Source organism: Acinetobacter sp. BWR-L5 (assembly GCF_039655985.1).
GTDB classification, from domain to species: domain Bacteria; phylum Pseudomonadota; class Gammaproteobacteria; order Pseudomonadales; family Moraxellaceae; genus Acinetobacter; species Acinetobacter johnsonii.
The window spans coordinates 635829-693499 of the sequence record NZ_JAGFEV010000001.1 but is presented as its reverse complement, the minus strand read 5'-3'; the positions used below and the strand labels follow the sequence as shown (position 1 = coordinate 693499).

56 protein-coding genes and 1 pseudogene (1 of these 57 only partly in view) are annotated in these 57671 nt (G+C 41.7%); 46 read left to right on the top strand and 11 right to left on the bottom strand.

Features of this window, described 5'->3' with window-relative positions:
* The first annotated feature begins 58 nt into the window (after window positions 1-58).
* The 40 genes and pseudogenes from JZ787_RS03400 (at window position 59) to JZ787_RS03205 (ending at window position 40113) form a co-directional block, all read left to right on the top strand.
* Window positions 59-568 (top strand): Sbal_3080 family lipoprotein, encoded by a 510-nt coding sequence (locus JZ787_RS03400; RefSeq protein WP_346311663.1) that lies wholly within the window; start codon window positions 59-61, stop codon window positions 566-568.
* A 74-nt stretch (window positions 569-642) separates the two neighbouring features.
* On the top strand, window positions 643-1008 hold the full coding sequence (locus tag JZ787_RS03395) for a Mor transcription activator family protein (RefSeq protein ID WP_130113602.1): 366 nt from the start codon (window positions 643-645) through the stop codon (window positions 1006-1008).
* A gap of 80 nt (window positions 1009-1088) precedes the next feature.
* On the top strand, window positions 1089-1595 hold the full coding sequence (locus tag JZ787_RS03390; protein ID WP_346311662.1) for a glycosyl hydrolase 108 family protein: 507 nt from the start codon (window positions 1089-1091) through the stop codon (window positions 1593-1595).
* Window positions 1592-2098: a hypothetical protein gene (locus JZ787_RS03385; RefSeq protein WP_346311661.1), complete on the top strand. Its 507-nt coding sequence runs from the start codon at window positions 1592-1594 to the stop codon at window positions 2096-2098. Before JZ787_RS03390 ends, JZ787_RS03385 begins: the two co-directional genes overlap by 4 nt.
* Window positions 2091-2393, top strand: coding sequence for a DUF2730 family protein (locus JZ787_RS03380; protein ID WP_130113605.1), 303 nt, complete (start codon window positions 2091-2093; stop codon window positions 2391-2393). Before JZ787_RS03385 ends, JZ787_RS03380 begins: the two co-directional genes overlap by 8 nt.
* A 6-nt stretch (window positions 2394-2399) precedes the next feature.
* Window positions 2400-2693 carry an ArsR family transcriptional regulator gene (locus tag JZ787_RS03375; RefSeq protein ID WP_346311660.1) on the top strand — a complete coding sequence of 98 codons (294 nt, stop codon included), beginning with the start codon at window positions 2400-2402 and terminating at the stop codon, window positions 2691-2693.
* A gap of 12 nt (window positions 2694-2705) precedes the next feature.
* Window positions 2706-3266: a phage protein Gp27 family protein gene (locus tag JZ787_RS03370; protein WP_346311659.1), complete on the top strand. Its 561-nt coding sequence runs from the start codon at window positions 2706-2708 to the stop codon at window positions 3264-3266.
* Window positions 3263-4912 (top strand): hypothetical protein, encoded by a 1650-nt coding sequence (locus JZ787_RS03365; RefSeq protein ID WP_346311658.1) that lies wholly within the window; start codon window positions 3263-3265, stop codon window positions 4910-4912. Before JZ787_RS03370 ends, JZ787_RS03365 begins: the two co-directional genes overlap by 4 nt.
* Entirely contained in the window at window positions 4912-6381 is a 1470-nt protein-coding gene (locus JZ787_RS03360; RefSeq protein ID WP_346311657.1) for a DUF935 family protein, read from the top strand. Before JZ787_RS03365 ends, JZ787_RS03360 begins: the two co-directional genes overlap by 1 nt.
* Complete coding sequence (locus JZ787_RS03355) at window positions 6374-6538, top strand: hypothetical protein (RefSeq protein ID WP_346311656.1); 165 nt, start codon at window positions 6374-6376, stop codon at window positions 6536-6538. Before JZ787_RS03360 ends, JZ787_RS03355 begins: the two co-directional genes overlap by 8 nt.
* Window positions 6531-7667 (top strand): phage minor head protein, encoded by a 1137-nt coding sequence (locus JZ787_RS03350; protein ID WP_346311655.1) that lies wholly within the window; start codon window positions 6531-6533, stop codon window positions 7665-7667. Before JZ787_RS03355 ends, JZ787_RS03350 begins: the two co-directional genes overlap by 8 nt.
* A 2-nt stretch (window positions 7668-7669) precedes the next feature.
* Complete coding sequence (locus tag JZ787_RS03345) at window positions 7670-8209, top strand: phage virion morphogenesis protein (RefSeq protein WP_346311654.1); 540 nt, start codon at window positions 7670-7672, stop codon at window positions 8207-8209.
* Between the two features lie 132 nt (window positions 8210-8341).
* The gene (locus JZ787_RS03340; protein WP_346311653.1) at window positions 8342-8785 is read left to right on the top strand and encodes a hypothetical protein; all 444 of its coding nucleotides are present in this window, start codon (window positions 8342-8344) and stop codon (window positions 8783-8785) included.
* A 78-nt stretch (window positions 8786-8863) separates the two neighbouring features.
* Window positions 8864-9907 (top strand): hypothetical protein, encoded by a 1044-nt coding sequence (locus JZ787_RS03335; protein WP_346311652.1) that lies wholly within the window; start codon window positions 8864-8866, stop codon window positions 9905-9907.
* A gap of 25 nt (window positions 9908-9932) precedes the next feature.
* A complete protein-coding gene (locus JZ787_RS03330; RefSeq protein ID WP_346311651.1) occupies window positions 9933-10307 on the top strand; it encodes a head decoration protein in 375 nt (124 codons plus the stop codon).
* 43 nt (window positions 10308-10350) lie between these two features.
* Window positions 10351-11349: a major capsid protein gene (locus tag JZ787_RS03325; RefSeq protein WP_130113615.1), complete on the top strand. Its 999-nt coding sequence runs from the start codon at window positions 10351-10353 to the stop codon at window positions 11347-11349.
* 15 nt (window positions 11350-11364) lie between these two features.
* On the top strand, window positions 11365-11790 hold the full coding sequence (locus tag JZ787_RS03320) for a DUF1320 domain-containing protein (protein ID WP_130113616.1): 426 nt from the start codon (window positions 11365-11367) through the stop codon (window positions 11788-11790).
* Window positions 11790-12230, top strand: a complete 441-nt coding sequence (locus tag JZ787_RS03315) for a Gp37 family protein (RefSeq protein ID WP_346311650.1) — start codon at window positions 11790-11792, stop codon at window positions 12228-12230. The genes JZ787_RS03320 and JZ787_RS03315 overlap by 1 nt, the downstream gene beginning before the upstream one ends.
* Window position 12231: 1 nt before the next feature.
* Window positions 12232-12426 (top strand): hypothetical protein, encoded by a 195-nt coding sequence (locus JZ787_RS03310; protein ID WP_346311649.1) that lies wholly within the window; start codon window positions 12232-12234, stop codon window positions 12424-12426.
* The gene (locus JZ787_RS03305) at window positions 12423-13196 is read left to right on the top strand and encodes a hypothetical protein (protein WP_346311648.1); all 774 of its coding nucleotides are present in this window, start codon (window positions 12423-12425) and stop codon (window positions 13194-13196) included. Before JZ787_RS03310 ends, JZ787_RS03305 begins: the two co-directional genes overlap by 4 nt.
* On the top strand, window positions 13196-13651 hold the full coding sequence (locus JZ787_RS03300) for a DUF6631 family protein (RefSeq protein ID WP_130113620.1): 456 nt from the start codon (window positions 13196-13198) through the stop codon (window positions 13649-13651). Before JZ787_RS03305 ends, JZ787_RS03300 begins: the two co-directional genes overlap by 1 nt.
* A gap of 184 nt (window positions 13652-13835) precedes the next feature.
* Entirely contained in the window at window positions 13836-17675 is a 3840-nt protein-coding gene (locus JZ787_RS03295) for a transglycosylase SLT domain-containing protein (protein WP_346311647.1), read from the top strand.
* A gap of 94 nt (window positions 17676-17769) precedes the next feature.
* Entirely contained in the window at window positions 17770-18603 is an 834-nt protein-coding gene (locus tag JZ787_RS03290; protein ID WP_346311646.1) for a hypothetical protein, read from the top strand.
* Between the two features lie 11 nt (window positions 18604-18614).
* Window positions 18615-19490 carry a hypothetical protein gene (locus JZ787_RS03285; protein ID WP_346311645.1) on the top strand — a complete coding sequence of 292 codons (876 nt, stop codon included), beginning with the start codon at window positions 18615-18617 and terminating at the stop codon, window positions 19488-19490.
* A gap of 11 nt (window positions 19491-19501) precedes the next feature.
* Window positions 19502-21199, top strand: a complete 1698-nt coding sequence (locus tag JZ787_RS03280; RefSeq protein ID WP_346311644.1) for a hypothetical protein — start codon at window positions 19502-19504, stop codon at window positions 21197-21199.
* Window positions 21196-22014: a phage BR0599 family protein gene (locus JZ787_RS03275; protein WP_346311643.1), complete on the top strand. Its 819-nt coding sequence runs from the start codon at window positions 21196-21198 to the stop codon at window positions 22012-22014. The genes JZ787_RS03280 and JZ787_RS03275 overlap by 4 nt, the downstream gene beginning before the upstream one ends.
* A 9-nt stretch (window positions 22015-22023) precedes the next feature.
* Window positions 22024-24540 (top strand): hypothetical protein, encoded by a 2517-nt coding sequence (locus JZ787_RS03270; RefSeq protein ID WP_346311642.1) that lies wholly within the window; start codon window positions 22024-22026, stop codon window positions 24538-24540.
* Window positions 24541-24637: 97 nt separating this feature from the next.
* Window positions 24638-24916 (top strand): hypothetical protein, encoded by a 279-nt coding sequence (locus JZ787_RS03265; protein ID WP_346311641.1) that lies wholly within the window; start codon window positions 24638-24640, stop codon window positions 24914-24916.
* Window positions 24917-25065: 149 nt separating this feature from the next.
* Entirely contained in the window at window positions 25066-25836 is a 771-nt protein-coding gene (locus JZ787_RS03260; RefSeq protein WP_313042006.1) for a DNA adenine methylase, read from the top strand.
* Window positions 25837-25920: 84 nt separating this feature from the next.
* A pseudogene (locus JZ787_RS03255) lies at window positions 25921-27102 on the top strand (adenylosuccinate lyase family protein); the annotation flags it as partial.
* An 8-nt stretch (window positions 27103-27110) separates the two neighbouring features.
* Window positions 27111-27887 (top strand): 3-oxoadipate enol-lactonase, encoded by a 777-nt coding sequence (pcaD, locus tag JZ787_RS03250; protein ID WP_346311688.1) that lies wholly within the window; start codon window positions 27111-27113, stop codon window positions 27885-27887.
* A 42-nt stretch (window positions 27888-27929) separates the two neighbouring features.
* On the top strand, window positions 27930-29285 hold the full coding sequence (locus tag JZ787_RS03245; protein WP_346311640.1) for an MFS transporter: 1356 nt from the start codon (window positions 27930-27932) through the stop codon (window positions 29283-29285).
* Between the two features lie 14 nt (window positions 29286-29299).
* Complete coding sequence (gene pcaC, locus JZ787_RS03240; RefSeq protein ID WP_004981395.1) at window positions 29300-29734, top strand: 4-carboxymuconolactone decarboxylase; 435 nt, start codon at window positions 29300-29302, stop codon at window positions 29732-29734.
* Window positions 29735-29760: 26 nt separating this feature from the next.
* The gene (gene pcaH, locus JZ787_RS03235) at window positions 29761-30486 is read left to right on the top strand and encodes a protocatechuate 3,4-dioxygenase subunit beta (RefSeq protein WP_171533287.1); all 726 of its coding nucleotides are present in this window, start codon (window positions 29761-29763) and stop codon (window positions 30484-30486) included.
* 15 nt (window positions 30487-30501) lie between these two features.
* Window positions 30502-31131: a protocatechuate 3,4-dioxygenase subunit alpha gene (gene pcaG / locus JZ787_RS03230; protein WP_346311639.1), complete on the top strand. Its 630-nt coding sequence runs from the start codon at window positions 30502-30504 to the stop codon at window positions 31129-31131.
* 149 nt (window positions 31132-31280) lie between these two features.
* Window positions 31281-32135: a type I 3-dehydroquinate dehydratase gene (gene aroD, locus JZ787_RS03225; RefSeq protein WP_346311638.1), complete on the top strand. Its 855-nt coding sequence runs from the start codon at window positions 31281-31283 to the stop codon at window positions 32133-32135.
* Window positions 32136-32179: 44 nt separating this feature from the next.
* Entirely contained in the window at window positions 32180-33640 is a 1461-nt protein-coding gene (locus JZ787_RS03220; RefSeq protein ID WP_346311637.1) for a NosD domain-containing protein, read from the top strand.
* Window positions 33641-33700: 60 nt separating this feature from the next.
* Entirely contained in the window at window positions 33701-35023 is a 1323-nt protein-coding gene (locus tag JZ787_RS03215) for a carbohydrate porin (protein WP_346311636.1), read from the top strand.
* Between the two features lie 445 nt (window positions 35024-35468).
* A complete protein-coding gene (locus JZ787_RS03210; protein WP_346311635.1) occupies window positions 35469-37892 on the top strand; it encodes a glucose/quinate/shikimate family membrane-bound PQQ-dependent dehydrogenase in 2424 nt (807 codons plus the stop codon).
* Window positions 37893-37986: 94 nt separating this feature from the next.
* The gene (locus tag JZ787_RS03205; RefSeq protein ID WP_346311687.1) at window positions 37987-40113 is read left to right on the top strand and encodes a TonB-dependent receptor; all 2127 of its coding nucleotides are present in this window, start codon (window positions 37987-37989) and stop codon (window positions 40111-40113) included.
* Window positions 40114-40212: 99 nt separating this feature from the next.
* Here JZ787_RS03205 and JZ787_RS03200 read toward each other — a convergent pair whose 3' ends face one another.
* From JZ787_RS03200 to JZ787_RS03185, 4 genes are all read right to left on the bottom strand, one after another.
* A complete protein-coding gene (locus tag JZ787_RS03200; RefSeq protein ID WP_004981378.1) occupies window positions 40213-40599 on the bottom strand; it encodes a carboxymuconolactone decarboxylase family protein in 387 nt (128 codons plus the stop codon).
* A gap of 254 nt (window positions 40600-40853) precedes the next feature.
* Entirely contained in the window at window positions 40854-41501 is a 648-nt protein-coding gene (locus JZ787_RS03195) for a CoA transferase subunit B (RefSeq protein WP_346311634.1), read from the bottom strand.
* A gap of 2 nt (window positions 41502-41503) precedes the next feature.
* Window positions 41504-42208 (bottom strand): CoA transferase subunit A, encoded by a 705-nt coding sequence (locus tag JZ787_RS03190; RefSeq protein WP_346311633.1) that lies wholly within the window; start codon window positions 42206-42208, stop codon window positions 41504-41506.
* A 237-nt stretch (window positions 42209-42445) separates the two neighbouring features.
* A complete protein-coding gene (locus tag JZ787_RS03185) occupies window positions 42446-43327 on the bottom strand; it encodes a LysR family transcriptional regulator (RefSeq protein WP_218288130.1) in 882 nt (293 codons plus the stop codon).
* Between the two features lie 575 nt (window positions 43328-43902).
* On the opposite strand from JZ787_RS03185, the gene JZ787_RS03180 reads away from it, so the two are divergent.
* The gene (locus JZ787_RS03180) at window positions 43903-45327 is read left to right on the top strand and encodes a GntP family permease (RefSeq protein WP_078426036.1); all 1425 of its coding nucleotides are present in this window, start codon (window positions 43903-43905) and stop codon (window positions 45325-45327) included.
* A 37-nt stretch (window positions 45328-45364) separates the two neighbouring features.
* Entirely contained in the window at window positions 45365-46150 is a 786-nt protein-coding gene (locus tag JZ787_RS03175) for a 3-hydroxybutyrate dehydrogenase (protein ID WP_234962924.1), read from the top strand.
* A gap of 454 nt (window positions 46151-46604) precedes the next feature.
* Here the strand turns inward: JZ787_RS03175 and JZ787_RS03170 are convergent, their stop codons facing one another.
* Complete coding sequence (locus JZ787_RS03170; RefSeq protein WP_004694700.1) at window positions 46605-46799, bottom strand: hypothetical protein; 195 nt, start codon at window positions 46797-46799, stop codon at window positions 46605-46607.
* A gap of 449 nt (window positions 46800-47248) precedes the next feature.
* Between JZ787_RS03170 and sbmA the strand changes: the two genes are divergently transcribed.
* The 4 genes from sbmA (at window position 47249) to JZ787_RS03150 (ending at window position 51195) form a co-directional block, all read left to right on the top strand.
* Window positions 47249-48445, top strand: coding sequence for a peptide antibiotic transporter SbmA (sbmA, locus tag JZ787_RS03165; RefSeq protein ID WP_346311632.1), 1197 nt, complete (start codon window positions 47249-47251; stop codon window positions 48443-48445).
* A 247-nt stretch (window positions 48446-48692) separates the two neighbouring features.
* Window positions 48693-49643 (top strand): hypothetical protein, encoded by a 951-nt coding sequence (locus JZ787_RS03160; RefSeq protein ID WP_346311631.1) that lies wholly within the window; start codon window positions 48693-48695, stop codon window positions 49641-49643.
* 59 nt (window positions 49644-49702) lie between these two features.
* On the top strand, window positions 49703-50566 hold the full coding sequence (locus JZ787_RS03155; protein ID WP_346311630.1) for a hypothetical protein: 864 nt from the start codon (window positions 49703-49705) through the stop codon (window positions 50564-50566).
* 110 nt (window positions 50567-50676) lie between these two features.
* Window positions 50677-51195 (top strand): hypothetical protein, encoded by a 519-nt coding sequence (locus JZ787_RS03150; RefSeq protein ID WP_346311629.1) that lies wholly within the window; start codon window positions 50677-50679, stop codon window positions 51193-51195.
* 122 nt (window positions 51196-51317) lie between these two features.
* Here the strand turns inward: JZ787_RS03150 and JZ787_RS03145 are convergent, their stop codons facing one another.
* The 6 genes from JZ787_RS03145 to gatA form a co-directional block, all read right to left on the bottom strand.
* Window positions 51318-51950, bottom strand: a complete 633-nt coding sequence (locus tag JZ787_RS03145) for a hypothetical protein (protein WP_238894111.1) — start codon at window positions 51948-51950, stop codon at window positions 51318-51320.
* Between the two features lie 124 nt (window positions 51951-52074).
* Window positions 52075-52653, bottom strand: a complete 579-nt coding sequence (locus JZ787_RS03140; RefSeq protein WP_346311628.1) for a DJ-1/PfpI family protein — start codon at window positions 52651-52653, stop codon at window positions 52075-52077.
* Window positions 52654-52877: 224 nt separating this feature from the next.
* On the bottom strand, window positions 52878-53351 hold the full coding sequence (locus JZ787_RS03135) for a hypothetical protein (protein WP_346311627.1): 474 nt from the start codon (window positions 53349-53351) through the stop codon (window positions 52878-52880).
* 308 nt (window positions 53352-53659) lie between these two features.
* The gene (locus JZ787_RS03130; RefSeq protein ID WP_346311626.1) at window positions 53660-54709 is read right to left on the bottom strand and encodes a hypothetical protein; all 1050 of its coding nucleotides are present in this window, start codon (window positions 54707-54709) and stop codon (window positions 53660-53662) included.
* Window positions 54710-54781: 72 nt separating this feature from the next.
* Window positions 54782-56257 (bottom strand): Asp-tRNA(Asn)/Glu-tRNA(Gln) amidotransferase subunit GatB, encoded by a 1476-nt coding sequence (gatB, locus tag JZ787_RS03125; RefSeq protein WP_346311625.1) that lies wholly within the window; start codon window positions 56255-56257, stop codon window positions 54782-54784.
* Window positions 56257-57671: the 3' portion of an Asp-tRNA(Asn)/Glu-tRNA(Gln) amidotransferase subunit GatA gene (gene gatA / locus JZ787_RS03120; protein ID WP_346311624.1), read on the bottom strand. Its footprint extends 64 nt past the window's final position; only the last 1415 of its 1479 coding nucleotides appear in the window; its start codon lies beyond the right edge, outside the window; it ends in the stop codon at window positions 56257-56259. Before gatA ends, gatB begins: the two co-directional genes overlap by 1 nt.

The window sequence follows — 57671 nt, the reverse complement described above, 5'->3', positions numbered from 1 at the left end:
AGCATACTTAACATGATTATTAAAAAATTATTTTAGTACAAAAATTGGGGATAAAATTATGAAAAAAATTATATTAACTTCAGTGGTTTTTCTTGGTTTACAAGCATGTACCAGTGTTCAAGTGAAACCCATTGCTGCAAGTGATGTGAATGCCATAAATGAAATTTGTATTGCTCTAAATCCAGCAGTAACTATTGATGACTTTGTCCCTGTAGTTGAGAAACGAATTAAGCATCATGGTGTAAAAACAAGAGTTCTAAGTTCGGATGAAGCACGAAAATGTACACACCAATTGCAATATTCTGCTCGTCGTTCATGGGATGGAGTTACATATTTGTCATGGGCTGAACTAAAAATTTATAAGAATGGACAACCTATAGGCGATGCTGAATATAAGCTTAAAGGTAAAGGTGGGCTGTCGCTTATGAAATGGCAATCTGTGGAAACAAAAATGAATCCTGTCGTTGATGAACTGTTCGCTGGAAAAAATGTGGGTGTATCTAGTCCCCTAATTGCACCGCATCAAGAGCAGATTTTAGTGCCTAAGAAAATCGAGAGTCTTAATTAATAAAACATATCAGCGCTTTACATCGCCTACAAAAACAGCATAATGCCCGTAAAAGGTAACGTTTTGGTGATGTTATGTCTAAAAAGGAACTGGGGAAACAAAGTAGACAAGGAAAAGCATTGTTACTCGATTTGCGTGACCATGCTTGTCGACTCTTAAAAAACATTCAAGCCGTTGATGCAAGTACTGCGGATCAAATATCAAATGAACTTATGTACCAGATCAGTCAAGACTGGGGCGGTCAGTCTATTTACATCATTAAAGATGATACCTTCCACGCTGAAGAGCGCGATATTCAAATCTATAAAGAGTTTAATGGCTATAACCATTCAGAACTTGCTAAAAAATATAAGCTGACTGAAGTTTATATTTATCGGATTGTTAAGCGAATGGCAGAACAAGAGCGCAACCGAATGCAACCCTCATTATTCGAGGTCTAAAGTTTTAAAGTAGTTTAAAAGACCGCAACCAAGTTACCTATGAAAATGCCCTTAATTAATTCTAATTAGGGGCTTTTTTTATGGGCGAAAAACTCGGTTTCGACCAGATATTTGAGCGTTGTATGGGGCACGAAGGTGGTTATGTAAACCACCCTAAAGACCCTGGTGCAGAAACAAATTGGGGAGTCACTATCGCAACAGCCCGTGCCAATGGTTACCACGGTGCAATGCGTTCAATGACACGCCTTCAGGCAAAAGAAATCTACCGTAAAGCATTTTGGGAACGTGCCAAATGTGCTCAGTATCACTCTGCAATTGGTTTTCAGCTCTTTGATGCAGCTATTAATCATGGTATTGGCAATGCAATCCGCATGCTTCAACGTGCTGTAGGTGTAGCCGATGATGGTGTTGTCGGCAAAATCACATTAGGCGCAATCAACGAAAAAACATTAGATGACGTACTGGTCTTATTTAATGCAGAACGTCTTGAGTTCTATAGCAAGCTAAAAACTTTCGATACTTTTGGTCGTGGCTGGAGTCGTCGAGTTGTAAGCAATTTACGTTATGCCGCTGGAGATACACCATGAAAAAAATTACACGTAAAGTTCCCCAGTCGGTCAAAGTGAAGCGTCGGATTGATGCGGCCTTAGCAGAACAAGAAGTAATGCATAAACGTCATATTAAGGCATTACAACGCAAACATGGTGAACAAGTCACTCAACTAGAAATGGAAAATCAGCGCTCCAAAATCATTGTTCATAATATTGGTGCTCTCGATCCTCAAGAGCTAATCGATGACCTATCTAAACAAACACATAATATTTCACCACTCAAAGAAAGTGGGAAAAGCTCAGGTTTAATCGTGGCTAATTGGCGTGATAGTTGGAAATGGCTAACGATTTGGGGTTCAGCAACCATTGTGGGTATTAATGCATTTTATGCATCACTTCCGCCTGAATTTATTGACTCTCTGCCCGAACATACTCAGTCCACCATCAATGTGATTGGCGGTATTGCTTTATTGCTAGGTCGATTTATCAACCAAAGTAAGCCTAAAGCATTACCACCTGCGGAGAATCAGGATGTTTGAGACTTTCAAAATTGGTTTTGGTGAAACCCAATGGTTGGTGATGACGGCCCTTGGTTTATACACATGGTTTATTAATAAGCAAAGTGCCTCTGCAAAAGAAATGCTCGATATTCGCTTACGTGTGACTGAGCTTGAAAGTGCAGTAAAAGACATGCCTTCAAAGCTCGAAATTGCGCGTTTAGAAGGACAAATCGAGACGGTTAAAACCCAATTAAATTCTGCCAATAGCAACATTGAGAAAGTACATGGCGGTGTTAAGCGGATTGAAGATTGGTTAATTGAGAAAAAAATGTGAGGTCGTATGAACTTTGAAACTAAATTAAAAGAAGAGATGCGCCTTGTGATGCTTCGCCTGTTGAATGAGTTGCCATCCTATCGGGGCAATAGTTCTACCCTACACAGTGGACTAAGTCACTGGGGCTTGAGCTTTAGTCGTGACCAAGTAAAAACCGAGCTGTATTGGTTAAAAGAACAAGGTTGTATTTCGATTGAACTAGACAATCCTGATGTCATGGTGGTGAAGCTTTCAACTCGTGGCCAAGATGCCGCTGAAGGTCGAGCTAAAGTACCAGGCATTCAACGACCATCTGCATAGTGAGGTGGTTCTATGTCTTTCATTAAGAAGTTATCACCTGAAGCTCGAAAGCATATCGAGTTTTTATTACGTTCAGATCGCTACACCATTGATGAGATTCTTGAATTATTCAGTGAAAAATTCCCTAATGAAGCTCCAGCGCGTTCAACTTTAGGTAGAGCAAAGAAGAGATGGGATGAACATGCTAAAAAAATGCGTGAAATTGCCACTGCCAGTGAAGCATTAGTTGCTGAATTAGGCGAGGACACTGACGATAAAGCTGGTGCTTTTATGGTGCAAGGTATTACTACCTTGATTAACCATCTTGTACTAGATCAATTGCATGATGAAGACAATCCAGATGCTCCGATCCAACTCAGTATTAAAGATGCGCTTTCTCTAGCAAAGGCTTCTCGTGAATTAACAACAGCACGTGGCATGTCAATTGACCAACGTCAAAAAATTGAACGCATTGCACGGGAAAAGCTACTTGAGGAACAGGCTCAAAACCTTGAAGAAGCTGTATCAGCCAAAGGTATGACTGAAGAACAAGCCATGTTCTGGCGTGAGAAGATTCTGGGGATTAAGCAATGAGTACCATGAAACCTTTAGGCGATACAGTCCGAGTGCTTGGCTGGGATGATCTCCCCCCCAGTGTCCGTTCCATACCTGATGATTTTAATCCATTAGATGAAGGTGTTTTGATGAAGCACCAACAGGAATGGGCTGCATTAAAATCACGTATTAAACTTTGTGCGAAAGGTCGTCGAACTGGCATCACCTATGCTACTGCACTCAACAAAAGCCTTACAGCCGCAACACGAGTTTCTGACGGTGGTCGTAATGTCTATTACATTCCAGATGTAAAAGAAAAAGGGCTTGAGTTTATTGGCTATTGCGCAAAGATTCTGCGCGTAGTTGCTGAAGCCCAATCATTGGGTATTTCAAGTATTGAAGAGTTTATCTTTGAAGACCAAAAAGATAATGGCGAAACACGAAAAATCACTGCATGGCGTATTCGCTGTGCCAGCGGCAATCAGATCGTAGCATTATCAAGTCGACCTGCTGCTATTCGTGGCTTACAAGGTGATGTTGTTGTTGATGAAGCTGCTTTCCACGATGATGTTGATGCTGTTCTTGAAGCAGCAGCAGCTTTGTTGATCTGGGGTGGATCAATTGAAATTATCAGTTCGCACAATGGGAAAAAAAATCCATTCAATCAAATGCTACTCGATATTCAAGCTGGACGTTATGGCGAAAGTCAGGAAGATGCGGCAGCGATGATCATCACTTTTGATGATGCTGTTGCTAATGGCCTGTATGAACGTGTCTGCATGATGGATCGGAAAAAGGCAACTGCTGAAGGAAAAGAGAAATGGTACAACGGTATCCGTAAGGCATACGGCCCACGTTTAGCAGCAATGCGTGAAGAGCTGGATGCCATTCCACGTGATGGATCTGGTGCACGATTGCCTACAGTATGGATTGAACAAGCTATGCCAGAAGTTCGTCCTGTATTCCGTTTGACATTGAGTGATGATTTTACGATTAAGCCCGAACCTGATCGTCGCGCATTTGTACAAGATTGGTTGGATAAAGAAGTTCTGCCAGTACTCAATACACTCAATAAAAATCTACGCCATGTAGCTGGTCATGACTATGCACGTCATCGTGACTTTAGTCATTTTACACCTGCTGAGATAGATCAAAATCTTAATCGTAATGCACCATTTGTGATTGAGATGCATAAAGTTCCTACACGTCAGCAAGAACAAATTATTTGGTTCGTATTACGTAGGTTACCAAATCTAAGTGCAGTGTCTATGGATGCGACTGGTTCTGGAGAAACGATAGCTGAATATACAGCGGATGAGTTTGGGCATGACTTGGTGCACCAAATTAAAATTAGCAGAGCTTGGTATGGTCAGTGGATGCCTAAATATATTCAAGCCTTTGAAGATGGTGTATTGACTCTTCCGCGTGATGCTAACTTGGAATCTGATCACCGTGCGATTGAAGAATATGACGGTATTCCTATGGTCAATAAAGCCCGTTCACAAGACTTAAAAGAACCTGACTTATTTCGCCATGGCGATGGTGCATCCAGTGGCTGTCTGATGTGGCATGCCAGTTTAAACATGGTTTCTACAGATACACATATTTTAAGTAAAGGCTCACGTACAGCTTCCAATTTACTCCGAGGCTATAGATCTGGACAAATGACAAGAGGATTTCGCTAATGAATAAACAAGGTCTTTACATTGGCGGTGAATTTATGTCATTTGCTGAAGCAAAAAAAAACCAGCCAAACATCAACCAAATTGCCTCTCGTAGCACAGTTTCAGGCTTTAATTCATTGGGTGCAGTTTTACCCAATCCAGATATTGTCCTTAAGAAAATGGGCAAAGATATTAAAGTCTATAAGGACATCAAAGCCCACCCTGTAGTTAAAGGATGCTTGCGTCGTCGTAAAGCTGCCGTTAAAGCAAAAGCATGGCGAATCGTTCAAGATCAAGCATCAGAGCAAGTGTTTGAGCATATCAATAACATCTTTAAAAAATTAGCCATCAACAAAATTACTGGTGCAATGTTTGATGGAACGTTCTTCGGATATCAACCTTGTGAAATTAATTGGGCTTACACCGATGGAGCTTGGTTACCAGTCGATATTCAGGCTATGCCACCTGATTGGTTTTTCTTTGACGCTGAAAATAATCTGCGATTTAAAGATAAAAATGCGGGGCAAGCTGGCTTATTGATTGAACCCCGAAAATACCTTGTCCCTACGCAAGATGCGAGCTATGACAACCCTTACGGTGAACCTGACGCTGCACTTGTATTTTGGGCAACCGCATTTATGCAAGGCGGTTTAGAGTTTTGGGTACGCTTTACAGAGAAATATGGTTCACCATGGGTCATAGGTAAATATGGCAATAATTACGATGAAGCCAAGCAAGAAACCTTGCTCAATAACCTGTATGCCATGGTGCAAGATGCTGTAGCTGTCATTCCAGACAATTCACAAATTGAGATTATCGAAGCGGCTGGAAAGTCTGCTTCGGCAGATATCTATGAGAAATTTCTCATGTACTGCCGCTCTGAAATCAACATCGCATTGCTTGGGCAAAACCAAACCACGGAAGCCGATGCAACCCATGCCAGCGCATCCGCAGGTTCAGAAGTCACTGCCGACATTGCCGATGGTGACTGTGAAATGACAACTGAACAATTTCAGCTTCTGATTGACTGGATCGTGGATTACAACTGGGGTGGCCCTTCACCACAGTTTGAGTATTTTGAAGACTCGAATGGTGGTACAGAGCAAGCTGAGCGAGACTCCAAACTGTATGCAGCTGGTACACGCTTTACCAATCAGTACCGCATGCGTGAGTATGGCTTCCAAGAAGGTGATTTGGCAGAGCCAGCTCAAGAGCCAAGTAACTCAGTCGCATTTTCTGAGTATCAACAAGTACCACAAAACTTTGCTGAAGCGACCCTGCCAACATTAGAACAAGCTGCTGCCGATCCACTGAATGATATGGTGGGACGTTTGCGTCGTGTAGTGCAATCTGCAAAAGGTTTTCAAAACATCCAAGATACCGTGCTGGCCGAATTTTCAGAAATGGACTCATCTGAAATGGTCAAAGTGATGCAATTGGCAATGACCCTAGCAGAACTTGAAGGACGTGCGGAGGTTACAAATGAGTGAAATTAATTCACGCTTAGCTGAAAGCCTTAAAATTATTGAAGAGTTTGAAAGTGTAGAAATGGCTGAATATGAATATATGGTTTCAGCCTCTTATTCAGACCCATATTGGATTCGAGTGAAACAAGCTATTTTAGATTGTGGAGCAGCCAATGAGTGACTTCCAGCTCCAGTTCCAAGAGCAGATTGATTATCTCAGTCAGAAAGTTAATCTGCCTACCGAGAGTCATAGCGAAATCACATCACGTCAGCATGACCGTGCTTTTGTCGTTGCTGGGGCAATGAAAGCGGATTTACTCAATGACCTGCATAGTGCAGTCAATCAAGCCATTGCCGATGGTCAGTCGTTTAAACAGTTTCAGGATGGCTTCGATGTCATTCTCGCCAAGCATGGTTGGTTAAGCAATGAAGATGAAGGCTATAAAGCATGGCGTGCTCGGGTTATTTATCAAACCAATTTAAGAACCTCACATGCTGCGGGTCGTTATAAGCAAATGACTGACCCTGAAGTATTAAAACGACGTCCATATTGGGTATATCGCCATAACAGCACAGAGCACCCACGTATTTTACATCAACGTTGGAATGGCTTAGTTTTGCTAGCTACTCATCCTTTTTGGCGACGGAATTATCCACCCAATGGCTATGGCTGTAACTGTGGTGTTGATGCTATTAATGAACGCCAACTCAAAGCTATGGGCAAAACAGGTCCTGATGAGCTGCCTAACTTTGATGATGATCGAAGTGAATTTGACAGTGCTCCTGGTGCAAGCTGGTATCCCGATTTAGAAAAGTATCCCGAGCCTATTGCTAAAGCATTTGTGTCTGAAAATATGAGTGATGGTGTGTTTGATCGCTTTATTGAGCACACGTTTGAAGCTGTCGATATGATTAAAAACTCAGACTTAGCTGAGTCGACCTTGGCTAAAAAGCTTCGGACAATCAGTACATCTGAGCAGTATCCAATTGCAGTTTTAACAGCACCACAAAAACAAATGCTCGGTGTTAAAAGCCAAGTACTCCTATTTAAACAATCTGATGCTGTGCAGCAAATGGCAAAGTCTGCTGCGGGACTGAGTGGTGATCTACAGCACCTATTTGATCAGGCGCAGTGGATTGTCCGTATAAGCAACACACAATTCCTTTTACATATTGTTTTCGGTCAACGCAAATTCATGGCTGAGATTCAACAAAGTAAAGATGGGCTATTTTTAAAATCCTTTAATACTGCCAGTGCCAGTGAAATTAATGCAGCAAAGAAATCAGGTACGGTCTTGTCTGGAGCTTAAGCATGTTTAGTTATCAAATTAAAAGTGGCATGGTACTGGATGTGCTCAATCAAGTTGAAAGTACTTTAGACAATCCAAATCCGATGTTGGCTGATATGGGCGAGTTTTTAACGTCCAGCACCCAAGACCGTTTTAGGACATCTACAGCTCCAGATGGCAGCAAGTGGCAAGCCAATAATCAAAATACATACCTCAGCCTTTTAGGGAACAAGCATAGCGATGATGATGGAAAGCTTAATGCGAAAGGCATCAATCGTGTTGCTAGTAAGAAACCTTTGGTGCAAAGCAATAATTTAATGAATAGCATCCATTATCAAATTAGCGGCAACTTGCTTTTAGTCGGATCAAATTTGATTTATGCAGCGACTCATCAATTCGGTGCAACCATCAAGGCGAAAAATGCGAAGTCATTAAGTTGGAAGGTTGGCGACCAATCCATCTTTGTTAAGCAAGTGGTTATCCCTGCACGTGAGTACCTTGGTATTTCTCTTGCAGATGAAACAGAATTGTATGCCATTGCTGAAGATCATCTACTATCGTAAATAATGCGATTTGAGGGCCGTATGAGGTGTAATAGCTAAAATGACCCATTCTCAACCTTAAAGTCGCTGTTTTTGGCTTTATAAAGGTTTATAAATATATTTTAGGGTTTAACTTTGAGGGTGATTTTAGAAATGGCAGATATTGAAGAAATCAGACGTATTGCTACAGAAGTTAGAACAGCAATGGACACATTGATTATAGAAAACAAAATTCCGCAGTGGTGTACGCCTTTTAAATATTTTCCAAATATCTGTTGTGGAGATATGAGTATCATTCTATCAACACATTTTATAAATTTGGGCTTTGATCATCCAGATTATATTTGTGGGAAACATTATGATGATGACAACATCAATTCACATGCTTGGATTCGGTTGAATGGAATTTGTATAGACATTACAGCCGATCAATTTAGTGCTGAGCAATATGACCGTGTGATTGTTGAATACGAAAAAGACTACCCATTATTAAACAAATTCCATCCTGATCGTGAAGAAACATCAAAATATTCTATCGACACGGATATTCTTAGAAAAACGTATTCATTGATTCAAGAGCAATTAGAAAGGAACTAAACCTCTAAATTAGTTTAAAAGACGCGAAGTGCGTCTTTTTTTATGCTCAAGCCTCAAGAGGTTTATTTTGAGCAAAAGATGAAACCAATCAAAATTTTTAAAGTCGGCAAGCATACCAGCATGCAAGGGATTGTAAAAGACTATACCCGAGACATGCTGGCAACTTGTGTTGCTGCTTATAACCCACAAACACATGAAGCCCCGTTAGTTGTTGGGCATCCAAAGACTGAAGACCCTGCGATGGGTTGGGTCGATCATTTAGAACTTTCTGACGATGGCTACTTACTTGCCTATCCAAAACAAGTTCCTGCTGAGTTTGCCGAAAGCGTAAATGCAGGAAAGCATAACAAAGTTTCAGCCAGTTTTTATTTGCCCGATTCACCAGCTAATCCGACACCAGGAAAACTTTACCTACGCCATGTCGGCTTTTTAGGTGCGCAACCGCCTGCCGTAAAAGGTCTAGGTACTGTTCAATTTGCTGAAAATGAAGATGGCGTAGTGGACTTTGCTGATTGGGGACACAGTCTTGCTGCTGACCTATTCCGCAAAATCCGTGAATGGTTAATTGACGAAAAAGGATTAGAAGATGCGGACAAAATCGTACCGAATTGGCTGGTTGAGTCGTTGCATGAGTATGCTGATCGCAATCCTACCGAAGTTGCCTCAAGTTTCGCTGAATTTGCGGAAAACATCGGACTTGTACTTCCGCAAAAAGATAATCCAACGCCTACCGTTGATCATGCTGAAGTTACCAAAACCGCCCGTGAAATTGAACTTGAACAGCAACTGGCACAGGCTAATGCAACGCTTACAGCGCAAAAGATTGCGGAACAGAAATCCGTGGCAAGCGACTTTGCAGAAAGCCTTGTAGAAGCGGGCCAACTTCCACCTAAAGTTAAAGATAAAGCGATTGCACTTTTAGTCGCTTCACAAGCAACTGAACAAGTGGTGAGCTTTTCTGAAGGTGAAGTATCTATTGCTGAAGGCTTAAAAGCCTTGTTGTCTGACCTACCAAAAATCGTTGAATTTCGTGAACACAACCCGAAACGACAGGTCGACCCAAAAATTAACAATCCTACAAACCCACTGATTGCTGACGCTGAAAGTCGTTCAGCACGTTAATTCTGACCAATTTTAGGAGTCAAACATGCCTAGTTATAACCAACCAAAAGTTTTGGGTGATGTGCTGCTTGTAGAAGTAAAAGCAGGTTGGACCAAACAAAACGGACTTTTATCTGCGACAGCCGTAGTTCTTGCCATTGGCGTGGTACTGGCGCAAAAAGCCGATGGTGAATTTACCCCAATTGATTTTGCTGGTGCTGCACCATTAAACAAAGCTGCTGCTGTATTGGCAACCAATGTTGATGAATCAGCTACTGCACAGAAAGCTGTTTTTATTAAACGTGGTGCAACAGTAGCCAAAAATGAATTGGTCTGGCCTGAAGGTGCAACGGATGAACAAATTAAAACGGCTTTGGCTGAACTTGAAGCTTTGGGCATTGTTGCGCAAAACGCACATTAAGCCTGAAATACTTTAACCCTTTTAATTTTCAGTGAGAAAAAACATGAATTTAGCTGATTTATTTACACCCTCAACGTTGACCAAAGCCATTAATGCTTTGCCAAAGCCACCAAGTATGTTGGGTGATAAAAAGATTTTTAAAGTGATTCCAGTAAAGACTGTGAATGTCACGATTGAATCGATTAACGGAAAATTGGTATTGGTCAATAATACAGATCGCAATGCTGATCCTGACCACAAAGGCAATAAAAAGCGTAAACGCATTACCTTGGAAATTCCACATTTACCCAAAACAGCACAAATTTTGCCTGATGAACTTAATGTTCAAACTTTCGGTGAAGATGGTTCTGAAGGAACTGCACAAGCCCAAGTGATCAATGACAAGTTACAAGGTCTAAAAGATGACATTGAAGCGACCAAAGAATTTCACCGTGTTGGTGCGATTTCGGGAATCATTTTAGATGCAGATGGTACAACGGTAATTCATAACTTGTTCACGCTTTTTGGTGTATCACCTAAAAACATCAATGTTCAATTTAGTGTTGATACGACTGATATTAATAAACAAGTGTTAGATGGCAAGCGTCATGCCCAGAAAAAATTAGGTGGTGCAATTGTACGTGAATGGGTTGCTTACTGTTCATCTACTTATTTTGATGCATTGACTGCACATCCAAATGTACAGAAAGCATATGCAAATTGGCAAGCTGCTGAAGACCGTTTGGGTGGTGATAATCGCTCTGGGTTCACGCATGCAGGTGTCACTTGGATTGAATACGATGTGGAGGTTTTAAACGAAAAAGGTGAACCAACAAAATTCATCAAAGATGGTAAAGCGCGTTTAGTGCCAATCACCAATGATCTTTTTGCAACTTACCTCGCACCAGCCAATTATAACGAAGCAGTCAATACGCTTGGTTTAGAGATGTATGCCAAAGCTGAAGAACGAAAAATGGGGAAAGGTTGGGAATTAGAAGCTCAGTCAAATCCATTATCTGTTTGTACTGCACCTGATGCCCTTGTCGAATTCTCTGCAACCTAATCTGGAGCATAGGCCATGTACTGTACGGTTGATGATGTTCAAACACTGGTGCCACTGCATACACTTCGCGCTTTGACGCAAGACGATCCATTAAATGAAAACTTTGATGAATCTATTGTGATTGCTGCAATTAAGTATGCTTCAGACAAGATTGATGCTGCGGTTCGTGGACGTTATCCACTTCCGCTTCCACAAAAAGTCGATTTGTTAAAAGAGCTGGCACTCGATTTAGTTCGTCATCGACTGTACAGCCGTCGCCCTGATGGTGCCGATCTGCCTGATGCTGTTAAAGAAGGGAAAAAGTCTGCTGAGGCTGATTTGATCAAAATTCAAAATGGCCAGCTTTCTCTGGGTATTGAAAACTCAAAAAAAGCTGTGGATGAAGTCGGCCCTTGGCGCGTTAAAGCCCCAAAACGTCGTTTTGAAGGAGGGTTTTACTGATGGATGAATCGATTACTCAAGACATTATTGGTGATGTCGTTGCTCGCTTAAAACAGCATCATCCGACTTTGTCTGTGGTTGAAACACCTGACAATCCTTCAACTTACGCACTTCGTCATCCTGTTGGGGAAATTTTGGTGCAGTACACCAGTAGTGATTTTGCTGAACCAGATAACACTGGTGGTAATTATCCTGGTGCACCTGTTGTAGATCGTCCCCAACGTCGTCGAGTGAATATTCAACTTACGCTTGTTCTAAGGTCGTTGACTGGTGCAAATGGCACCACGGTCACATTAGACCAGGTTCGAAACAGTCTTAAAAAATTCCGTCCATGCCACTGCCTTACTCAAGTCTACTTTTTGGGTGAAGGTTTTATTTCTGAAAAGCAAGGCATTTGGCAATACGGACTCAGAACAGCCGTTGAGCTGTGGGAGAAATAACGTGTCAAAAGATGAAATTAAAATCGTCAAAGTGAAACTGTTAAAAGACCACCAACACGGGCAAATGCGTTATAGCGAAGGTTTGGAAATTGAAGTGCCTGAGCATGATGCAGAGTGGTTAAAAAATTTAAAGATTGCAGAAGATGCTAAGGCTTCTGTGGCAGCGGCTAAATCTGTAGAGGAAAAATCAGCATGACCATGAAAGATTTTGCATTCCAAGGAAAGATCTACCTTGGTGAAAACGTAAATGGCCGTCCACGTAACCTGAAATGGGTTGGTGACCAAAGTTCTTTAAACTTCGCTTTATCAATTGAAAAAGAAGAGCGAAAAGAAAATTGGTCTGGTAATAAAGGTACGTCCGTTGTCAATATTCAATCAAAAGCTGTTAGCCCAGAGCTAGTACTGCGTGAATTAACACCTGACAATATTTTACTAGGGGTACATGGCAAGCTTAATAAAGTTTCTGCTGGCTCAGTCACCAGTGAGTTATTGCCTACTGGGTTGGTTGCAGGTGAAATTATTTTGCTCGATAAAGGCAATATTTCTAATTTAGCCCTTACTGATAGCACAGCAGCTACACCTAAAGCTCTAGTTGAAGGGACTGATTACGCAATTGAATCCCCACACTCAGGGTTGATTAAAATTCTCGGTGTGGCAGCACCTTTAACTCAACCATTTAAAGCAGCCTACAGTCATGGTGGCATGACTAGTGTTTCTATGCTGACCGCTCAACCACCCGTGCGTTATTTGTATATGGAAGCAATCAACACGGTAGATGGTCGTCGTGCACGTGTTCATTTGTATAAAGTGCAATTTGACCCTATGTCGCAATTGCCATTGACCAGCCAAACCTTGTCGGATTTTACTCTCAATGGAGCAACCCTCATTGATGCAGTCAATACGCTTGATGACACCCTTGGTGGTTACGGCAAAATCGAATGGCTAGATGATGAGGTCGGACCATAATGGCTGAGCGCGTAAAAACGGAAAGCCGTGAAACTTCAGCAGCTGAAAAAGCTGCTGAGGACTTAACGGTCATGTTCCCTGACTCCAGTCTTACCATTGCTGGTGAATTGATCATTGTGGCTGAATATCCATTTATGCAGTGGTTGGAACTGAAGCCATTGCATACAGAGTTTTTAGATGAGCTAGCTGAATTGGTTGGGCATTCTGAAGAAGGTATTTTGATTGATGATCTAATGGAATTTTTTGAAAATCAATTTCAGCATGTGCAAGCCTTGATCTCTGCAAGCATTAGCAAACCTAAAGAGTTCTTTAAACCCTTAAAAAGTGCTGAAGTAGATGATCTAACCCTGATTTGGTGGGAAGTAAACAAGCATTTTTTTTTAAGAAGCGTACAGCGAACACTACGCAAGCAAAACAAAGTACTGCTCGATGGGCAGACATCTTCCAAGCCCTAATCTCCAATGGCCATGATAAAGCAGCTTTACAGCGTTACACACAACGTCAGTTAGAGCTGTTTTATGCCACCATTCTGCGTCAAAAAAATCATGAAAAAGCTGACCTCATCGAAGCAGTCAACCAAGGCTTTGGAGGCGGTCCCGAACTCTCTAAATACCTAAAAACACTGCGAGGTAAATAATCATGGCGAATAAAAACTTAAAAGTTGCCTTGCAAGTACAGGCCGACTTAAACCAAGCAAAGCGTGAGATTGGATCTCTTAAGGCTGAAATTAAAGACACCAGCAAGGTGGCAGATGCAGCAACAGCATCACAAGCCAAAACGTCGAAAGCTGTTGCTGTTACAGCAGATGAAGTCAAAAAGCTATCAGGTGCAACCAATTTAAAAGATGGCGTAAAACAGCTTTCAGACTATGAAAATTGGCTCAGCAAAACATCTGTAGCATCCAAAAATGTCGCTGATTCTAACAGTCTGATTGAGAAATCTATCACCAGTCTAACGCCTCATCTCACTGCTTTAATTGGGCTTTCGGGCGGATTTATTGCTGTTGCTGTAGATACACTGAATAAAGCGGTTGAGCTGAAAAATCTATCAAACCTAAGTGGAACCAATGTTGAGCAGTTTCAATATTATGTTGCGGGTGCGAAAAAGGTCGGGATTGAACAAGAAAAGCTAGGTGATATTTTTAAAGATACCCGTGACAAAGTTGGTGATTTCATTGCCACTGGGGGCGGTGAACTACAGGACTTTTTTGAGAATGTCGCCCCTAAAGTGGGTGTGACCGCTGAGCAATTTAAAAAACTGAGTGGACCTGAAGCATTGCAGTTATTCTTTAATACCTTGCGTCAAGCTGGAGTATCTGAAAATGAGATGGTGTTCTACCTAGAATCCATTGCAGATGAAGGCTCTGCTTTAATTCCACTTTTAGAGCAAGGTGGTGCTGGGTTTAAAAAATTCGGAGATGCTGCAAAAGAAGCTGGGGCGATTCTAAGTCAAGACACTGTTGAAAATGCCGTAAAAGCAAAAAGTGCTATAGGTGATTTTCAAAATAGTGTAACTGGGGTGACCAATACTTTAGTGGCCAATGCTGCTCCAGCCATCGTATTTGTTGCGGAAAATTTGGATGTGCTCGTTCGTGCTGGGTTGATTGTTGCCTCTATATTTGCTGGGCGAATGATTACAGCCACTGCTGCAACGACTATTGCATTTATTGCGGGTCGAATTGAAGCGATTAAATATCAAATGGCTTTGGCCAGTATGGCTGGTATTGCTACAACCACGGCAGCACGTTTGACTGCTTTAAGTACAGTATCTCGGTTACTTACAGCCGCAGGTGGGCTACCAGGACTCGCAATTGCAGCTGCGGGTGTTGCTGCAAGTTTCTTGCTCATGCCGAGTAGCTCGGATGAAGCCACTGATAGTCTGGAAGATCAAAGTAAATCAGTCACGGATCTGGCTGAAGAATATAAAAAGTTAGAAGCTACACAACAGCGTGTTTTATTACGTGAAGCAATTGCCCAAACTGAAAAACTCACGGTTGCTTACCGAGAGCAAAAAAATGAACTTTTAGGATTGGTTGATTCAATTCGACATAGTTCAGATGTCAGCGATGAATCCAAGAAAAAAGCGGAAGCCTTATTTGAACAGTACCGTCAAGGTAAAATCTCAGCGGGTCAATTGGCAACAGGCATCAACGGTTTAAAGGATGTGAGTGATAGCCTAAAAGGTTCTATTGATAAACAAGCAGGTTCAACCAATAAAGCCGCAGCAGAACTCAATAAGAAAAATCAGGTGGTCTCTGCATACGGTGGTCAAGTTGCATCAGCAACGATTTTGACTGATGGTATGGGTGAAAGTCTTAAAAATGTAGGATCAAATGCAGATAGTGCAGCCACAAAAGTCAAAGGTCTTGGTAAGGCTTACGATGATTATGTAGCAAAGCTAAGTACTGCAACTATGGACAATAAAATGATTGCAGGGTCTATGCAATCTGGAGTGTCTGAGCAAGAAGCACGTATGCGTCAGGAACTACTTAACGCTAAAAATGCTGACCCTAAAGCGACTCAAACTTATGGTGCATTAACACCTGCCGAAATTGCATCCATTAAAAGCAGTATTTCAGCTGAAGAAAATGTAAAAAATATTGTAGAGCAGCGCAAAAAACAGGAAGAAGCTGCCACCAAAGAAAAAGAGAAGCAGAAAAAAATTTCTGAACAGACGGCATCGATCAATAAAACAGTTTTGGCTCAGTCAAAGCAATATGACTATGCAGCCAAAGAAAAAGCACGAGGCCTCCCAAATGGCCTGCTATACGCAGTATCAACTCAGGAATCTGGTGGAAACCCTAATGCTCGTTCACCAGCAGGTGCAAAAGGTGCATTTCAATTTATGCCTAAAACTGCGGATCGTTTTGGCCTCTCAGATCGAACAAATGTGAATGCATCAGCCGATGCAGCGGCTAAATATCTCGAATTTTTATGGGAAAAATTCAATGGGGATTTAGACAAAGTTATTATGGCCTATAACGCAGGTGAAGGTAATGTTCAATCTGGCAAGGCTTATGGGTTTAAAGAAACGCAAGATTATCTTGTAAAAGTTAAGCGCAATTTGGCGGCCATTAATGGTTTGAATGATGAAAATGCTCAAGCCAATTTAAGTAAAATGGTAGCGGCAGAAAATGAATTACAGAAGCAGCAAGTTCAACAAGAACAAAATCGAATCTCTCTCCGGGAGTCGTATTATTCTGATGAAGAAAAGGCACTTTCTGAACATAATAAACGTATATCTGATCTCAATAAGGCTGGATATTCAGACACTGAATTGAAAGCGCTTTTAGAAAAAGAAAATCAACGTTATGAAGATGTGCTGAGCAAACGGCCTGAGATTTTAAAGCGTGTGCAAGACTCTCTAACATCATTAAATGAAAGCTTTTTACGATCTTCAGATAATGGCTTACAAGCCGATCTAAACGCAGTAGATGAAAAATGGAAGCAGCCTAAAGCAGACCTTGCAAGTTTGATGATGTCTGAACCTGATCCATTACAAGCCAATGAATACCAACAAATGTTGGTCAAAATTGATTTTGTGATTGATCAAGAAAAGCTCACATTGCAATTTAATGATGCAATGAAACAGCTAGAAGAATTGCAAAGTCTGCGCTCACAGCGCCAAGAGAATTTAAAAATTCAAAATGATGCGGGTCAGATTTCAAGATTTCAATATTCAGATGGTTTGGATGCAATTGACGCTGAGATGCTTCCCACTATGCAAACTTTAGCAGACCAAGCCAAGGTCTTGGCTGAAAATCTTGGAGATGCTTTTTCTGTTGCGAAAATTGAAAATTTCACTGCAAGTCTTGCGAATGTTGATACAGAGTCTAAAAAGTTCTTGCCTACACTCGGTCAAATAGAGGAAAAAATTGCAGGCGGTATGACTGATGCAATTATGGCTTGGGCAGATGGTACACAGTCGGCTGGCGATGCATTCAAACAATTTGCATCTGACTTCCTCCGTGAAATTGCTCAAATGATTTTAAAACAGATGATTTTTAATGCGATTAAAGCGGCATCATCTGCTATGGGTTACTCAGACGGTGGATTAGTCACAGGCTTTGCTAGAGGTGGGTATACAGGCGCAGGTGGTAAATTTCAAACAGCAGGTTTCGTGCATAAGGATGAATTTGTGATTCGCAAAGAGTCCACTAGCCAACCTGGCGCAAAAGAATTTTTGTGGTCATTTAACCAAAACGGGATGGAAGCTTTAAACAAGTTTAAGGGTTATGCCGATGGCGGTTTGGTTGATGCACCCAATATTACGGTGCCTGATATTCAAGCCCCGAAACTGAATGATCCTACCGCTCAGATCGCAAGTGCCACCAGTTTTAATGCGAACCAAAATTTCTATTTAGTAGATGACCCAGCAAGAATTTTAGACGTTCTTAAATCTGGTGCATCGCAAGAAAATTTAGTGGTCATGATGTCACGTGACCCAGCTAAATTTAAATCTGCTCTTAAAATTGGTTAATTCTAACGTTAGAAAAAAGTTCTAAATTAGTTTAAAAGTCAAATTTCAGATACTCCGCCACACTAGGCGGAGTATCTGTTTTTGGACTGTAAAAATGCCTCATGCAATTGGTTATGTTGATAACAGCGGCGGCACACTCGCCCACTATAAAATGCTGGAAAAAATCCGTGACGTTGCTGTAGCTTCAGGTCTTTGGGAGGTCATGCGTTATGACACTAGCATTGCAAACCGCGAGCTCATTTTAAAAGGCAAAGGTTACACAGGCACTGAAGAGATTTATCTGGGTGTCCGAACCTATCAAGATGCATCGGCAGATTACTACAATCTTTGTGTCGGGACATTTACTGGTTATGTGCCATCCAATACTTTTGACACACAACCAGGCGTTTGTCTTTCGGGTGTGCCAGCCCATAACCAGCGCATTGATTACTGGCTCACTGTGAATCCGCAACGGATTGCCTGCTGTATGAAAGTGGGTACACCCGTATATGAGCATTTTTATATTGGGAAGTTCTTTCCCTACGCACGTCCATCACAGTATCCATATCCAATTGTTTGTGCAGGCATGTTAAATGGCGCGACTGCAACTCGATATTCAAATACTTCCCATTCCATGCCTTACAAAGGTAATCGCGTTAATTTAGCTATGAGATTCAATACGGGCGTGTATTTACAGCCTGAAACCCATCCGTGGAATAACACCTATTTAGCTGGTTCAACTCAACTACGTGATACCAATGATTCTTATCCATTGCTGCCCGTCATTCTGAATGATGCGAATGGCATTTATGGCGAATTAGACGGTATCCGTTACGTCAGCGGCTTTAACAACGTTGTTGAAAACACCTGTGGCCCTGATTGGGTAGTTATGCAGGACGTGAGCCGTACTGGCTTTGCAGATTACATCGCTATGAAATTAGATGTATAAGGAGAAGAAGAATGGCGTATTACAATGGACAAGCTTCCAGTTATCAAGAATTATTAAATGCATTGGTTGGTGCATGCACTCAACCTGACAATGCTTGGATATGGAGCAATGGTGTTCTACATAAGAGCGATCTTTTTATTGGCTTTTCTATATCTACAAATGGAATTATTTGTCAGGGAGGAACTGGACTAGTCAATGGAATTTTACAAGGGACGACTGGTGTAACTCCAAGACTAGGGCGATTTTCAACTTCACTTTTTCCTCTTTTTCCTTGCAATTATCACATTTTTATTTTTGAGGATGAGGTTTATCTCATAGCCAAATTTGATTCAGATTTCTACTATTTGGCATTTGGGAAATCAACATTAATTTCAAATGGCGGGTTGTGGGTTTCTGCTTCTACTGGAGCTGATGTTGGCACTAATACAGGATTGTCAATTTCCACTTCCAGTGGTGCAGGTTATTGGGCAACAGCTTGTGCGCCGTTTTGGGGTACATATAACAATGGGGGAAATTGTTTAAATTCGATTATTCTTCATAATTTAGATGGCGGAAAATGGTCAAATTACTCAATAACAGCAAGCGTTTTATACTCAATATTACCGTTACATCGATTAATGCCCTCTACTTTTTTCAGTGATGCCATTCTTCTGCCATACTCGGTAACTTTAGTGCGACCACAAGATAAGAGAAGCATTGTTTGTGAGTTTCAAAATGCTCGTTTTACTAGAGTTGATAATTTTGAATCAGAACAAATCATCAACTTAGGTTCTGAGAGGTGGATGATTTTTCCATTTTATAGAAAAAATATTGATGTACGGGATGGTGGTTCAAACATAAATCATTCTGGAACCCTCGGCTGGGCTATCCGTTATGACGGACCATAGGAGACGAACCTATGGCAAATCTCAATTTTTGGCTATCCCAAGGCCCACTTAATCCTGATCATAATCCTTTAATTACGGTCGACTTTGAAGGTTTTATAGGTGAAGAATGGTATCCCTACCATGAGTCCATGGTATCCATTTCACCTGTATTTTCACTCACTACACATTATCCAGTCGAAGCTAATGGTCATGCCATTCAATACATCAAAACCAATAGCTATTTTGATGACTTTTATAATCGCATCCATATCTCACCAGCATCGTTAGAACTGGGTAATGTCGCTTCTGAGCAAGTGAGTACCATCAATCTCTGGAATGCGTACCTAACACCTAAAATTCTTCAAAATATTGAAGGTGTTGAAGAAGGTTTAAATATATCTGGGCAACCCAATCCACCATTCAATTTTGCTGCACTACAAGAACGTGCATGGAATATCAGTATTTTGCCTGATGGCCCAACCACGATTGATGCAAACATCATTTGGCAGTTTGGTGAGGACCAAGCCACCTTGCATATTACAGGCACACGGATTGTTGCCTTTGGCTGGTTAGTAGATTGGTCAAAACCTGTTACTGAAACCTTGCAATGGCTCACTAACATTCTACAAAGCAAAACAGGTCATGAGCAACGTCGTAGCTTACGTTTATCGCCACGGATTCAGTTTGATGCAGAACTATTGTTATACGATGCAGAGCGCCAATTCTTTGAATTAGCCATGATTGGCTGGGGCACAAAAAACTTTGCTATGCCGATCTGGCCACAACAGCAATGGTTAAAAACGACACATACTATGGGTGGTATGATCATCTATTGCGATACGACCTACCGTAATTTTAAAGCCAATCGTTTAGCGATATTACGTGGTCAGACTGCTTTTGATAATGAAACAGTAGAAATTGAAAGTGTACTGTCAGATCGCCTGATTTTGAAACGTCCATTACAAAAGTCGTGGTCTAAAGGCACGTGCCTTTCTCCAGCGATTACCGTACGACTAAATGGGCAACCAAATTTGCTCAAACGCACGGATCGTATGATGCGTACCGCCATTTCACTAACTGCGACTGAAACACTAGATCATATCGAGCAAATACCGTCTACTTTGTATCGAAGCTATCCAGTATTAGAACAAGCCCCCAATGAGCAAAATGATTTAACACACTCTTATGAGCGGTTGTTATCGCAACTGGACAATAAAACGGGTCTGGTATTGCAAAAAGATCATGCTCAGGAAACCTTTGGTTTATATCAGTACGATTGGATGACTTACGGTCGCCAAGAACAAGCTAATTTACGCGCTTTATTCTATGCCTTACGTGGTAGTCAAAAGGCTCTTTGGTTGCCAACATTCAGTGATGATCTAACGCTTAAATCCATCATTGTTGCCAGTGGACAAACCTTAGATGTGCAATGGTGTGGTTATAGTCGTTTTGCTCAATCACAGCTGGGACGTCAAGACATTCAAATCAGGCTGAAAAATGGCACGGTGCTGTACCGTCGCATCACGTCATCCACGGAATTGGATAGCAATACCGAACGTTTAGCAGTAGACCAAACTTTTCCCGTTCAAATCTTACCGACAGACATCATTCGTATCAGTTTTATGAGCCTTTGTCGCTTATCTAACGACAGTGTGGTGATTGAACACCTGAACGATAGCGATGGTATTGCCAAATCATCGGCAACTTTCCGTGGAGTGCGTGAATCATGAGTTTTGCAGAATTTGAAACATCTTTGCAAAACGGACGACCTGTCCGCTTATATCAGTTCCAGCGTGGTCCATTGAAATGGGGCTATACCAATGCAGATCGGAACATTAGCCATCAAGGTATTACGTTTAGGGCACTTGTAGGTGGAATTTCTGATGATGGCATCCGTCAAACGGAAAATACAACTTCAGACCTTCTGACTCTCACAATGTCTGCTGAACTTGATATCCCTAAAATGTATCGTATCGTAGCACCAGCTCAGACCATTAGTGTGACCATTTTTGATTTGCATTATGGTGACAATGGCTTTCTCGTTGTTTGGATGGGCATGATCGTCGGGGTGAAATTTCCGAATGATTTTACAGCCTCAGTGCAATGCCAGACTTTAGCTGCATCATTAGAACAAACAGGACTGCGTAAAACATGGACACGCATATGTCCACATCAACTCTATAACCCCGACTGTGGTGTAGCTCGTAATTCCTTCCGCGTCGATGGACAAATTAATTCACTTGATGGGGTCAGCATTAATTTCCCTTCCGCAGCAGCTAAAACTGATGGATGGTATTCAGGGGGATATGTCGAATGGACCAGTCAATATGGCAGTGAGCAACGTGGTATTGAATTACATCAAGGAGCGGTGCTGTCTTTATATGGCGGCACTTCAGGCTTAGCTGCTGGCCAAATAGTTGCTATTTACGCAGGTTGTAATCGTCTATTTACGACCTGCCAAACGAAATTTAATAACGTCTTAAATTATGGGGGTACACCTCATTCACCAGGCAAGTCTCCATTTGATGGTACACGAGTATTTTAGGAGCAAACTATGTGGATTCAAATTGCTCTATTCGTAGCATCATTAATTATCAGTTATGCATTACAGCCTAAACCACTTCAGCCTAAAGCGGCTACTATTGATGATTTTGACTTACCTACTACAGAAGATGGAACACCTAAAGTCGTCATTTTTGGTGATGTTTGGCTTACCTCCTGGTGTGTGATTGGTTTAGGAAATTATCGCAATAAAGGTATCTATAAAAAGCAGAAAGGCCTTTTTGGATCAAAACGAACCAAGACAGGCTATCGCTACTTTATGTCATTGCACATGGGGGTTTCTTTAGGTCTTGATGATTTAGTTGAAATTAAGGTCTCAGATAAAACAGCATGGAAAGGCGCGATTTCATCTGCTAACCGCAGCACGATCAGCATCAACCAACCTAATTTATTTGGTGGTGATGAAGCTGAAGGTGGAATTCAAGGCAGCATGATCATTATGCGTGGTGCAGCCGATCAACCCGCATTAGCAGAGTTGGAAATGATGTATGGCACAGTCATCAGAGAAGGCTATTACGAAAATGTTGGGGTTGATTATCCTGGTAGTAAAGGTGACTGGGTACCACCCATTATTGAACCAGCAGCTGTGCCAGCTTATCGTGGTTGTGTAACGTTTTTCTATGATGGCTTAATCTGTTCAAACTCCCCATATCCTAAGCCGTGGTCATTCCGAGCACGACGTACAACTTCTAATTGGGATGGTGCCACTTGGTATCCAGAAAAAGTTACGATTTGGATGAGTAACAACCAAATTAAAGCCATGAACCCTGCGCATATTATTTATGAGGCACAAACTAATCGTGTTTGGGGGCGCGGTTTTGCTTCAAGTCAAATTGATGTCGCAAGTTTCAAAGCAACAGCGGATCAACTCTATACTGAAGGTTTTGGCTTATGTTTGGCATGGCGTAGACAAGACAGTATTCAAGCATTTATTCAAGAAGTCCTCGATCATATTGGGGCTGCGATGTTTGTAGATCGAATGACAGGACTTTGGCGCTTAGACCTAATCCGAGATAACTATGATGTGGCGACATTACCAAGCTTTAACTTCAGTACAGGTTTACTTCGTATTGAAGAAGATAATAACGCATCAAATGACTTGGTCACCAATCAAACCATTATTTCTTATATTGACCCAATTACCAATGAGTCACGACCAGCACGGGCTGAAAACTTAGCCGCGATTCAACGTCATGGCATCATTTTGCAAAATAAAAATTATAATGGTTTACCCACTATAGATATCGCTGGACGTGTTGCTGCGCGTGATATGAAGGTCGCACAAAGCGGTTTGAAGCGCTTTAAAGTTGTATTAGACCGACGTGCTTACGCGTTACAGCCTGCATCAGTATTTAAATTAGAGCTACCTGAGCGCGGTATTAATTCAATTGTCGTTCGTGCAGTACGAGTTGAACATGACTCTATAACGAATGGTGAAATCACAGTAACAGCCGTTCAAGATGTCTTTGGTTTGCCCGCTACAAACTTCATTCAAGACCAACCCAGCTTATGGCAGCCGCCTAATTTAGATCCTGTACAGATCACAATAGTTAAGCTGTTGGAAATTCCATACGCTCAATTGCTTGAGAACTTCACCGTTGAAGATATTGGTCGCATGACGAACCAAGCTTATCTCATGCCTTTAGCACGTAAGCCAAATACACTTCAGCAAGATTTCAATATATTGGCAAAAACAATTAGTGATAGTGCTTATGTGGACGTTGGTGAAGGACAGTATATTTTCAATGCCTCATTGGCTGAAGCTGTGCCTCTTGGTGCATCCTCTGTTTTGGTTACATTCGCACAAACTTTAGATGAAAGTATTGTCAGCGTTGGTCAATGTGTATTGATCGATGATGAAATATTTAGAGTTGATGCAGTACTCAACACAGGTAATCAAGTCATGCTTGCACGTGGTTGTATTGATACTGTACCAAAAGCGCATAGCCTAAATACTATGGTTTGGTTCTATGGTGATGTGGCAACAGCTGCTGAACGTTCTTTCACAGGTGGTCAAGTCGTCAATTTAAAATTGCTTTCAAGAACAACCACTGGAGAGTTCAGTGAAGCCTCTGCTAACACATTGAGCATTACAGGACAGAATCGTATTGCACGTCCATATCCTCCAGCAAATGTTCTATTGAATGATGTGGCTTATCCAGCGACAGTGAGCACTTTAAATAAAGTGTCATGGCGTTTTCGTAATCGCGTAGTTCAAGGTGCTTCGATTGTCGATCAGCAAGCCGTTACTACAGTAATTGAAGTAGGTGTGACTTATAGCATCAAACTTTATAAAAAGACCTCTAATGGTGGTTCATTTGCACTGGTTGCTGAGAAAAATGGTATGACTGATTCAACGGTCTATATCAACCCATTACCAGATCAAACAGGCACAACATTAATCGCCGATTTTAGTAATGCCGTTGCAATTCGCATCGAACTTTATGCAGTGTTAAATAGTTTTGAGAGCCTGCAAAAGCATGTGATTGATGTGGATATTGTCGTATAGGTAGTTTTAAATCAGTTTAAAAGATTTGCTGGCGAAGTAAGTCTACATTCAAAGTTCTTTAATAATTTAGTTTTATCAATTTTTAGGAGACGGGAATGTGACTGAGAAAACGTTAAGCATTGCAACTGTGGCGACTGGTGTGCTTACTGCCGTAACTACAGGTCGTACCATCTATCAAGCAGCTGCAAATGCCATGGATGCTGTTGAGGTTCAAGGCAACTTGACTGGTGCAAAGAAGAAAGAAGCAGTCATGGCATTTATTAAAAGCATGGTTATTGATATTGGTTCAAATTGGGATGTGTACGAGAAACTTATCTCAACTTTTATCGATCAAATTAAAACAGCCTACAATGCGGTAAAAGATCTATTCAAGTAATTGGGTGGAGATAAATACTGGGAGCTGCTCATTGCGTCAACAATAAGCAGCTCTCATGACAGGTCTAGTGTCATAAGCAAGCCCAGCAATCGCGATCACGATTGCTCAAGCATACAAAAATGAAAAGCTTTTGCACAAGGTGGAACTGTATGAAAACTAGCCCAATTATCCCTTGGATGGGTGGTAAGCGTAAACTTGCGTCGCGCTTGATTCCAAAATTTCCAAAACATGACTGCTATGTAGAGTTGTTTTGTGGAGGAGCCGCTTTATATTTTCTAAATCCTGAGCCTGCAAAGGTTGAGGTCATCAACGACGTTGATGGTGAACTAATCAATTTATATCGCGTTGTTCAGCATCATCTTGAAGAATTTATAAAGCAATTCAAATGGGCTTTAACCAGCCGCACTATGTTCAAGTGGTTAAAGGAAGCCTATTGTCCTGGTCTAACAGATATCCAGCGTGCAGCTCGTTTTTACTATCTACAACAGCATGCTTTTGGTGCTAAGCGAGTCGGTCAGAACTTTGGCTATGCACCATCAGGTCGACCTATCAATCTATGCAGAATCGAAGAGAATCTCTCCGAGGCTCATATAAGGTTGTCAGGGACTTATGTTGAACAACTAGCTTGGCAGGATTGTTTTAATCGGTATGACCGAGAGTACACATTCTTCTATGCAGACCCACCTTACTTCGATACAGCAGGATATAGTGTTGATTTCGGCTATGACCAGTACAAGGATTTGGCTAATATTATGAGCAGCTCAAAAGGCAAAGTAATGGTCTCACTAAACGATCATGAAGAAATGAGAAATGTGTTTAAAGATTTTAGAATTGAATCTTTGGATATTAAATATTCCTTAACCTCCAAGGCAAGTGCAAAGAGTAAGGTTTCTAAAGAAATTGTGATCTGTAATTATTGAAATTGTTTTGCGTAGAGTGAAATGCGCGATTAGATTAATTATCTCGAAAAAAACGAAAATTTATCTCGTCGCGCATCAGCAACTGCAATCGATCAGATTGACTTTGATGCTTTAGCTATTGCTACAGGCTTGGCGGGCAATATCGCGATTCCTTTTGTGAAGCAATTAACTGCGATTGTGAAACAAAACAATGAAGATGCTGCGCGTTATGTGCATTGGGGCGCAACCAGTCAAGACATTTTAGACACTGCCTGTATTTTGCAATGTCGTGCTGCAATGACGCATGTTGAAGCTTTAATTCACCAATGTTACCGCACTGCATTGACCCAAGCTGAACAGTATCGCTCACAAGTGATGATTGGACGTACATGGTTGCAGCAAGGGTTGCCGATTACTTTGGGGCATAAATTCGCGCGTTGGGCCTCGGCCTTTCATCGTGATTTAGCCCGTATTGAAGCCATGAAAGCACGTGTTTTTGCTGCGCAATTGGGCGGTGCTGTGGGTTCATTGGCATCTTTGCAGAATCAAGGCACAGCAGTTGTACAAGCATTTTCAGCGCAGTTACAACTTTCTGTTCCAAGCTGTACTTGGCATGGTGAGCGCGACCGTATTGTTGAAGTGGCGAGTGTTCTCGCAATAGTGACAGGTAGTTTGGGCAAAATGGCACGTGACTGGTCATTGATGATGCAAACCGAAATTGCTGAAGTATTTGAGCCAGCAGCGAAAGGGCGCGGTGGTTCATCCACTATGCCACATAAGCGTAATCCTGTTGCTGCGGCATCCGTTTTGGCAGCAGCCAATCGTGTGCCTGTGCTGATGTCGAGTTTGTATCAAAGCATGGTGCAGGAACATGAGCGTAGTCTAGGTGGATGGCATGCAGAATGGTTGGCATTGCCTGAAATTTTCCAACTCTGTGCAGGCGCCTTGGAGCGGACTTTGGAGGTGTTACAAGGCATGCAAGTCAATGCTGAAAATATGCAACGCAATTTGGATTGTACGCAGGGTTTGATCATGGCGGAAGCGGTGATGATGGCTTTGGCACCGCATATGGGACGCTTACAGGCTCATCATTTGGTGGAAGCAGCATGTAAAACAGCGGTTGAAAAAGGTGTTCACTTAAAAGAGGTCATGACTGAACTCGATCCAGTCAAAACCTATTTTAGTGCAGCTCAGATTTCAGAAATTTTTAAACCCGCGTCATATCTTGGCAATATTCAAGACCAGATTGATGCGGTGTTGCAAGAAGCAAAAGGAGAGGCAAAGTGAATATCACGATGACCAATCGTCAAGGCAAGACTTTATCTGTTGCAATCAGTGGGCAAGACCATGCACCTGTGATTGTATTTTCAAACTCATTGGGTACAGATAAAGGCATGTGGCAGCCGCAAGTTGCGGCCTTTGAACAGCAGTTCAAAGTGGTGACTTATGACACGCGTGGTCATGGTCATAGCGATGTGATTGAGCAGACCACTGTACAAAATCTTGCAGAAGATGTGATTGATATTCTGAACGGTTTAAACATTGAAAAAGCGCATTTTTGCGGGATTTCAATGGGCGGCATGACGGCTTTGTGGCTCGGTATTCACCATGCAGATCGTTTTCATAGCATTACCGTGGCGAACTCAGCAGCCAAAATTTGGACTGAAGAAGGTTGGAATGCGCGTGCAGATGCTGTGGCAGCCAATGGCTTAGCGGATTTGGTCGCGACTACGCATACACGCTGGTTTAGTGAGCAGTTTGATTATCAACACGATGCTTTGGCGCAGCGCACCATTCAATCTTTAGCGACTACGCCAGCACTGGGCTATGCAGAATCTTGCCGAGCGCTCGCGCAAGCAGACCTATCTACTCAAATTCAACAGATTCAGATTCCAACTTTAGTGATTGCAGGCTCATTTGACCCTGTCACGACAGTGGCAGATGGCGTCTTTATGCAACAACAGATTCAAAAGAGTGAACTCGCGGTGATTGATGCATCGCATCTTTCCAATATTGAGCAACCTGAGCTGTTTAACCAAACCCTCAGTCAGTTTATTGGATCGCTTCAATAGTTTAAGGATTTTTAAAAGGACTTTCAGCCCAAGGAGGCAGGTATGGCGTCTCAGGAATACGCTACTCAAAAAACGAGTATAGACGCACAAGCACTGATTAATGATGCACCGATTAGCAAATATCAGTGGTTGATCGCAATTGTATGTTTTCTCATTGTTTTTGTTGATGGTATTGATACTGCGGCAATGGGTTTTATTGCTCCAGCCTTGGCACAAGACTGGGGAATAGACCGCTCGCAACTAGGTCCAGTCATGAGTGCGGCTTTAGGCGGCATGATTATTGGTGCTTTGGTGTCTGGTCCAACCGCTGACCGCTTTGGGCGAAAGATTGTTTTAAGTGTTTCGATGCTGATTTTTGGTGGCTTTACTTTAGCATCGGCATATGCAGCTGATTTAAATACCTTGGTGGTCCTGCGCTTTTTAACCGGTATTGGTTTGGGTGCTGCGATGCCGAATGCAACCACACTATTTTCTGAATATTGCCCGCAGCGCTCACGCTCGTTACTCGTGACTTGTATGTTTTGTGGATACAACTTGGGGATGGCGACAGGTGGTTTCATCAGTAGTTGGTTGATCCCAACCTTTGGTTGGTACAGCTTATTTTTACTGGGCGGTTGGTCGCCACTGATCTTGATGATCTTGGTGATTTTCTTCCTGCCAGAATCCTATCGTTTCTTGATTGTGAAAGGCCGTGACCCCGAAAAAGTCCGCAAAATTCTAACGCGTATTGCACCGACGCAAGTACAGGGTGTTACTGAGTTTCATGTACCCGAAGAAAAAACTGAAGGTGCAGAGAAGAAAGGTGTGTTTGGCATGCTGTTCTCTCAGAAATATGTCAAAGGTACGGTTTTATTGTGGCTGACCTATTTCATGGGTCTGGTCATGATTTATCTACTCACCAGTTGGTTACCAACCTTAATGCGTGAAACTGGCGCAACTATGGAACGTGCTGCATTTATCGGTGGTTTATTCCAGTTTGGCGGTGTCCTCAGTGCTTTATTTATTGGCTGGGCAATGGACCGTTTCAATCCGAACCGCATTATTGCAGGCTTCTACTTTGTCGCTGGGATCTTTGCCTTTGCTGTGGGTCAGAGCTTAGCAAATCCAACCTTACTTGCCATTTTAGTGCTTTGCGCTGGTGTTGCAATTAATGGTGCGCAGTCGGCTATGCCAGCGCTGAGTGCTCGTTTTTACCCGACGCAATGCCGTGCAACAGGTGTGGCATGGATGTCTGGAATTGGTCGTTTCGGTGCGGTATTTGGTGCATGGATCGGCGCAGTTTTACTGGGCAATGATTGGTCATTTACCGCCATTTTAAGTCTGTTGTTAATTCCAGCAACAGCAGCAGCAGTCGCTATTTTTGTTAAATCACTGGTCGCACATACCGATGCGACCTAATTGAGGTTTCTCCCATGAATGATGAACAACGTTATGAACAAGGAATCACCGTACGCACTGAAGTGCTGGGTGAAAAGCATGTCGGTCGTTCACTTGAGAACTTGAATGATTTCAATGCCGACTTTCAAAATTTTATTAGCCGTTTTGCGTGGGGCGAAGTCTGGTCTAGACCGGGCATGCCGCGCCACACCCGTAGCTTAGTCACCATTGCCGTGTTATTGGCATTGGGCCGTGAAGATGAACTGCGTATGCATTTACGTGCTTGTTTTAACAATGGTGTGACCAAAGACGATTTAAAAGAGTTGATTTTGCACTGTTCACTGTATGCAGGTTTACCCGCAGCCAATGCAGCTATGCACATGGCAGAAGAAGTTTTTGCAGATTTGGGCATTGCCCCGCAAAAACTGAGCGAACAGCAACTTAGCCAAGAACAAACGAATCAAGAGTAATGGAACAAGATTAAGAGGGACGTCACATGTCGCAACTTATTTTAGGTGCTTATGCACAACGTAATACCGAAGATCATCCGCCAGCATATGCACCCGGCTATAAAACCAGTGTATTACGCTCGCCAAAAAATGCTTTGATTTCGATTGCAGAAACTTTAACTGAAGTGACTTCACCACAGTTTAGTGCGGAGCAGTTTGGACCTAAAGATAACGATTTGATTTTGAACTATGCCAAAGAAGGTTTACCGATTGGCGAGCGCATTATCGTGCATGGCTATGTTCGTGATCAGTTCGGTCGTCCAGTCAAAAATGCTTTGCTCGAAGTGTGGCAAGCCAATGCTTCTGGTCGTTATCGTCATCCAAATGATCAGTTTATTGGTGCGATGGACCCAAACTTTGGCGGCTGTGGTCGCATGATGACCGATGCCAATGGCTATTTTGTATTCCGTACCATTAAGCCGGGTCCGTATCCTTGGCGTAACCGTATTAATGAATGGCGTCCTGCGCATATCCATTTCTCTTTGATTGCTGATGGTTGGGCACAACGTCTTATTTCTCAGTTCTACTTTGAAGGCGATACGCTAATTGATTCGTGTCCAATTATTAAAACCATTCCTTCGGAAGAACAACGTCGTGCGCTGATTGCTTTAGAAGATAAGAGCAACTTCATTGAAGCAGACAGCCGTTGTTATCGCTTTGACATCACTTTACGTGGTCGTCGTGCGACTTATTTCGAAAATGATTTGACTTAATTCAGGGAGAACAACATGAACAATTGGAACTTTCAAGAATTGCATGAAACTCCATCTCAAACAGGTGGACCATATGTACACATTGGTTTGTTACCAAAACAAGCCAACATCGAAGTCTTTGAAAACAACTTCAACAACCAATTGGTGAAAGAAAACACTTTGGGCGAGCGTATTCGCTTGGAAGGTCAAGTGTTTGATGGCTTAGGCTTACCACTACGTGATGTACTGATTGAGATTTGGCAGGCCGATGCGAATGGTGTATACCCAAGTGCTGCAGATAGCCAAGGTAAACAAGCTGATCCAAACTTTCTTGGTTGGGGACGTACGGGTGCAGATTTCGATACAGGTTTCTGGAGCTTCGATACCATCAAACCGGGCGCAGTTCCAGGCCGTAAAGGCAGTATTCAAGCGCCACATATTGCACTGATCATTTTCGCACGCGGTATCAACATTGGCTTGAATACCCGTGTGTATTTTGAAGATGAAGCTGAAGCCAATGCACAAGATCCTGTACTTAAAGGGATTGAATGGGCGCCACGTCGTCAAACCCTCATTGCAAAACGTGAAGAGCGTGATGGTGAAGTGGTGTATCGCTTTGATATTCGTATTCAAGGTGAAGACGAAACGGTCTTTTTAGATATCTAAGTTGATTCAGTTCAGTGCAGAACACTTTGCACTGGCTCGATAGATAAAAGTTTATACGTGGTGATGGTATGACCCATTTCATCCATCCCACGTATGTTTGCGGCTGATGATAAAAGTCAAGCAATAGTTTGAAAATACAAGGAAATGTAATGATGACAATCAAAAAATTAGCAATGCAACTCTGCTTAAGCAGTGCTGTTATCGCAGCAATGCCAGCATTTGCAGCGGAAGTTGCTCCTACGACACAACACTATATGGTGAAAAACCTCAATATTGGTGACTTACCTGTCAAAACTATTGTACCCATTACTGCAAAAACGGCTGAACAAGCACTTGCTCAAGCAAAAGTGATTGCCAGTAATCCAAACGCTGATGTAGCTGAGTTTCGTATCGACTTATTGGAATTTTCTGCCGACACTAAAAAAGTGATTGCACTGGGTCAGCAGCTGAATCAAATTTTAAAAGATAAACCGTTGATTGCGACCATTCGTACCCATAACGAAGGCGGAAAAATGACGGTATCTGACCAAGACTATGAAAAGATTTATCGTGAATACCTGAAAAAACCATTTATGCAATTGCTGGATATCGAAATGTTCCGCGATGCTGGCAGTGTAGCGAAATTAACCAAATTGGCACATGACAAGAAAGTGTTGGTGATCATGTCAAATCATGATTTTGCCAAAACACCTGAGCAACAAGACATTGAAAACCGCCTGCTAAAACAAGATCAGATGGGTGCTGACATTCTAAAAATTGCGGTGATGCCAAAGTCAAAACAAGATGTCTTTACCCTCATGAATGCCACGTTGGCTGTGAGTCAAAAAAGTCAAAAACCACTGCTAACCATGTCGATGGGACAGTTGGGCACGATTTCACGTGTGGCAACTGCCAATATGGGTGGCAGCCTAAGTTTTGGCATGATTGGTGAAGCCTCTGCACCGGGTCAAATTGATGTAACTCAACTCAAACTGTTGCTGAAAACAGTACAACCGACGCCTTAATGCACTGTGTTATTCATCTTCAAGGATAGAAAAGGATTTAAAATATGAAACCATCAACTTTACGTTTGACCACATTGGTTTTGAGTTTAGCGGCATCAGGTTTTGCCAGTGCAGAAACTTATATTGTGGATCGTTATCAGGACGATACTGCAAAAGGTTCACTGCGTTGGGCGATTGAACAATCGAATGCCAATGCGACACAAGAAAATAAAATTCAAATCCAAGCTGTAGGACAAGCACCCTATGTAATTAAACTGAATCAAGCTTTACCGCCAATTAAGTCTTCAGTGAAGATCATTGGGACGCAATGGGACAAAACAGGCGAGTTTATTGCGATTGATGGTTCAAACTATATTAAAGGTGAAGGCGCGAAAGCCTGCCCGGGGGCAAATCCTGAACAGTATGGCACCAATGTCCGTACCACGACTTTACCGGGTTTAGTTCTGCAAGATGTGAATGGCGTGACCTTAAAAGGTCTCGATATTCATCGTTTTTGTATTGGTGTATTGGTGAACCGCTCAAGCAATAACTTGATTCAACATAACCGTATCAGTAATAACTACGGTGGTTCAGGCGTGATGTTGACGGGTGATGACGGTAAGGGTAATCCGACTTCGACCACCACCAATAACAACAAAGTCTTGAACAACGTGTTTGTAGATAATGGCGATGGTCTTGAGCTTACCCGTGGCGCGGCATTTAACCTTGTGGCCAACAATCTATTTACTTCAACCAAAGCCAATCCAGAGCCGTCGCAAGGGATTGAAATCCTGTGGGGTAATGACAATGCGGTGGTGGGGAACAAATTTGAAAACTACTCTGATGGTTTGCAAATTAACTGGGGTAAGCGCAATTACATCGCTTATAACGAACTGACCAATAACTCAATTGGCTTTAACCTCACGGGTGATGGCAACATCTTTGACAGCAATAAAGTTCATGGTAACCGTTTAGGGATTGCTGTACGTTCTGAAAAAGATGCCAATGCACGCACCACCTTAACCAAAAACTCGATTTGGGATAATGGTAAAGACATTAAGCGTTGTGAAGCAGGCGGTTCATGTGTACCCAACCAACGTTTAGGTGCCATTGTATTTGCTGTGCCAGCACTTGAACATGCAGGTTTTGTCGGTTCTCGTGGTGGTGGCGTGGTGATTGAAGCAGCGAAACTGCAAAAAACCTGTACACAGCCAAATGAGCAGGGCTGTAATGCGATGCCAAACCAAAACATCCAAGCACCGCGTTTAATTTATAGCAAAGGTCAAGTCACAGCAGAAGTGCAAGCGCAACCAAATCAACGCTATCAGGTTGAGTTCTTTGCGAATCGTCAAGCGAAGAGTCAAGAAGCAGAGCAGTATTTAGGGACTCAAGTTGTGACGACGAATGCTCAAGGTCAAGGTCAAGCAACGTGGAAAGCATTGAATAGTGCTGCAAGTGTGACGGCGAATGTGACCGACCATTTGGGTGCAACTTCTGAATTGAGTCCAGCCGTTCGCATTAAATAATAAAAACCGCATGGAAAGCTCACCTGAGTTGAGCTTTCCTCACTAAAAAGGATGTTTGGTATGCAACAACGATTATTAAGAATCGGCACACTTTCATTGGCATTATTTGGTTGCCAATTGGCTTCAGCCAATGAATTTTATTCAGCAGACCGTCAATGGTTATTCGGTGATTGGAATGGTGAGCGGAAGCTACTGGAAGATCAAGGCTATAAATTTACAGCTTCGATTATGAGCCAAGCAGCGACCAATTTGGCGGGTGGTTATAACGATGACAGAAGTTTTGACAATGCCGCGCAGCTCACACTGGGTGCTAATTTTGATTTAAATAAAATTGCAGGTTGGGAAAATACCACAGCCGGCTTAATGATTACCAAACGTGATGGTAACGCCCTAACGCTTGAACGAATTAAAGACCCTCGTGCCAGTACCTTGGGCAACAGCCAAGAAATTTATGGTCGTGGCAAAATTTGGCGCTTAACTCAGGCTTGGATCAAAACAGGATTTGACGACAACCGTGTCCAATTCAAAATTGGTCGTATGGGCATGTCTGATGACTTTAACAGCTCGCAATGTGAGTTTCAGAACTTACTTTTGTGTGGTGGGCAGTTAGGTAAGTCCATCGGTTCGATTTGGTATAACTGGCCTGTCAGCTTATGGGGCACCAATGTTAAATACCAATTTGCACCAGACTGGTCACTTGGCGCTGGCGTCTATGAAGTCAACCCAGACAATGTCAAAACAGACTCAGACAGTGATGGCTTTAACCTCGATATGGACAATGTCGAAGGGGCGACCATTCCAGTTGAACTGGCGTGGAAACCAAAACTTGCCACATTTAATGGCTTACCGGGTGAATATAAACTCGGTGCACTGTATTCCACAGCAGAAGCTAAAGATGTGGGTACATCAGGAGAAATCCACGATGGTAAATATAGTTTTTGGTTGAATGCTCAACAACAACTGACTCAACACGGGGCTGATCCGAAGCGCGGTTTATATATCAGTTTCAATGGGGTCATCAATGACCGAGACACGACCGCTGTAGAAAGTACACAACAACTGGCACTTTGGTACAAAGGCCCTTTTGATAGCCGTCCAAATGATTCTATTGGTTTTGGTTTGGCCAACTATGTGGTGAATGACCGTGTGACGGATAAGCAAATCGCCACTAACGAAGGTCGTGGTTATTACAGTTATGACGCGCTTGCCAGCGATTATGTCCCAATTCAACATGACGAACTCAATGTTGAGTTGAACTATACCTATCAGTGGTCACCTGCGGTGATGCTCAGACCCAACCTACAATATATCTATCAACCTTCTGGCGTAAAAGAAGTGGATGATGCTTGGGTGGCGGGTCTTAGCGTCAAGGTGAATTTTTAATCGTATTTAAAGTAAAAGAGTGTTTAAAATGTAAGCAATACTGTTGCTGAGCCAGGGGCTGTTGACACTTCATCTATGCTTGCGACAGCGATTATTTTTTAGATGATACTAGGCGCGAAATACGCAATTTAGTCATTCTAAATAAGTGGTTCGCAACAACGTAGCATCAAAAAATACTCTAGTCCTAAAAGGTTGTGGCTAAAATCTTCACAGACATCGTTATGAAACTTGAAAATAGTCCCACTATTGTCATCGCTCCATGCCTTGCCTGCTCAATTTTAGCCTACAACGCAAGCCATTTATGAAATATCAACAGCCCCTAAACACTCTTTTTTCATTGTTGAAGCAAGTTAATTGTGGATGCTCAAAGTTTGGATGTGGTGTGAATGATGCTCAAAACAAAGTAGCTGAGATCATTTAAAACACAGCATTTGGAGTAAAAAGTATGTCCGAAGCACAATCTCAACCCATATTTAAAATATGGTGCTTTATATTAGGCTTAGCTTTATTGCTGACTGGCTTATTTTATTTAATCGGTGGTGGAAAACTGATTAGTCTAGGTGGTTCATGGTACTTCCTCATAGCAGGTTTATTGACCACCATTTCCGCAATATTTATTTTTAGAAAAAAAGCATTGGGTGTCTGGATCTTTGCACTGGTTTTTCTTGGAACTGTGGTTTGGGCACTGTTTGATGCAGGTTGGGATTTTTGGGCACTGCATTCACGTTTAATGTTCCCTGCGGGTTTATTTGCCGCACTGTGTTTTACCTTACCTGCTATTCGTAAGTACCAATTTCAAATTGCGCCTTCGGCACCCGCTTATGCTTTAGGTGGTTTGACAGTGTTAGGTATGCTCGGTGGTTTATATGGCATGTTTATTCCACATCCTACAGTCAAAGCCAGTGGTGAAGAGCTACCCTTAGTACCTGTAACGGCTCAAACTCAACAAGTGAATTGGTCACATTATGGTAATGATGCCGGTGGGAGTCGTTTTGCTGCGTTGGATCAAATTAACCGAAATAATGTATCTAAGTTAAAGGAAGCATGGCGCTTTCAAACAGGCGATATGACTACAGGTACGGGTAATGGCGCAGAAGACCAGCTCACGCCTTTACAGGTCGGTGATAAAGTCTTTTTATGTACACCGCATAACAATATCATTGCTTTAGATGCGGACACAGGTAAACAAATCTGGAAAGCTGAAGTGAACTCAAAAGCCGATGCTTGGGAGCGTTGCCGTGGTGTGGGTTACTTTGACTCGACTCAAGCCTTGGTACAACCGACTTTAGCAGGTGCAAGTGCGGTGACAGCGGTGGCAAACAGTACCGCATGTCCACGTCGTGTTTATACCAATACACCTGACGGTCGTTTAATTGCAGTCAATGCCGATACAGGCGAACGCTGTAAAGACTTTGGTGTCGATGGAACGGTGAACTTACTGGAGGGTCTAGGTGCGGGCACGCAAGCGCCTCGTTTTGAAGTGACCTCGGCGCCAACCATTGCAGGCACCAGCATCATTGTCGGGAGTCGTATTGCTGACAACTTTGCAGCCGATATGCCGGGTGGTGTGATTCGTGCCTATGACGTGATTACTGGACAGCTACGCTGGGCTTTTGATCCACGTAACCCAAATCCAAACTATGTCCTCAAACCGGGTGAAATCTATAAACGTAGTTCAGCTAACTCTTGGGCGGCAATGTCCTATGACCCACAAATGAACACGGTGTTCTTACCGATGGGCAGTTCGTCAGTCGATGTTTGGGGCGGAAACCGTCAACCTGTCGATCATAAGTACAATTCTTCCGTTTTGGCTTTGGATGCAACCACAGGTCAAGAGAAGTGGGTTTATCAAACCGTTCACAATGACCTCTGGGACTTCGATTTACCCATGCAGCCAAGCTTGGTCGATTTTCCGATGCAAAATGGGCAAACCAAACCTGCTGTTGTCATTGGCACAAAGTCAGGGCAGTTCTTTGTACTCGATCGTGTGACAGGTAAGCCTTTAACCAAAGTCATTGAACAGCCTGTAAAAGCTGCAGATATTCCTGATGAGCAATACAGCGCAACTCAGCCACGTTCAGTTGAAATGCCACAGATTGGCAATCAAACTTTGACTGAATCGGACATGTGGGGCGCAACGCCATTTGACCAGTTGATGTGTCGTATTAACTTTAAATCCATGCGTTATGATGGTCTATTTACAGCACCGGGTTCTGATATATCTTTGAGTTTTCCTGGTTCGCTGGGTGGGATGAATTGGGGCAGTATCGCATTTGACCCAACGCATCGTTATATGTTTGTCAACGACATGCGCCTAGGTCTGTGGATTCAGCTGATTAAACAAACGCCTGAAGATTTAAAACTTGAAGCCAGTGGTGGAGAGAAGGTCAACACAGGTATGGGCGCAGTGCCAATGAAAGGTACACCGTATAAAGTGAATAAAAACCGCTTTATGTCGGTATTGGGCATTCCATGCCAAAAACCACCTTTCGGAACCATGACGGCGATTGATATGAAAACCCGTCAAGTGGCTTGGCAGGTGCCTTTAGGTACGGTTGAAGATACTGGTCCAATGGGTATTAAAATGGGCTTAAAAGCGCCGATTGGTATGCCAACTATTGGTGGCCCAATGGCGACTCAAGGTGGTTTAGTGTTCTTTGCTGCAACACAAGACTTCTACTTACGTGCTTTCAATTCATCTAATGGTGAAGAGTTATGGAAAGCGCGTTTACCCGTAGGTAGCCAAGGTACACCGATGAGCTACATTTCTCCAAAAACAGGCAAACAATATGTAGTCATTTCCGCAGGTGGGGCACGTCAGTCGCCTGATCATGGTGATTATGTGGTTGCGTATAGCTTAGCCGATTAAAACGTTTTATTGTATGGGAAGCCTGTCGAGATGATAGGCTTCCCATTTTTATGGTAATAACAAGCAAGGAAATATTGTGCGATTAACTTATTTGATGCCTGCGCCTTTTAAACAAGCCTTATTGACTGCGGTTATTTTACAATCTATGCATGCTTATGCAGAAACGACAGAATATCAACTTCCTGTGATCACTGTCCAAGCGGTACATACCGATAGCGAGTTGTTATCGACTTCTGCATCCATTCAAAAAGTCCAAGCAGCTACAGTACAAAACAATGCCAATGTGAACCTATCCGAAGTCTTACAAGGGGTTGCAGGCTTACAAATTAATAACCGTGAAAACTATGCACAAGACTTACAGATTTCGATGCGTGGCTTTGGCGCTCGTTCGACTTTTGGCGTGCGTGGCATTCGGATGTATGTCGATGGTATTCCTGCGACCATGCCTGATGGTCAAGGGCAAAGTTCCAATATTGACCTCAATAGTTTAGATCACATCGAAGTACTGACAGGGCCATTTTCATCTTTATATGGTAACTCATCAGGGGGAACCATTTTAGCTGAGAGCAAAGAAGGACAAGGGAAAGACTCAATTCAAGTAGGACTCAATGCAGGCAGCCACCATAAGCAACAAGCCAATATCCAATTACAAGGGGGTTCTGAACAGGCCAATCAACCCGCTTATGTGATTAGTTCTTCTTATTTTGATACCGATGGTTTTCGAGACCATAGTGCAGCACAAAAAGTATTGAATAATGCCAAACTGACGTGGAACTTAGAGGATGGCAGTAAAATCAACTGGGTAATGAACCGTGTCGATATTGATGCTGACGATCCACAAGGCCTTAGTCGTGAGCAGTGGAAAGCTAATCCGAAACAAGTGAATGACAGCAACAATATCTATAATGTGCGTAAAGAAATTGAACAAACCCAAACAGGACTGACCTGGACTAAGCCGCTGAATGATCAACAAGAGCTATATAGCATGTTCTATTTGGGCAACCGACAAGTCGTACAATATCAGTCGATTCCAAAGGGGCCACAAGCCAATGCTCGCCATGCAGGTGGCGTGATTGATTTTGATCGGGATTATTATGGTGCGGACTTCCGTTGGACGGGTAAAGCGCTTTTACCGAATACAACCTTGGTTGCAGGCGTGGCTTTAGACCGGATGGTCGAAGATCGTAAAGGCTATAATAATTATAATCATGCAGGTACATTTGGCGTGAAAGGTGATTTACGCCGTAATGAAAATAATACCCTGTGGAATTTAGATCCATATGTACAAGCCTCATGGCAGTTCTTACCCAAGTGGCATCTTGATACAGGCTTACGCTATAGCAATGTGCATTATGAGTCAGATGATCATTACATCATTGATAAAAATGGTGATGACAGTGGCTCAACGGATTATCAGAAATTATTGCCTTCTGTGGCTTTAGGCTGGGAAATTTTACCTGAACTTTATGCCTATGCCAGTTATGGCAAAGGCTTTGAAACGCCAACCTTTACCGAAATGGCTTATAACACTGATCCTACGAAATCGGGTATGAATTTTGCCTTAAAAGCAGCAAGTAGTGATAACTATGAGCTGGGTCTAAAGTCGCAGAATCCATTCGGGCTCCTCACTTTTGCTGTTTTCCAGACAGATACAGAAAACGATATAGTGACAGCGGGAACACGTGATGGTCGTGCGACTTTTCGTAATGCAGATCAAACCACGCGACAAGGTTTAGAGCTTTCATGGCAACAAACGATTTGGAAAAAGCTCAACATTCAATCTAGTTTCAGTTATATCGATGCTGAATTTGATAGTCATACAGCAGAAATAGCGAATCCAAATAATCCAACTACTCCATATGCAAAAGCAATTGATAAAGGAAATAAGATTCCTGGAATTGCCAAAAATCAAGTGTTTACTCGTATTGCATGGCAACCTGAACAGGGTTTCCAAGCAGGCTTAGAAGCACGCTATATGGATAAAATTTATGTCGATGATATCAACTCAGATACTGCGCCAAGTTATACCGTCCTGGCTGCAAATGTCGGCTATTTATGGGTAAACCGTGACTGGAAAGTAAACAGCTATGCCCGAGTCGATAACCTGTTTGACCGTAACTATGTTGGCTCAGTGATTGTGAACGACAGCAATAGTCGCTTCTTTGAACCTGCCGATGGTCGAAACTTTAGCGTTGGCATGAGTGTAACCAAAGCCTTCTAATTGAAATGGTTTGGCTAGGCAAATAGTGCTGCTTAGCCAAACCAGATGAATCGCGCCATACGACTGCAAAAGACGCTTTTGTATGGGCGCTTAATCTATTTATGAATTGCTTTGATATTCCTGAATCACTTCCAGTGCAGCACGGAACGCCTCTTGAGTCGCAGGTGCGCCGCAATAAGGCAAACTGTGCAAAAGGACTTCTTGAATTTCTTCAACCGTTGCACCGTTATTCAACGCACCACGAACATGGCCTTTCAGTTCCGTTGGACTCTTTTGTGCCGTCAAAAATGCAATGGTAATTAAAGAGCGATATTTACGTGGTAAAACACCTTCACGTTGCCATGTTGAGCCCCAAGCATGTTCATTAATCCAGTCCTGCAAAGGTTGGGTGAAAGGTACAGTATTGTCTTGAGCACGTTTAACAAAAGATTCGCCCATGACTTCTGTGCGAACTTTTAAACCATTTTCATAATCTTGTTGTGACATGGGAACCTCTGAATGTGGAATACAAATATAGTAGCCGAGCAGCTTGGTTTTTCATCAGCTATTTGGGTTAAAAAGATGTGCGCGGGAGTCATCATTCAATATATTTGGGAGTATAGAAATACTCTTGATCAAGGTAATGATGGTTTTTATGTCTGATTTAAAGGCTATAAAGAAGCCTTTTCTAACTGAAAATCTTTTTGATTGAGCCCAATAACAAAGCAGCCGAAGCTGCTTTGAATGATGCTGTTTTGTACTTAAGCGGCTTTAAAGTCATTGATGATAAGTTTTAATCCAGTCGCTTTCTGGATTTGTTCTAGGCTCACATCGCTTGCCAGTTCAACCAGTTTCATACCTTCAGCAGTGATATCCATCACGCCTAAGTCAGTAATGATACGGCTGACGACAGCTTTACCCGTGAGTGGTAGGGTACATTGAGGCACAATTTTTGGCGTGCCATCTTTGGCACAGTGTTCCATGAGCACCACAACTTTTTGTACACCAGAAACCAAGTCCATTGCACCGCCCATGCCTTTGACTTTTTTACCCGGAATCATCCAGTTTGCCAAGTCACCTGTTTCAGAGACTTCCATTGCACCTAAAATAGCAATATTGACATGTCCACCCCGAATCATGGCAAAAGATTCTGAGCTTGAGAAAAATGCAGCCCCTTTACGTGCGGTGACGGTCTGTTTTCCTGCATTAATCAAGTCTGCATCGACTGCATCACGGGTTGGAAATTCATCAATGCCGAGTAAGCCATTTTCTGACTGTAACCAAACATTGATCCCTTCTGGCAGATAATTGGCCACTAAAGTCGGTAAGCCAATACCTAAGTTGACATAAAAACCATCTTCGAGTTCAAGGGCAGCACGCTGCGCCATTTCATTACGTGTCCAAGCCATGATTAAGCTTCCTCTGCTTTAATGGTCAGTTGTTCGATCTGCTTTGTAGGGGTGGCGTTCAGTACCACACGGTTAATGTAGATACCCGGTAAATGGATGTCATCTGGATCGATTTCACCAATTTCAACCACCTGTTCTACTTCGGCAATGGTGAATCTGCCTGCCATGGCACAGTCAGGGTTAAAATTACGTGCTGTTTTACGGAATACCAAGTTACCGGCTTTATCGGCTTTGTAGGCTTTCACTAAAGCAACGTCCGCAGTGAGAGACATTTCTAAAATATGCGGACGACCATCAAAGTCGCGGACTTCTTTGCCTTCGGCAATGAGGGTGCCTACACCTGTTTGGGTGAAAAATGCAGGAATACCTGCGCCACCTGAACGTAGTTTTTCTGCGAGTGTACCTTGCGGAGTGAGCTCAACTTCAAGTTCACCATTGAGATACTGACGCTCAAACTCTTTGTTTTCACCGACATAAGAGGCAATCATTTTTTTAATTTGTTTGGTTTCTAATAATTTACCTAAACCAAAGCCATCTACACCCGCATTATTTGAAATACAGGTTAAACCTGTAACACCTGTATCTTTTAAGGCATCAATTAATGCTTCTGGAATACCACAGAGGCCGAAACCACCCACAGCAATAGTTTGATTATTGGCAACTACATCAGCCAATGCTTCGGCTGCATTTGCGACGACTTTATTCATCTTTTATTTCCTGATCTTCCTTGCTTGTTATTTTTTTAGCATTGCGCTGCACTTTTTAGAAATTGAATCTTTCTAATGTATAATAAGAAAAACTCATTAATGCAGAATATTTACGAAGAAAAATAAATAAAAGAAGAGTCAAAGCATGTGGTAAAGCCATGCAAATAATCATACGGTTTATTCTGAGCTATCAAGGTTTAGCTTCAGTTTCGTCCAGAGAAGGGGAGAGAACTTAGCTTAGAAATGATGCCAAAGTGTGGTTTCAATAAATTGAGACGACATGTTAGACAGTTCATAATCTTTTTTATAAATAATGCCCACCGCGAGTTGCGCTTGGTTGTCCTCAATTTCAACCAACACATTTTTTTCAAGGTCGATGAATTTTTGGAAATGTCGTGGAATAGCACTGACGCCCATACCATAGGCAACGAAGTGTGAAAGCGAACTGATTTGGTGGCATTCGACTTTTAAATCCAACACCACTTGATGCGCAGCACAATGTTCCTCAATCACATGGCGAATAATCGAGGGGTTTTGTAAGGTCACAAAAGGACAAGAGCAGAGTTCAAGCCATGTCACGCTTTTTTGTTTGGCTAAGACGTGGTGTTTGGGCAAGAGAGCTAAAAAGTCTTCATTGAATATAGGCTGAAAAATCAGTTGGTCATTGGCCTTGGGTTCAAAACAAATACCAATCTCAAAAATGCCTTCTTGAACCTTTTCAATGATTTTTTCATTGGTGATGTCATGGATTGAAAAACTGATGTTAGGATGCTGCTGTGCAAAATCATGCATCACTTCGGGGAGTACCGCATGGGTTGCAAAGGGCATTGAGGCAATATTTAAAGTGCCACGGTTGAGTTTAAAGCGCTGTTTGACATCTTTTTCCATATCCTCCCAGTTGGCCAAGAGCTTTTTGGCATAGGGAATGAGGGACTGACCTTCAAGGGTGATTTCTACCCGACGTGTGTTGCGTTTAAACAGTTTTCCACCGAGTTCTTCTTCTAATGTTTTAATGCTTAAGCTGAGAGCGGATTGGCTCAGACACAGCTCATTGGCTGCATTGGCATAATTAAGCGTACGTGCAAGGACCAAAAAGGCTTTTAATTGTTTGAGTGTCATGAGCTTCCCTGAGCAATGATGCAACACGATGTTGAATGAAAATGAACGTGTTATTCTCAAATGGTTTACATAAAAAATACAACAGACGGTCAAAACAGATCAAGTGATGGAAGTGGATGTCATTTTTATCAAGTCGTCAAAGAAGTATAAGTCGAAGAGCATGATAGTGTGTAAAAATATGTTTTAACTGAATGAAAAATATAAAAAATAGTCATTTCGTGCGATTGTGAAATTTTACCTTTAACTTGATGCAATTAGTTTTATCAGTCTTACTAGGGCTTGGATATTAATCAATTTTTCTTCTTACTCAATGATTATTTTCAAACAATGCATGGGTTTATATGCATTATAGTCTGACCCATAAGCTGAAATATTAATGCTCTGATGGATAAATATAGTACATAGATCAGAGTGCAAATAGACATCTCGTCATGAGGGAAATAGACGGTCTATGAATGCGTATTCGGTCTTTCTACACAGGCTGATTGCACTGTGACTCAACTAGATTTGACATCATTCGCCATTAATATCACAGCACATCAAGACATATTTTCTTTAAGGATGGAGTAAAAAATATGTGGGATTTGGGTGTAATTTTATTGTCTCTTGGGCTACTGATGTATACAGCCTACAGGGGTTTTTCTGTCATTCTTATGGCACCAATTTGTGCCTTGTTAGCGGTTTTACTGATTAACCCCGCTAACGTTTTGCCTTTTTATTCAGGCGTATTTATGCCCAAAATGGTTGGGTTTATTAAAGATTATTTCTTGGTGTTTTTACTCGGTGCCATTTTCGGTAAAGTGGTTGAAATGTCAGGGATTGCAGAATCCATTGCCAAAACCATTGTGAACCTGATTGGTTCTAAAAATGCGATGTTAACTGTTGTACTTTTAGGGGCGATTTTAACCTATAGCGGCGTCAGTCTCTTTGTGGTGGTCTTTGCAGTTTATCCATTTGCAAATCAACTCTTTAGACAAGCCAACATTCCAAAGCGTTTGATTCCGGGAACCATTGCCCTTGGTGCATTTACCTTTACCATGGATGCCTTGCCGGGAACTCCGCAAATTCAAAACGTTATTCCGACGACCTTTTTTGGTACAGATATTTATGCAGCGCCTTTTCTTGGTTTGATTGGTGGTGTATTTGTTCTAGCAACGGGCCTGAGCTATTTGGAATGGCGTCGCCGTGTAGCTGCTCGAAATGGCGATGGTTATGCCACAGGTATTGAGCTGACAGAAGCCGAGCAACAACAACTTAAACAAAACTTAGATACAACATCAAATGGTTCTACCGCGCGTCAATGGTTGGCTTTTGTACCTCTTATTTTAGTTGCTGTGACCAATAAGTATTTATCCACTGCAATTAAAGAATGGTATCCAAACGGTTTTGATTTCAATGCCATTGGACTTGCAGCTTACACCGTCGATGTTGCCAAAACTTCTGCCATTTGGGCAGTGGGTTTGGCCTTAATTGTGGGGATCATTGCGGCAATTTCATTTGACTTCCGTCGTGTCTATACGGGCTTTAAAGATGGCGTCAATGCCAGTATTGGCGGGTCTTTACTTGCCGTGATGAATACCGCATCTGAATATGGTTTTGGTGCGATTATTGCGGCCTTACCAGGCTTTGCGATTATTAGTCATGCATTGGGCAATACCTTTACCAATCCACTGGTCAATGGTGCAGTCACCACGACAGTCTTGGCGGGTGTGACAGGTTCAGCCTCTGGCGGTATGAGTATCGCTTTAAGTGCGATGGCGGATCAGTACAATGCTGCGATTCTAGCCATGGGAATTCCACCTGAAGTGATGCATCGTATTGTTGCGATGGCATCTGGCGGTATGGATACCTTACCGCATAATGGCGCCGTGATTACCTTACTTGCAGTGACAGGTTTAACCCATAAACAATCGTATAAAGACATTTTTGCCATCACGATTATTAAAACCATCGCGGTATTTGTTGCTATTGCTGCCTTTACTTGGTTTGGTATTGTTTAAGACTTTGGAATGAAAAAAGAAGACAACGGAGTACATCATGAGTCAACTGTTAAAAGATAAAGTGGCATTTATTACTGGTTCAGCCAGTGGTATTGGACATGAAATTGCAAAGAAATTTGCCAGTGAAGGTGCAAAAGTTGTCATTTCTGATATGAATGCCCAGAAGTGTGCTGAAACTGTGGCGGCACTTCAAAAGCAAGGCTTTGAAGCATTGTCTGCGCCTTGCGATGTGACTGATGAAGAAGCGTATAAAGCTGCGATTGAACTGACTCAGAAAACCTATGGTCGGTTGGACATTCTCATCAATAATGCGGGTTTTCAGCATGTTGCAGTGATTGAAGACTTTCCAACCGCAGTCTATCAAAAGCTGATAAATGTCATGTTGGTGGGGTCGTTCATTGGCATTAAGTACGCATTTCCAATCATGAAAGCACAGCAGTTTGGTCGCGTGATTAATATGGCTTCGATTAATGGATTAATTGGATTTGCTGGCAAGGCTGGCTACAACAGTGCTAAGCATGGTGTAATTGGTTTGACCAAAGTTGCGGCTTTAGAATGCGCGCGAGATGGCATCACCGTAAATGCTCTGTGTCCCGGCTATGTCGATACGCCGTTGGTACGTGGTCAAATTCATGACTTGGCTAAAACCCGAAATGTCAGTGAGCAAAGTGCATTAGAAGATGTGATTTTGGCGATGGTGCCGCAAAAACGCTTACTCAGTGTAGAAGAAATTGCGGATTATGCAATCTTCCTTGCCAGTGATAAGGCGGGTGGTGTAACGGGTCAAGCCGTGGTGATGGATGGTGGTTATACCGCGCAATAACTTAGCTCAGCACACGTTTAAAAATTGAAAGCCTCGGATGTTCGCATCTGAGGCTTTCTTATAGAGAGAGGTTTTGCAGAAAGACCTAGGTTTAAATAAGTGGTGAGCTTGGTGAATGACTCGGTAAATATAGAGTTATAGACTGAAGATTTTCAAATCCTTTCTCTTTTTCTGATTTATAGTTCAAAGTTTTACTTAACAAGGATGAAGGGTTTAATGTAGATCAATTAAATCAAGAGATTAAGGATAAAATGGATGCATAACGACGATACAAATGAGCCCCAGAAATCACAAAATCAATAGGTACAGAAAACTCTCAACACGGTATTCATTTGCTGATTCGGTATAAAAAACTAAATTTTAATAAAAATAATCAGTTTTAAATCAATAAAAAAGATGGTTTTTATTTTTATCTCATTGAATGGATTATTCTTTTACTAAAGAGCGTTGCAACTTACAGCTTCTGCCACACTTGATTTTCATCATCAAAAGACACCGTAAAATTAAAACGAGAATCTGCCGTTACCAAGTAGCCTGTAGGTGTTTTCATGAGAACTTTGAGCACAGTGCCTTCTTCAAAGTTGATGGGTGGAAAGTCTTCTTTTGTCAGTGTGAGTGGTTTGATCAGTTCAAGTACTAGGGTTTCCATGTCATAGATCCAATAGTTTTTAATGAAAAGATAGTAGCATGAAGTCATTTTAAAATGTGCAAACTTCATTCTTTTATACATAAAATCAATAAGTAATCGTATGGTTGTCAGATAAATGCCGTCATTGCACTCGCTTTAAATCCTAAGCAATTTTTCAGTTTGAAACCCAAAAGTTATAAGCAATAAAATATTATTTTAAATCTGAGGCAAAGTCCGTTCCTATTTTTATAAGTTATTGAAATAATTTATTTTGATTGTGAAGTGACTGATCAAGTCCGAAAATAATGTCCTGAGCTCTTGTGAAGGGGCATACAAATCAAATAACGTATAACCCAATAAGGATAAGTAAAGTGTACAAACTTGCTGTAATGCGATTGTACTAAATTAAGAAATAAGGATTAGTATGCACGGATTGCATACCTGAAACATAAAAGGGATATATATCGTTCATGTTTAAGTCATTTTTCCCAAACCCTAGATGGTTCTTCATTTCGGTATTACTTTGGTCGGTGATCAATGTCGTACTGTGGTACACAGGGGGAAATACATGGGGAAGCGCCATAGGTTGGCCGCAAGGATATGCAATGGCTGAATTAGCTATTGGGGTAAGCCGTTTTTGGTCTCCGTCTTTTCTGTGGTTCTATCTCTGGTTTTTTATAGCAACAACACTCTTTGCCTTATTTTGGCGTTTTGTCTCAGACAATAAATGGCAACGCTGGTCGATTTGGGGTTCCGCATTTATTCTGTTTAACATCTGGTTTGGTGTACAGGTCAGTGTTGTTGTAAATGCTTGGTATAACCCTTTTTATGACTTGATCCAAGAAATGTTGAGTAATGGGGGCGGTGATGTGAACCAACTTTATAAAGGTATTTTAACTTTTATTTATGTTGCGATGGTTTACGTTACATTTGCTGTTATAAATTTATTTTTTGTGAGCCATTATGTGTTCCGTTGGCGCACTGCGATGAATGACTATTACACTTCAAATTGGAATAAGTTAAGGCACATTGAAGGGGCATCGCAACGTATTCAAGAAGATACCATGCGCTTTGCAAGAACTTTAGAAGGTTTAGGGGTCAGCTTGATTGAAGCGTTAATGACGTTGATTGCCTTTTTGCCAGTGTTGTTTAGTCTGTCGAGCCATGTAAAGGCAATTCCAATTGTGGGGGCTATTCCATATGCTTTGGTTTGGGCTGCTATAAGTTGGGCTTTATTAGGAACACTCATTTTAGTGTTGGTTGGTTATAAATTACCTGGTTTGGAATTTAATAACCAAAAAGTCGAAGCAGCCTATCGTAAAGAGTTGGTGTATGGAGAAGACCATGCAGACCGTGCTCAACCTGCCACGCTGAAACAATTATTCAGTGGTGTACGTAAAAACTATTTCCGACTGTATTTTCATTATGCATATTTTAATTTAGTACGAATATGGTATATGCAGTTAGATAATATTTATGGACTATTTGTTCTTTTTCCAAGTATTGCAGCAGGGCTAGTGACTTTAGGCTTACTCACACAGATATTGAATGTTTTTGGCAAAGTTAGGGAGTCATTTCAGTATTTGATTGCATCATGGCCAACCATTATCGAACTGCTCTCAATTTATAAGCGTCTAAAAGCTTTTGAATCGACTTTGGATGACTAAATATTTTTGATGTATCTCACCTGCCTTTCACGGCAGGTTTTTTTATGTGTTCAAACATCATTTTGTCTGTAACTTTTGTTGTGTGGTTCAAACTAAATTAATGAAATGTTGTTGAGGTTGTCATAAAACAAAGCAGAATGATGTGTGTGTCAAGCTAAAATAAATAATAAAAACAGTTATTTAAGTTTGTTATTTTATGTGCTTTCCGCTAATGTTTTTTATGCGGGTGTTTAAGAGTAAAGTCGTAGTGAATTATAAAATTTTATGTGTATTTGGTGTTTTGGGGAGTGTGTTGCAGGGCTGTACCAGTCTGGGAAATATAGCACAAACAGCTTTTACAAATATTGCATCACCACAAGAACTAATCGTAGAACGAAAAATTAATGATACCGATAAAAACAGCAAAGAATACGTGTATCACACGGTAGGCGTAAAAAATGAAAAAGATATCGAAGCACTATATCCACGGAGCATGTTCAGTCAGTATTGCCAAGCACATGGTGGCCGTTTTAGTCAGACACAAAAAAGTAGTTTTAGCTTAGTGAAAGATCCGTGGGCGAAAAAATTACTTCGCACTTATAATAGTTTAAAACAGGGCACGGGTGCTTTTCGTTGCCAGCTCAATAATGGCGAACAGTGGCTGGTGAGTATTGAGGCATTGTCTGAACGCAAACTGCCTAACTCAAGTGATACTCGTGTAGTGAATCTACAAAGCAAAGTATTGACTGAGTCAGCACCACGAAGTATGACCCCTATTACGCCAAGCAAAAAAACGGTGACGAAGGCACCTGCGATCAAGGCAGAGGTGAAGAAAGAGGAAGAAAGCAAAAAAGAAGTAGAGCCTAAAAAAGAAAATAAAGAGGAAGTACCACCTAAGGCTGTCAAAGCTGTAGAAACACCACAGCAGCAACAGGCCAAACTGTATGTGTCTGCACGCCGTGATATTAACAGCGGACGCAACCAAGTCGCTGCCTGTAACAGTGCACAACGCGCATATAACTATGGTCGTTTGCCGGGGTCGGATGCCTCAAATGTCTATACCGAATCGGGCATATTAGTTGCACGTTGTTTAACGGGTATTCCAAGTTATAGCAGTCGTTTTTCCAACCCTAAAGGGCAGGCAAAATATGTTTTGCAGAACTTAGCCAAAAATCATAATCACACAGGTGCTAAAAATATGCTCAAGCAAATGAAGTAAGATTTTCGGCTGTTTGCGACTCAACTTCATGTGAGCACCTCAACCAAAGGAAATACATCATGAGTAATGTCCAAACACCAGCCACATATTTTACTGCGCCTTTGCTGGATCAGACCATGCAAGAAATAGACGTTGATATTTCAGCTCAGCCTTATTTTTACAACAATGGCGGAGCACCTGAGTATTTAGCCGATGTATCAGATGCTATTGAGCTGATCCAAGCATCCTCAACTAACGCCCATATGAGTATGGGGCATGTTTATGATGTACCCAAAGAAATAGCGACGATCCAAACCCATTGGGGAGAGCAGACTCAGTTAGCATTCGCGGGAAACTCTTTTGAGTTTATGCCACTCAAAGCCACGCCTGAAACAGCTGCCGCCTTTGGTATGACTTTGGTGAAAGCTGGACAGGCGATAAAGGTGCAGGCTACGCAGAAAAAGTTGTCTCAAATTAAATATCAATATGGCATGTTGGCGGGTCATTTTTTTCCTTATGACCCAACTCAAATCAATCTCGCTGCGAAAACCTTATATCCCTTTGTCGTCACAGACTTAGAGCATCATGACTTTCCGCATGTATTTGCTTCGACCGATCCAAATCAATTGCCGTTGGTGATCTCAGCAGGACGATATTTTCCAAAAGACCAAAAAATTTACTTGGCTGATTTATGGGTAGAATATGGCGACGCACTTTATATTCCTGAAATGCCGAAGCAAGTCGCTCCTGAATTTATCGATTTACACAATAATCGTAATGCTGCTTTAGCGTGTTGGAAGGGCGAAAGTAGTCAATCTACGATTCAAATGCATACTTTGCTTGACCCCAACGGTTATTTTTATTGGTTTTGGAATGGCTGTCCGACCATACACCCACAGCTCACTGCATTTGAAACTACTGAGCTAAATAGAGAAATTGCTTGAGTTGAGCTTTATTTTTTCCTTGAACTACACGGTAATTTTACAGTTCCATAACAGGCTGATAGACGGGCTTTGTGATACAAAGAATGCAATTGTTGATTGGAGTCGAGTTTATGTCACAGCCTGTTTTAAGCGTTTTACGTGGTCGGTCTTCGGTTATTTTTCGTCATGTTCTTTTGGCAGCAGCCTTGTGTGGTTCAGTCCAAGTTGCCACGGCCAGTACCACAGTCGATCAACTGAGTAATTGTTTGGTGAAGTCAACGACAGCAACAGATAAAACTACCGTGTTGCAGTGGACGTTTGCGGCACTGGCTGCACATCCAGATCTGAAGGTATATAGTAATGTCACCGATGCACAGCGTACACAGCTAGATAAAAACCTCGCACAGGTTTTACAACGTATTTTGGTAGAGCAATGTTCAGCGCAAACAAAAGCCGTGATTCAAGCTGAAGGCTTACAAGCGGTTGGAGACAGTTTTCAGGAACTTGGACAGATTACAGGTGAGGAAATTTTAAAGAATCCTGAAGTGAAAGGACAGTTACAAGGCGTCTTGCGTTATGTGGATTTGAATAAATTGGTCGCGACTTTTTTAACCCCAGAGATTTGGAATAAGCTGGGTGTGACGAGATAGTTGAATTTTTCTAGCAGTGCTTTAAGTTTCTTATTTTTGAGTGAACTTAAAACACTGTTGTTTCTAAAAATATAAGAAGTAAGAATAAGTGTTTATTTGTAAACAACACCGCATTGAATCGCTTAGTTGTCTCCAATTAAAACGTCATTTTGAGTAGTTGATTTGACTTGAGTTTGAGCTTTATCCATTATCTCAATAAATTTAACGCACTCTTCTAATGTAAAAATTTTATCTACAAATTGAAAGCATATGATAATTGAAAAGAAGGTAATTAAGCTTCTTACAAAAAGGTGTAAGCTTTCTCCAGCATTTGTTCCGTACAAAACGTAGATATAAGCAAGTAATGCAAGGATGATTAGATAATAAACGCTTTTTCTTAACTTGATCTGATTCATTTTAGGTGAAAAAACTAAGCGTTCTTCATCGACATGAATATACTTATGTCCAAAATGGAAAGCATCTGTCACGTCTTGGAAATTTAGTTTTTTCTGTTCATGTAACAAGATAAAGTAATCGGCTAACTTTGCACTAATCACAGTTGAACGCGTGAGCGTTTGTGCTGCTTTGTCTTTCAATAATAAAGAAAGTTCCGATTCAGTTTTTTGGTAATAATTGTCTAAATATTCTTTATAAAAATCTAGCTCATCTTTGAATTTTTTACGTTTATGTTCATTGATTGCATGAAGTGTTTTTGGAATAGAAAAAATAGCAATAACTAGTGCAATAATAGCTGCTATAGGATTGATGAATTCCATTTTTATTATTCAAAAATTATGATGTTTTTATTATATAAAAAAGCCTCGATAAATCGAGACTTTTCAATAAATTAAAAGATCAAAAAATCTATTTTTTGATCAAATTTTTATTTTAAAAAAATGATTAAATCATCACAGTCGCTCCTAAAGCTTGAATAAACTGTGCCATCCAAACAGGGTGGGCAGGCCAAGCTGGTGCTGTGATCAAGTGTCCGTCTGTTACAGCTTCTGTCACTTCAATATCCGCATAAGTCCCACCAGCAAGTTTCACCTCGGCTGCGCAGGCAGGGTAAGCTGAACAAGTACGACCTTTGAGTACATCGGCTGCCGCAAGAATTTGAGCACCATGACAAACCGCTGCAATAGGTTTTTTCGCAGTATCAAACTCACGTACGATTTCAAGGATACGTTCATTCATGCGTAAATATTCGGGCGCGCGACCACCGGGAATGACTAAACCAACATAGTCCGGAGTGTGTACGGCTTCAAAGTTGTAATTGATGGCAAAGTTATGACCGCGTTTTTCACTATAGGTTTGCTCACCTTCAAAGTCATGAATGGCTGTGGCGATGCTTTCACCTTCATTTTTATCGGGACAGACGGCGTGTACGGTATAACCGAGACCTGTTAAAAACTGAAAAGGCACCATGGTTTCATAGTCTTCAGCATAGTCACCCACGAGCATTAAAATTTGTTTTGACATCTTTAAACCCTCTTTATTGTTTGTACATATTTATGTTCAATTTTGATCTAAATTAGCACAGTTCAGATGGAATTTTTAAGTCATTCAGTGCTCTTTAGTCGTATAACTGACGTCATTTTTATAAAAAAGCCCCCAATCAATTGAGGCGTTATCACTGTCTGTAAAAGCGTGTTAAATCAACCAGTTTATATATTCATTGATATGAAATTTACTATGCTGAGGTGTTAATAGTCTAATGTGCAGGCTTTGCCCTGATATTCATAACGGTTGACATCATATTTTTGACCATTCCAGCGGTAAACAGCAAAACAAAATCCTGGGCCACCATTTTCAATATCTGGCCAGCCGTCTTTTCCTTTGGTTTTTAGAAAAGTAGGGATGCCCATGTTTTCAAAAATGAGTTTCCATGTTCCCGTTTTTTGCTGAGCAACGATATGGTAGCCGACACCTGTGTTGCCATAGCACATGGTGCTGTAGTCTGAAATAACTGCGTCTTTTAGGCCGTCACCATTGAGGTCTTTGTATGTGGTGATTTCACCTGTGTCGCAGCTACCTTCCCAGCCATGTTTGGTTTTTGCAAAGCCAGCGGCTTTAAATATTTGGCTAGCTTCTTTTGTAGGAACATTGGGTTTAGTTTCTGCAAAGATGGTGGTGCTGAAGAAGGCAAGGGTAGAAAGTGTGAGGATGACTGTTTTCATTTTTGTCCTTTAATTTTGAAAGTAATGGATTTTTTAATTAATAGAATACGTTTAGTGTAGTATTTTTTGGGAATTAAAAACTACTTAATGTAAAAATCCTCTTCTTAGCCCTCACCTTTAAAAAAGGAGAGGGAACAGCGCGAATCAAACTAATCACGAGACAAAGTCTCCCTTTTTAAAAGGGAGATTTAGAGGGGGTGAATTGGTAATGAAAGTTCCATCTACATCTTTGAATAAATTGGATGTGGTGATGGGTGAAAAAAGACCTGAAATTTCAGGTCTTTAAAAAAATCATAATTTATAAAAGGTTATAAGTTTAAACTTTTTAAGAATTTAATATCATTTTCTTGAGTATTTTTATGGCCGATTTTATAAATTAAATAGTTTGCACCATTTTGTAATACATACATTCGACCAGTTTGAGTAAATCCAATTTCCTTGAATTTGGTTCCATTGATATTGCATCGAAAGTTTGCTTTTTCAGGAGTATGTTGCAGCAATCCCATTTGTTTTTCTACAGACATTTCATCAGAAAAAGAAAGTTTTAAGAAGTCTGTAAAGCTATTTTTTTCAAAAATAATATTATTATAATTTTTTTTAAATCTAGCTTTGTAGATATCTGATTTTTTTAAATTGTTATTGATTGACTTATTTTCTAGTAGAGTTATTTTTTCTCGTAATTCTTCATTTTCATTGCTTGTTTTAGATGAATCATTCTTGTATTTTTTTAGTAATTCTATTGTTTTATTATTTTCTTCTTCTAAGAATTTAATTTCTGACTTATATTCTTCAAAGTTTCTAGCTTGTTCTTTATAGCGCTTAAATTCTTCTGTAGCGCTGGTGAAAGTTAATTCACTATTGTTAGATTTAGCTTCTGATTTTGCAATATTTGCAATATTTTTCAATTCTTTATCGCTAAGGGTTTTACCTAAAATTTTTGCTTCTAATAATGCTTTAGCACTATAGCCCAAACCGTAAGTTGCAATATAGACCAATGGAATTGTCGTTAACCCTCCCATAAATGGTAATACTGTTTTATATAATCCTAAAATTGCTTGTTGGGCTAGTAAGCCCCATCCAACAACACCTACTAAATAAGCTATAAATTCTTTTGGATCTTGGCCATCATTTGTTAATCCGATTACTTTGCGCAAATAAACGACCATTACAATTTGGATTGGGGTAAGAATAAAAATATCTGCAAATGGAATTGGTTGAGCAGCTGTTATTGCACAACAAATACTAGTCAAATGAATGACAATAGTAACCTTGCTGTTTTGTGAAATAGATGGATCTTCAACGATATTATCAAGTGTTTGTTTTAGAGAGAGTGATTGTTCCTGTGCTTTTGCATTCATATATTATCCTAAATAAAAACCCCACATTAAGTGAGGTTTTTATATCATGAAATCAATTAATTAGCGATCAAATCAACCAATCAATTTCTTCATTAATTCATTCACTTGCGCAGGGTTAGCTTTACCCTTAGACGCTTTCATCACCTGACCAACAAGACCATTGAAAGCTTTCTCTTTACCAGATTTAAACTCTTCAACCATCTTCTCATTGGCAGTAAGCACGTCTTTAATAATCGCTTCAATCGCACCTGTATCAGTTTCCTGCTTCAAGCCTTTTTCCGCAATAATTTCGTCCGCAGTTTTGCCTTCATCCCACATAAAGCCGAATACTTGCTTCGCAATCTTGCCGCTAATGGTGTTATCCACGATACGCGCAACCATGCCGCCCAGTTTTTCAGCCGAAACAGGGGAATCCGCCAACTCTAAGCCTGCTTTGTTTAAAGCACCAGAGAACTCGCCCATCACCCAGTTTGCAGACACTTTACCTTGTGCAGCACCGCCAGCAGCAGCCACAACCACTTCATAAAAGTCTGACATTTCACGGGTCAGTGTCAATACATGTGCATCGTACTCAGTCACACCAAAGTCCGCGACGAAACGCTCACGACGTGCCGCAGGAAGTTCAGGCAACGCAGCACGAGCTGTTTCAATTTGCGCATCTGAAATAATCACAGGCAGCAAATCAGGGTCTGGGAAGTAGCGATAGTCGTTCGCTTCTTCTTTCGAACGCATTGAGCGTGTTTCCATCTTCACAGGGTCGAATAGACGCGTTTCTTGGTCAATCGTGCCATCCCATTCCAAAATTTCCATTTGGCGTTCAATTTCAACATTGATCGCTTGTTCAATGAAACGGAATGAGTTGAGGTTTTTCAACTCGCAACGTGTACCGAACGGTTGACCCGGACGACGTAACGACACGTTACAGTCAGCACGGAATGAACCTTCCGCCATGTTACCGTCAGAAATACCCAACCAACGCACTAAAGTGTGAATCGACTTGATATAAGCCACCGCTTCTTCAACCGAACGCATATCGGGTTCAGACACGATTTCAAGTAAAGGTGTACCTGCACGGTTTAAGTCGATGCCTGACATACCTTCAAACTGGTCATGGATCGATTTACCTGCATCTTCCTCAAGGTGGGCACGCGTTACGCCAATGCGCTTTACCGTACCATCTTCAAGTTGAATGTCGATATGACCCAAGCCTACAATCGGGTTATCCATCTGGCTAATTTGGTAGCCTTTTGGAGAGTCAGGGTAGAAGTAGTTTTTACGTGCAAACACAGACGCTTGGTCAATGTACGCATCAATACCCAAACCAAAGCGAATGGCTAAATCGACCACTTCTTTATTCAATACAGGCAGTACACCCGGCATTGCCAAGTCAACTAGGCTAGCTTGGGTGTTTGGGTCTTGACCAAATTCAGTTGAAGAGCCTGAGAAGATTTTAGATTGGGTCGCAAGCTGAGTGTGAATTTCGATCCCAATCACGACTTCCCAACCATCAATCAATAATGATTTTGGTTTCTTTTGAGCTTGAGCCATTATGCATTCTCCTCAGCAATTGCCGCACGTTTCGTATGCCAATCCGTCGCTTGTTGGTACTGATGTACCACAGACAACAGTTGAGATTCTGACCAATAGTTACCAATCAGCTGTAAGCCCACAGGTAAGTTGTCTTTGTCAAAACCAACAGGTGCATTAATCGCAGGAAGTCCCGCAAGGTTGACCGCGATGGTGTAAATGTCGCCCAAGTACATTTCAACTGGAGACAAGTTCGCGCCAATTTTATAAGCCGTGGTTGGTGCAGCAGGTGCAGCAATCACATCAACCGATTCAAACGCTTTTAAGAAGTCTTGTTGAATCAGACGACGGACTTTTTGTGCTTTGACATAGTAAGCATCGTAGTAACCCGCAGACAACGCATACGTACCAATCAAGATACGACGTTGCACTTCTGCACCAAAACCTTCAGAACGTGAACGTTTGTATAAGTCCATCAGGTCAACTGGGTTCTCAGCACGGTAGCCATAACGCACGCCATCGTAACGAGACAAGTTTGATGACGCTTCAGCAGGCGCAATCAAGTAATAGGTCGGAACATAAGCTTCAGTCATGTTGAGATCAATCTCAACCAAGGTCGCGCCCATTTCTTCTAACTTTTTCAATGATTCTTCAACGCGGGCTTTCACATCTGCGTCTAAACCAGCGACATTGAAGTATTGCTTTGGAATACCAATGCGTAGACCTTTAACAGATGTGCCGTTTAGGTTCGCCACATAGTCATCAACATCTTTTTCGATAGAGGTTGAGTCTTTCGCGTCATGACCTGCTATGACATTCATGAGGTAGGCACAGTCTTCTGCTGAACGCGCCATTGGCCCGCCCTGATCCAGTGATGATGCATACGCAATCATACCGAAACGAGAGACACGGCCATAACTTGGTTTAAGACCCGTTAAGCCACAGAACGATGCAGGTTGGCGAATTGAACCACCCGTGTCTGTACCTGTTGCAAATGGAGCAAGGTCTGCTGCAACCGCTGCCGCAGAACCACCTGAAGAACCACCTGGTACATGACCTAAGTTCCAAGGGTTTGCTGTAGCGCCGTAGAATGAATTCTCAGAGGTTGAACCCATTGCGAACTCGTCCATGTTCACTTTACCTAAAGTGACTAGACCAGCGGCTTTGCCTTTCGCTACGACGGTGGCGTCGTAAGGAGAGATAAAGTTATCCAACATTTTTGAGCCCGCAGTGGTTTTAATGCCTTGGGTACAAAAAATGTCTTTATGTGCAATCGGCACACCTGTCAATGCGGTTGCTGTACCTGCTTTAATTGCAGCATCGGCAGCATCGGCTTGTGCAAGCGCTTGTTCTGCAGTCACGGTTACATAAGATTTAACTTGTGTATCCAGTTTTGCAATGCGCTTTAAATAATGTTCAGTCAGTTCGCGAGATG

What these genes read in the sequence shown, in the direction of transcription:
- JZ787_RS03400 (WP_346311663.1), top strand. Translation starts at nt 59, where the DNA reads ATGAAAAAAATTATATTAACTTCAGTGGTTTTTCTTGGTTTACAAGCA.
- JZ787_RS03395 (WP_130113602.1), top strand. Translation starts at nt 643, where the DNA reads ATGTCTAAAAAGGAACTGGGGAAACAAAGTAGACAAGGAAAAGCATTG.
- JZ787_RS03390 (WP_346311662.1), top strand. Translation starts at nt 1,089, where the DNA reads ATGGGCGAAAAACTCGGTTTCGACCAGATATTTGAGCGTTGTATGGGG.
- JZ787_RS03385 (WP_346311661.1), top strand. Translation starts at nt 1,592, where the DNA reads ATGAAAAAAATTACACGTAAAGTTCCCCAGTCGGTCAAAGTGAAGCGT.
- JZ787_RS03380 (WP_130113605.1), top strand. Translation starts at nt 2,091, where the DNA reads ATGTTTGAGACTTTCAAAATTGGTTTTGGTGAAACCCAATGGTTGGTG.
- JZ787_RS03375 (WP_346311660.1), top strand. Translation starts at nt 2,400, where the DNA reads ATGAACTTTGAAACTAAATTAAAAGAAGAGATGCGCCTTGTGATGCTT.
- JZ787_RS03370 (WP_346311659.1), top strand. Translation starts at nt 2,706, where the DNA reads ATGTCTTTCATTAAGAAGTTATCACCTGAAGCTCGAAAGCATATCGAG.
- JZ787_RS03365 (WP_346311658.1), top strand. Translation starts at nt 3,263, where the DNA reads ATGAGTACCATGAAACCTTTAGGCGATACAGTCCGAGTGCTTGGCTGG.
- JZ787_RS03360 (WP_346311657.1), top strand. Translation starts at nt 4,912, where the DNA reads ATGAATAAACAAGGTCTTTACATTGGCGGTGAATTTATGTCATTTGCT.
- JZ787_RS03355 (WP_346311656.1), top strand. Translation starts at nt 6,374, where the DNA reads ATGAGTGAAATTAATTCACGCTTAGCTGAAAGCCTTAAAATTATTGAA.
- JZ787_RS03350 (WP_346311655.1), top strand. Translation starts at nt 6,531, where the DNA reads ATGAGTGACTTCCAGCTCCAGTTCCAAGAGCAGATTGATTATCTCAGT.
- JZ787_RS03345 (WP_346311654.1), top strand. Translation starts at nt 7,670, where the DNA reads ATGTTTAGTTATCAAATTAAAAGTGGCATGGTACTGGATGTGCTCAAT.
- JZ787_RS03340 (WP_346311653.1), top strand. Translation starts at nt 8,342, where the DNA reads ATGGCAGATATTGAAGAAATCAGACGTATTGCTACAGAAGTTAGAACA.
- JZ787_RS03335 (WP_346311652.1), top strand. Translation starts at nt 8,864, where the DNA reads ATGAAACCAATCAAAATTTTTAAAGTCGGCAAGCATACCAGCATGCAA.
- JZ787_RS03330 (WP_346311651.1), top strand. Translation starts at nt 9,933, where the DNA reads ATGCCTAGTTATAACCAACCAAAAGTTTTGGGTGATGTGCTGCTTGTA.
- JZ787_RS03325 (WP_130113615.1), top strand. Translation starts at nt 10,351, where the DNA reads ATGAATTTAGCTGATTTATTTACACCCTCAACGTTGACCAAAGCCATT.
- JZ787_RS03320 (WP_130113616.1), top strand. Translation starts at nt 11,365, where the DNA reads ATGTACTGTACGGTTGATGATGTTCAAACACTGGTGCCACTGCATACA.
- JZ787_RS03315 (WP_346311650.1), top strand. Translation starts at nt 11,790, where the DNA reads ATGGATGAATCGATTACTCAAGACATTATTGGTGATGTCGTTGCTCGC.
- JZ787_RS03305 (WP_346311648.1), top strand. Translation starts at nt 12,423, where the DNA reads ATGACCATGAAAGATTTTGCATTCCAAGGAAAGATCTACCTTGGTGAA.
- JZ787_RS03300 (WP_130113620.1), top strand. Translation starts at nt 13,196, where the DNA reads ATGGCTGAGCGCGTAAAAACGGAAAGCCGTGAAACTTCAGCAGCTGAA.
- JZ787_RS03295 (WP_346311647.1), top strand. Translation starts at nt 13,836, where the DNA reads ATGGCGAATAAAAACTTAAAAGTTGCCTTGCAAGTACAGGCCGACTTA.
- JZ787_RS03290 (WP_346311646.1), top strand. Translation starts at nt 17,770, where the DNA reads ATGCCTCATGCAATTGGTTATGTTGATAACAGCGGCGGCACACTCGCC.
- JZ787_RS03285 (WP_346311645.1), top strand. Translation starts at nt 18,615, where the DNA reads ATGGCGTATTACAATGGACAAGCTTCCAGTTATCAAGAATTATTAAAT.
- JZ787_RS03280 (WP_346311644.1), top strand. Translation starts at nt 19,502, where the DNA reads ATGGCAAATCTCAATTTTTGGCTATCCCAAGGCCCACTTAATCCTGAT.
- JZ787_RS03275 (WP_346311643.1), top strand. Translation starts at nt 21,196, where the DNA reads ATGAGTTTTGCAGAATTTGAAACATCTTTGCAAAACGGACGACCTGTC.
- JZ787_RS03270 (WP_346311642.1), top strand. Translation starts at nt 22,024, where the DNA reads ATGTGGATTCAAATTGCTCTATTCGTAGCATCATTAATTATCAGTTAT.
- JZ787_RS03260 (WP_313042006.1), top strand. Translation starts at nt 25,066, where the DNA reads ATGAAAACTAGCCCAATTATCCCTTGGATGGGTGGTAAGCGTAAACTT.
- pcaD (WP_346311688.1), top strand. Translation starts at nt 27,111, where the DNA reads ATGACCAATCGTCAAGGCAAGACTTTATCTGTTGCAATCAGTGGGCAA.
- JZ787_RS03245 (WP_346311640.1), top strand. Translation starts at nt 27,930, where the DNA reads ATGGCGTCTCAGGAATACGCTACTCAAAAAACGAGTATAGACGCACAA.
- pcaC (WP_004981395.1), top strand. Translation starts at nt 29,300, where the DNA reads ATGAATGATGAACAACGTTATGAACAAGGAATCACCGTACGCACTGAA.
- pcaH (WP_171533287.1), top strand. Translation starts at nt 29,761, where the DNA reads ATGTCGCAACTTATTTTAGGTGCTTATGCACAACGTAATACCGAAGAT.
- pcaG (WP_346311639.1), top strand. Translation starts at nt 30,502, where the DNA reads ATGAACAATTGGAACTTTCAAGAATTGCATGAAACTCCATCTCAAACA.
- aroD (WP_346311638.1), top strand. Translation starts at nt 31,281, where the DNA reads ATGATGACAATCAAAAAATTAGCAATGCAACTCTGCTTAAGCAGTGCT.
- JZ787_RS03220 (WP_346311637.1), top strand. Translation starts at nt 32,180, where the DNA reads ATGAAACCATCAACTTTACGTTTGACCACATTGGTTTTGAGTTTAGCG.
- JZ787_RS03215 (WP_346311636.1), top strand. Translation starts at nt 33,701, where the DNA reads ATGCAACAACGATTATTAAGAATCGGCACACTTTCATTGGCATTATTT.
- JZ787_RS03210 (WP_346311635.1), top strand. Translation starts at nt 35,469, where the DNA reads ATGTCCGAAGCACAATCTCAACCCATATTTAAAATATGGTGCTTTATA.
- JZ787_RS03205 (WP_346311687.1), top strand. Translation starts at nt 37,987, where the DNA reads ATGCCTGCGCCTTTTAAACAAGCCTTATTGACTGCGGTTATTTTACAA.
- JZ787_RS03200 (WP_004981378.1), bottom strand. Translation starts at nt 40,599, where the DNA reads ATGTCACAACAAGATTATGAAAATGGTTTAAAAGTTCGCACAGAAGTC.
- JZ787_RS03195 (WP_346311634.1), bottom strand. Translation starts at nt 41,501, where the DNA reads ATGGCTTGGACACGTAATGAAATGGCGCAGCGTGCTGCCCTTGAACTC.
- JZ787_RS03190 (WP_346311633.1), bottom strand. Translation starts at nt 42,208, where the DNA reads ATGAATAAAGTCGTCGCAAATGCAGCCGAAGCATTGGCTGATGTAGTT.
- JZ787_RS03185 (WP_218288130.1), bottom strand. Translation starts at nt 43,327, where the DNA reads ATGACACTCAAACAATTAAAAGCCTTTTTGGTCCTTGCACGTACGCTT.
- JZ787_RS03180 (WP_078426036.1), top strand. Translation starts at nt 43,903, where the DNA reads ATGTGGGATTTGGGTGTAATTTTATTGTCTCTTGGGCTACTGATGTAT.
- JZ787_RS03175 (WP_234962924.1), top strand. Translation starts at nt 45,365, where the DNA reads ATGAGTCAACTGTTAAAAGATAAAGTGGCATTTATTACTGGTTCAGCC.
- JZ787_RS03170 (WP_004694700.1), bottom strand. Translation starts at nt 46,799, where the DNA reads ATGGAAACCCTAGTACTTGAACTGATCAAACCACTCACACTGACAAAA.
- sbmA (WP_346311632.1), top strand. Translation starts at nt 47,249, where the DNA reads ATGTTTAAGTCATTTTTCCCAAACCCTAGATGGTTCTTCATTTCGGTA.
- JZ787_RS03155 (WP_346311630.1), top strand. Translation starts at nt 49,703, where the DNA reads ATGAGTAATGTCCAAACACCAGCCACATATTTTACTGCGCCTTTGCTG.
- JZ787_RS03150 (WP_346311629.1), top strand. Translation starts at nt 50,677, where the DNA reads ATGTCACAGCCTGTTTTAAGCGTTTTACGTGGTCGGTCTTCGGTTATT.
- JZ787_RS03145 (WP_238894111.1), bottom strand. Translation starts at nt 51,950, where the DNA reads ATGGAATTCATCAATCCTATAGCAGCTATTATTGCACTAGTTATTGCT.
- JZ787_RS03140 (WP_346311628.1), bottom strand. Translation starts at nt 52,653, where the DNA reads ATGTCAAAACAAATTTTAATGCTCGTGGGTGACTATGCTGAAGACTAT.
- JZ787_RS03135 (WP_346311627.1), bottom strand. Translation starts at nt 53,351, where the DNA reads ATGAAAACAGTCATCCTCACACTTTCTACCCTTGCCTTCTTCAGCACC.
- JZ787_RS03130 (WP_346311626.1), bottom strand. Translation starts at nt 54,709, where the DNA reads ATGAATGCAAAAGCACAGGAACAATCACTCTCTCTAAAACAAACACTT.
- gatB (WP_346311625.1), bottom strand. Translation starts at nt 56,257, where the DNA reads ATGGCTCAAGCTCAAAAGAAACCAAAATCATTATTGATTGATGGTTGG.